Below are 57,671 nucleotides of genomic sequence, written 5' to 3'. Positions count from 1 at the left end.
AGATTGACTTGAAACTACAAAATCTTTATCTGCAACAATCCTGCATCGAGTAAAACGTGACACTTTTAGGTTTTAACTTTTCCTATTTCGCCCAACTACATAGACAAACGCTAGGGAAAGCCCGTTGAATTGATGTCCTCCCTTAAATTAGACCAGTCAAAATTGGAAAATTCGAGGTGTTTAAGGTATTCATCCTTAGAAAGAGGGGATTGAATGATGCCGCCAACTATCTCCATTCCTTAATCTGATAAAAAGGAGTGAGGCGGGGATTTCTCTACCTTTACCCAAACCATCTTTCTCATGAAAATTTGGGCATTCGCACTTCTCTCTCTTCTTTTAGGATCCTGCTCTTCCAGCGAAGAATCTGATGTAGAGGTGACGGAAGAGTCGATTGATACAGTAGACGGCTCGATGCACCCGACACTTACATCCACCGAACCACATGGATTGCAAAGCGGGTTCTGGGTAAATGTGAAATATGTCAGGAACCTCCGCTCGTCGAAATCCCCGAAAAGAGCACAGCAAAGCGTTGACTTCTCTGGTATTCAAGTGTCGGAGGAAGGAGAGCCCTCTATGATGATCTGGAATTTTCATGAGGGTACACCAACGTATGTCAAAACCTATGATGGAGAATTGGGATTCTTCAATTCATCCACGAATTCAAAGCCGGAATACCGCGCTTCGATGCAGAAGGACACACTGATCATCGGCTCCGAAAAATTCACGCTACTCGAAAGTGCACACGAGTTTCAAATTGTAGAAAAAATCTTGTTTGAAGGAGAGTACAAGAACCATGGTCGACGTGTTACCCTTTCCGCCAACGGCGAGATTAAAGGCTTGGATAGCCTCACACATTATAGTCCGCTTATAGACTACTACGACGTTGGACTGGATGTGGACATGATGGAACTTGGCACCTCTCGCTCTCTTCCTAAACGCTTCGGTTTCGTTTTCGCGAATGACACCCTAAATATCTATTCCCTAAAATGTCTTGCGCTTGAAAATGGCGATTGCATGGAACAGGCATTGGACACTCTATTTCTTCAACTGATCCGAGTAGAGAACTAATTCACTCTTCCTTACATTCTTCGTCGGAAATAGGTCATTTGATTCAAAGCACCTTACACGCAATAGACATTGGCGCTTTCGTCAGCGTGATCGCTAAGGAATCGCTTATCTCGACAGCACGTAATAGCGATAAGGTTCCAGAATAAGCTGCAATCCAAAATCGTACTTCACTTGATCTCTTTCGTCGTACCAATCATCTCCAACAACAACACTTGAAGGCATATCATACAAGACCGTGGTATTGCGAACATTGACAATGATGAGCAGTTCTTTGCCATTCAAGGATTTCACATAACACAGAACATCATCATCTGAGTAATCTGTATTTACGCCTGTTCTGGCAATTTTATTCTTTGAGTAGAAAGACAAAAGAGACTCGTATTCCGCGAGCATATCTCCATTCTTGCTCCAATCAATTTGAGTGTTGGAAAAGAATGGAATGGTCCCTGTCACTCCTACTTCTTGAGAGCCATAGATCAAAGGGACTCCACCGGTGAAAATGGTAGCAACAGATGCCGCCAGTGCACCTTTCTTTCCGTTGAAAATTTGCATAGGCGTAGCATCCCATGCTGACTCATCGTGGTTAGTGGTAAATCTTACCCAGTGTTTTCCCGCGGGAGCATTGTTATACTCTTGAATATGCGTGTTGCGCATCAACGAAGTTGCCTGACCATTCCATACATTCTTGATGGCTCCATAGTAGTTCCATCCAAAAGCCATATCAAATCCAGCTGCAAAATGATCGGCTCTATTCCCTTCAGCAAAAAACAAGAGTTCTCTGCCTGGAATATTTCTCAAGCTATCGATTGCACTTACCCAGAAATCATAGGGTACACCATCGGCATAATCACATCTGAATCCATCCACATTGGCCTCTTCCACCCAATACTTCATTGATTCGATCATGGCAGCACGCATGTCCATATTGTCGAAATTCAAATCAGCCACATCTTGCCAATTTGTACCTGGAGGATGAATAATATTGCCATTGCCGTCCTGCGTATACCAACCTGGATTTTCTTCTATCCAAGGATGATCCCATGCCGTGTGGTTGGCAACCCAGTCAAGCATCACCGCCATTCCTCTATCGTGCGCCATACTGGTAAACTCTCTCAGTTTTCTCAAGTTGCCATACTCAGAGGCCACCTGGATATAATTCCGAATGCAGTACGGAGAGTTCACTGAATTCACTTGTCCAACTGGGTAAATCGGCATGAGCCAAATGACGTTTACTCCCATATCTTCCAATTCATCCAAACGATACATCACGCCTTGTAAATCGCCGTTCTCACTGTACGCACGAAGGTTCACTTCATACATTACAACATCTTCGGTAGCGGGCATTTGCGTGAATGGGTCGGTGTAACTGGAACCGGATGTGCTGGAATTGACATCCTTCTTACAGCTCCATGAAATGAAAAGAAAGGTAAGAAGGGCAAGGCCTTTTAGAGAGAGGATGGTCGTTGTCTTCATCCTATAAAAATAGAGGATTCTGACAAAAGTGTACTATTTACTCTATCTATCGAACTTCCTTTATTCCAAGAGGAGAAATTATCTCAGCAAATAAGGCATTCTTTGTCTTATTACAACTGCTGAGTTCTATATATGCTTTGGCTTCCTCTGGAAAGGTATGAACCGCCAAATGACTTTCACTTAACAGCCAAATTGCCGTATAGCCTTGCGGTTCAAAGTGGTGTTCCATGAAATTTAACACCTCAAATCCCGCACGGTACAAAGTGAAATCTAGCAAGTCTCGCAATCGATTTCCGTCGACTTCCCCTACCCACACATTGTATGAATATATAGCTGCCTTCATATCAATAGGTATCCCATCTTCCATTTAAATAGTAGTGGTACAGCACGGGGTCGTGTACGTGATTGGGTTGAATGGAATCGATCTTCTGCTCAAAGTAATTCTGACCAAATGACGTAATCAAACTCACCGCTTCGCCATTCATAAATTCCAATGGAAGCTCCTCCCAATCTCCGGCCTTCACACGTTGGATGAGCTCGTTTTTCGAAGTTGAATCTGCGCTTCCGATAACCCACCCCCACTCTCCCATGGTAAGGATATTATTGTGGATGGGCAAGGTGGAAAATCCAGCCTTCTGAAGGGTGAGATCGATACACCTGAAGCTGCTCGGCGCAAAATAGGGACTCCCCGCTTGGGTGATGAGTACACCACCAGGACGAAGTTGACGCTTGCAAATGGAGTAGAACTCATAGCTGTACATCCGACTTAACTCTACCGTTCTAGGATCGGGCAAGTCGAGGATAATAACATCGTATAAGGCACGTGAAGTATCCATGTAATGATAGGCATCATCGTTGTAGATATGCACTTTGGGCGAATAAAAAGACGAATCATTTTGTCGGACCAGAACATCATGCGTCTTGGCCAGCTCCACCATAGCAGGATCTAAATCGACCAGCGTAATGGACTCAATGGATTCGTACTTCAACAATTCGCGAACCGCGCATCCATCGCCTCCTCCCAAAATAGCCACATGGGTAGGGTGCGGATGCAGTTGCATGACAGGGTGAACCAAAACCTCGTGGTAAAGCGGTTCATCCATCGTTGAGAACTGTAGGTTCTGATTCAAATACAACCAAAAATCATTCTTCCACTGAGTGATGACTATTTTCTGATACGGACTTTGATCTTGATAGATAATCTTGTCGGAATAATTCTTTTGTTCTCCGTACTGAATCACATGATCTGCAAAAGCGAATGACGCTGAGATGAACGCCACGAGCACAAAGGCTAGAGCATTCCACCCCATCTTCCCCCATTTACCAAATGCTGGAAAAACATTGAGTAAAGCGATGCCTACTAGTAGGTTCACTAATCCAAGCGCGATGGGTGTGTAGGCCAATCCGAGATAGGGCAAACCGATAAAAACAAAAAACACGCCGCCCACCAAACTCCCATAATAGTCCTTTTCCAGAATATTCGACACGTTGACCTGAAGTACTTCAAATTGATCATTAAGTCGAATAGCCAAGGGGAGTTCCATTCCGATGAGGCACCCTGTTAGTGCAGAAATGGAATAGATCAATAACCCTGTAAAATCTGAATAAGCGGCAAAGGCATAGGTGAGCAGTGCCGATAGCGAAACGATAATGGAGAGTAAAAACTCTGTCCCTACCAACCATGCAAAGACGTTCTTTTCAATCTGACGGGTGATTCGAGCGCCAATCCCCATGAAAAAGAGCATAAGAGAAATGACCAATGCCCATTGCACGATGGAATCCCCCAAGAAATAGCTCGCCAATGTAGCAAGCACGTACTCAGAAACGATTCCAGAGAAGCCCGTTGCAAAGAGGGCTGCCTTGAGTAATGTCGACTTGGCGTTCATCAAATTATACAACCAATAGAGTAATCGCTGCACCGCCCACGTAAGCAAAAGCTTCAATGATGCCTACACCCACATTGGGCTTTTCTTGATTCACCAACTCATCCGTGATTTTAGCACCCGGAAGCAAGATCACATCGGTTATCCAACGAATAAGTGGAAGTGCGATCAACCCAATACCGACCTCTATTCCCAGCCAAGTAAAATGGTCTGCCCAACTCACAAAATCACCACTAATTCCACTACCAATCAACAAACCTACTGCGATTAACACTCCGGCATAAGAAACTCCTACCGCTGCATTATCCTTCTCTATTTCATCGTGTATGTTAAAAGGAACGATGAGATTGTAGAAATGAGTAAACCCGAATAGGAGGATTTGACCTACCATCCAGAAAACAACAGCAGTAATCAATCCCGACAACCAATATCCACTGGAGTGTTCCGGGAAAAAATCTACACCACTTCCTGAAACGGCTCCAAATACAATGAGCGCAGAAGCGATGTAATTGCCCGCTTCAATGGCACCCATTCCCGCATTTTGATCGCGGAAAATCTCATCGCGGATAGAGAAGTTTCGCAAGATGATTTTGTCATTCAGCATGGCCGAAAGATTCAACAATAAAATGGCGATGGATCCATAGAAAAAGAGGGCAAGCATGTCTTGAGTCCAACCATGAGATGGCCCAACAATGGCACTCGCAATCACGATGATCACCGCCACGAAATACCCCACAATAGCCAAGGCAAAGGCGAGGTTATCATGTTCTGTAAGTTCTTGTCGAATGTTCAGGTTTTTGCGAAAGCTGGTCAACATGTACTTGGCAAACCATATCAGAGCTATAGCCCCTACTGCGTATCCAAGTCCCACTTTGATATCGGTCATATATTCTTCCATCCTGTTTCTATTTACCGAATCCACCTGATCGAGAGCGCGTAGAAGAACGCGTGTATCTCGTCGCTGATCGTTTAACTTGGCTTCTCACATTGTTCTTAAACTGAGGAGATCTTCCCCCCCATGTGGTCGACTTCCCTTGCTGGGTACTTGTATACGCACTGGTTCCATATTTACCAGACTGGCCGTAGTAATCGCGATTGTGCGCTCGGTAGCTGGAGCTATATGTATTGTAGGAATTGTAATCGGGACGATAGTACGAGTTGCGATACCGCGATCCCAACCAAGAATATCGAGAGAAGAAAATCCAATAACCGCCGTGCCAACGACCGTAGTGCGGATTCCCCACGTGATTGGAATACCCAGGAGGAGCGATATTCTGCTCAACTTTACCATTCACACAGGACGCCACTTCCATCCCCATAGCATTCTGACACCTTTGAAAATACGGTGGTGAAACCTCCATCCAATCTGTGTGCTCTTCCCGGAAAGTAGAGTCTGGGTCCATCAAGATCACATCGTATTTATGGTAATACTTGTCATCTCTAAAGTCCATATCCGCCAGCAAAATGGAGTAATTCTTATCGGCTGCATGATTGCGAATCACCACGTTCACCCCATCTTCAATCTTCCTCTTCGAGCTGCACTGTGCAACCCCTACACCTAGCAAAACAATGAGTAGCACTGCACCTATCGCGCGCAACTTTGCATTTCCTTCGCTCATATCATTGACTAATTCTAGTGATTTCTATCGTCCCCAATTTGTGTCCCTCAAACATTTCGAACTCGTCCTCATCGTATTGCTCTACGCTAAATACATGACTTCTATTCGCGATGTCCTCGTAATCGTAATTAATCAATTCTTCTGCCTCGTCCGAATCCCATTCTGACACGTATCCAGGAGCGGTCTCAACCAATTCAAAGGTGCACCCATTGTGGTCGAATCGCTTAGGCAATGCACTATCTGTAGCATAGGCTTCTACAAATTGACGGTGCAAATCCTCGTTCACTATAGGAGTGGTCTTTACCATTCGGATCCAATCATACTCCTCTACACTGAGCGCAAACGACTCTTCTCCACAAACAACTTTATGATCAAATGAAAAGTCATCATCTCCCCAGTCGTAGCGGTAAGACTCTGCTACTTTCCAAGATTTGGAATGATAGTTAAACGTAGACCCCGGTTGTAAATCCAGCGCGGAGAGAACAGTGTTGCGCTTTTCGGAATCGCGTTTTTTAAATAAGCTAAATGCCATAGTGATTTCCTGAGTGAGATTTCAAATGTATCGAATCTGTAAAAGAAAGAGAGTCGGGATCAGATATTCCTTGAATCGCCAACTACTGGAAAAGAAAAAACCCCACTGTCCGAAGTCAATGGGGTCTTCCGTTGAAAAAATGGTCGTTGATTTATAACAATGTCTGCACTTTCACTCCACTTACCAACACCCAATGAGCGGGATGTCTGTCTGGCTGATTTGTCGACAATTATCTTTGCACTTGGATTTTCTGACTACTCACTCGACCGTCTTCTACCACTTGGATCACATAAACTCCTGAGGGAAGATCCTCAACTGAAATCGTCTGATCTCCAGTCAATATTCCTTCAGAAACTGCAGCTCCTGTAATAGAATACAAGGTGTACTCTGCTCCTTCACCTACTCCTTCAAGAGTTAGTTGAGATTGAGCAGGTTGAGGGTAAATCACAAACTCTTCTCCCTCCCATTCGCTCACTCCTACTCCCGTTCCTCCTTTGATAAAGAAGGGAACGATATCGTTGTACAACGGAGATCCATTCAAGCTTCCATTCACCGCCGTCACAAAATAATAGCCATTGGCATACGGCAGGGTGCGGTTTTGCATCAATGGTATTTGGATGGAATCCCCTGTGAAGTGCAATATGAAGTGAGCGACAAGGGTAAACGATTCGTTGCTCGGCAATTCAAAGAGCATGGAATGTCCGCCGTACATCACACCCGGAATGGTATCTACATACCCCGCATCTCCTCGAACTTCTAAGTCAACACCTGCATTGGCACCGTAAAGCTGGACACCTGGAATGATGAATTGTCGCGCAAAGATGTACTTGGTGTCGCTTCCAATACGCAAACTCATATCGTAGGTATCTGCGGAATCAAAAATGACATATTCATCCCACCCCCTATTTTTGCTGAGCATATAGAAGCTCTGGAGTGTATCCTGTCCTAAGGTTACTTGAGACGATGTCTCGAAGCAATTTAACTTCTGACCCACAATGTGGTACATTCCCGTTGCCTGGGTATTCAGAACAGTATCGTTGAAAGAAACGGGTACATATCCATAGTGAAAAGCGTGATTTTCATAGCGCTCCGGATTGGTGATCTCAATGGAAGTAGCTGATGCCGTTGAAGCGATCGGAGCTCCAGATCCTACAACATCTACATAGTACTCTCCCGCTACAATACCATCAACTGTAATGGTGTAGAGGGTTGAACTTGATGGTGAGGCATCTGTAACAGGTGACGATGGAGAGGATAAGCCGGTAGTTGGCGTCCACGAATAAACGGCACCCCCTCTTGGCGAGGCCATCGCCACCGACTTCCCAGTACAAGTAGCTAGGGAATCTGTCTTCAGAGTAAAACCCGGAATTGTAACTTCTATAGGAATAACTGTTTGTCCCGGCTGATCACAGTAGTCGTCTACGAACTGAACATTGAAATTGTAAATTCCCGGACTCATCCCCGCTGGAACTTCCCATAAAAATTCAACATTATTACTGTAGCTGCTGCTCAGTGAACTTTGAGGGTATTGAGGGAAGAAGGAAACGCCATTGGTACCAGGATTCAGGTCACCTTTCATACTTGCCGTAATGGTTTGAGGCTGAAAATTTGAGTCTAGATCTGTATCGATACTCAAAAAACGCAGGTGTAAACTGTCTCCCGGCTGAGCTGTAGTTGAATATCCGGTAGTATTGATCGATTGCCAGTTTCCACTCAATACAAGGGTCGTATCGTCTGGGCTGTTGTTGGTAACCGAAGCCAGTGGGGTAACGCTCAAAATGGTTTCAAGCTTGATCTCTGCGGTTTTCAACCCACCTGGCAAGAACTGGTCTGATTGTAGCGAGATGGCATAAAGACCCGTTGTCGTTGTATTCCCCTTAAAGAGTCCCGCTTGATCTAGCATTTCAGCAGATGAAACCTGATTTGTAGCGCTGAATCCCGAGTTGTAGGTAGCATAGCTAAACGTGCTGCCAAACACACCCACGACAGGCGTGGATTTCACGAAATGTGTGCTGTCGGCTTGAGGTGTACTCACTCTCAAGTGAATCTCATCGCTCTGACTGGAATTTTGCATTTCAACCAAGTCGAAACGAGCACTGGAATGATTCACGCCCGTATTGTAAAACCTACTAGTAACCACGATTCCAACGTCACTCGTATTCATCATGGTTGTAGATCTACAACACTCTTCATAATAGATATCGTCAAAAGTTGCTGACCCTAGAGAGAAGCTAATGGTATCACTCATAAAGTGTTGCACCTGCAATGTGCTGTTGGAACATGCACAATTCGACCACATTTGATACGTGTTTTGCAGTCTCACAGAAATGCTCACTCCAGACACGCGCGCTTTAAGCGTTCTATGCATGGGAGGGAATCCCATATTACACTGTTCAATCCTATCCAAATAAAACACATACTTCCCGTTTCCTACTGCATCCCAATAGATCTGCCCACCGACATAGTGGTTGGCAAGGGCTGACAAACTGAACAGAAGTGAAAATGTGGCGAGTACTAATTTCTTCATCTATGGGTGCGTTTTAATATCGACTACGGTGAACTTTCTTGTCTTGTGCAATCTAGGCGAAGTTATCGTTCTTGGAGGTAAGAAAAAATCCCCCGACAAATGCCGGGGGAGAGTTGAGCGTCCATGATCAATGAATCAATGTTGTACTATAATTTGTAGTGACGTCGAGTAGTTTCCATCGACAAGGTTAAGCACATAAACGCCATTTGAAAACTCAGCAACATCAATCCTACCATCGGTAGACAATATGCCTTCTTTCAAAGTGCGACCATTCAAATCAACAAGAGAGAAGTGTGTATTATCAATCAATCCATCAATGCGAATCTCATCTTTCGCAGGTTGAGGGTAAACCACCAAGTCGGCTGCTACTTCTTCTAGACCAACACTCCAAGAACCGCGAAGGACAAATGGAATGATATCATCGGTCAGTGCCGCGCCCTGTAGCGAACCATTCACGGATAGAACTCTTCCTAAATCACCGAAGAAGTATGGGAATGCTTCGTCTTGAACAAGCGGAAGTGAAACGGAGCCACTATCAACAATGAGCTCGAGGTTGGACTGACCGCTTTCGAAGAACACTACAGGAGCAGGCATGTAGAAAGCGAGAGAATGTCCACCATAAGGCGTTGCATTCACAGAGTAAACCGTACCATCGTAATGAGTTACTTCCAAGCGAACATTTCCAGTTTTACCTGTCATCTCAGCTCCTGGAATGATAATCTGCAAAACTTCCAATGTGGCATCAAACCCACCAACAGCAATTTCCATTTGATAGGAAGATTGATGATCAAACACCACAAACTCACTCGTATCTACCGGTTGATTCACCAGAAGTGAAGTAGCCAGAGAGTCTTGAGTTACCATCACCGAATCTGACAGGCTAAAACATCCACCATTCAAACCAACGGCATGGTACAAACCTGGTACGCTTACGGTTATTGGAGAAGTGTTGAAGCTAAAAGGAATGTAATAATATAGGAACGCGAAGGCGTCAAAAGAAGAGGCGTTAGACAATTCGAGCTGTCCACCCGAGGATAGTGTCACTACGGGTGTTATTGGCTGATTAACTTCTACGGTATACTGCCCTCTAGCAACCCCATCCACTGAAACGGTGTAGGTTGTGGTGGTTGAAGGCGAGGCGATGGTTACCGCTGTATTTGCACTGCTCAAACCTGTGGATGGACTCCAAGAGTAAGTACCACCTGAAGTAGGAGCAACCAATTGAACAAAACTATTGGTACATATTCCAAAGGTGTCTACATCCAAATTATTGTTGGGAATCACCACCTTCAACATTCTCATTGAATGTCCAGGATTTGGACAGTGATTGTCAAAAACACGAACCGCAAAATGGTAAACACCTGGATTGATGTTTTGCGGAACCTCCCAACTAAAGATGGTGTTATTCGTCATCGAGCTCGTTAACCCAGACTGCGGAGCTACAGGTGTAAGCACCGGATTCCCCGGAATTGTAGCTGCCATTTCCAACTGTGCTGTTATCTGTTCAGGAAGGAAGTTCGCATCCAAATCCATGTCATAGGATTGGAATTCGACCTTCACACTATCTCCTGGAGATGCGGTAGTCGTATAAACAATGGAATCACTTGTTGTCCACGCTCCATAGCCCTGAACCGGAATAACAGATTGCGTAGGTGGGTTGGTACCTGAACTCGATCCAATCGGATTGATGGCAAACTCAATTTGCACATCTGAAGTAGGAATGCCTTGCTGTGTGAATGCCTTGGATTTAAAGGAAACGAAGTACATTCCACTGGTAGAAGAACCCGATTCAAAATAACCATCTGGACTTAAAAAGTCATTGGCCGAAGTTGGGTTCGTCGCGCTGAAGCCAGAACTGTAAGTCGCTGGAACAAACTGTCCATTTGCAACGTAACCCGAAGGTGCATGATCCACGAACACGCTGTCAAACGAAGGGTTTTCAACATATAAAAACGATCGCTTTCCATTGTAGGTCGACATCAAAAACTCAGGGTCAATGCGTGCGCTACTTTTATTCTGGCCTGCTGGATACATTCTGCTCTCAAACCCAATGCTGGGAGCACCTACCAAGTTAGCCGAGAACGTTCTACAACAACTTGTCCATGAAAAGGTGGAATAGCCAATAGCTGGTGGCACCACGATATTGTTAACCGTGGCTTCATAAAGCCAAACCACATGTTCATTTCCCGTACAAGTGGTGCAGCTAGAAGCAACGAAGGTCTGAGAAACAAAGTTTAGGTTAACGTTGGATCCATCAATCACTACGGGAGTGGTAGATGGCGGTGTAGGTGAAGAACACTCGGGGTACAGTTCGAGGTAAACTTTGTAGGAATTGCTTCCCAAAGCATCCCAGTACAATTGCCCTCCTTTAATATGAGATGCGCTTAATCCAAAGGATAAAACACTCAGCAATAATAGTAACGTCTTTTTCATAGGAGAGATTTAGAGATTCTTCATTAGGTACGAATGTAATTTTAGAATCGGGTCAACCCAATACGCAATGCTTGTACGCACCTTAACAATGAGTAAATGGAATGGGGGGTGATGAAAAAAAATCAACGAATCACCTGTCTTACGTGAACTAAAGTGTGCAGATGGTGTTAGGAGAAATAGATAAGCATGAATAGGATCATTCCTCAAATGCATCCATTCATCGAATATATCTGCCGTTCATCGAAATAGTGAATTGTAAGCGTGCTTTCTACACTTACTTTGTCCCATAGTTGAGAGACAAGTTACAGAGTGTAGTAGTAGTACTTGTAACGAAAAATGCCGCTGGAAGTCCCCCCAAGACTTAGCAACTTGAGAGAGCGAGAGAGAGAGACAGGTTGTGTCAGCGGCATTCAATCAAGGAGTCGGATTCGTCCGACTCTTTGATTTTTCTAATTCGATTGAATGAAAGGCATGAGTGAAACTGCGCTGAAAGTTCTCGTTGCGGAAGATCAAGAGATCAATCGCTTCATCATTGGAAAAATCTTTTCTAAAATCGGATTGATTCCCGAATTCGCCATCAATGGTGGTGAAGCCTATTCCGCCATTTGTACCAAGACCTACGACTTGGTCTTCATGGACATTCAAATGCCGATCATGACGGGTATTGAAGTAGTGGAGAAACTACAGAAACTTCAAATAACCCTACCCAAAATCGTTGCTCTCACCTCCAACAGTTCACCTTCCATGCACGATGCTGCTCTGCGAGCGGGTATGGACAATGTGTTCCTCAAACCACTAGACTCACACGCACTCCAGTCCATTCTGAAAACCTACGCACCTCAGCCTCAATAAGTAATCGAATCTTGACATCGACTGCTGGAAATAGCACGGAAATTCGTACATTTCGTTTCTAGCAATTCTCTTTCAAATGTCAATATCAGATTGGTGGGCGAGTTATGATTCTTTCGCCCAAGTGTTGTGGGGCTGTGCGTTAATCGGTTCCACTTTTTTCATTTTTCAACTTGCAAGCGCTCTACTCATTGGCGATTCAGACAGTGCCTTTGGCGATTCTGATGAACTTGTAGAGACGGACGACGGAGTGGGGTATCAATTCTTCACCTTCCGAAACCTCGTCATCTTCGTGACCATGTTGGGTTGGTTTGGCTTGGGCACCTATGCCGAAGGTTATTCCAAGATAACATCCATTATCGTGGGTGTTGTTGCAGGTTTGGTGATGGTGTTCATCATGGCTTGGTTGATGTCACAAATCAGCAAATTGAAGCAAGATGGCAGTATGAAAATCAACAACGCCATCGGGAAAGTAGGCACTGTTTACATCCCTATCCCTGCCAATCAAAGCGGCAAGGGCAAAGTTCAACTCGCGGTGCAAGGCAGTACGCACGAGCTCGATGCCGTAACCACAGAATCAGAAACACTCAGCACTGGCACGGCCGTTTCGGTTACCTCTGTGCGACCTGGAAATGTACTAATCGTCGAAAAACTCAAATAATCAAATGAACGATCAGGGCTCTACTTTTATAATTATCGGTGTCATTATTGGCATCATTGCGGTTTTCGCAATCATTCAACTTTTACTTCGCCGTTACAAGCGCTGTCCATCCGACAGAATTTTGGTTGTCTACGGTAAAGTAGGAAGCAACTCCGAAGGTGCACTGTCCGCAAGATGTATTCACGGGGGTGCCGCATTCGTTTGGCCTATTGTGCAAGATTATGCCTTTATGGACCTAACTCCACTCTCTCTTGAAGTTGGATTGACCAATGCACTCTCTCGTCAGAATATCCGTGTAGATGTTCCTTCTCGATTTACAGTAGCCATCTCTACTGAGCCGGGAACGATGAACAACGCGGCTGAACGCCTCCTCGGATTGGGACGTCAAGAAATTCACGACCTCGCGAAAGACATCATCTTTGGTCAACTTCGTTTGGTAGTTGCTACCATGGACATCGAAGAAATCAACAATAACCGCGATAAGTTCCTCGCCAACGTTGCCGCCAACGTGGAAGCGGAATTGAAGAAAATCGGTTTGAAGTTGATCAACGTGAACGTAACCGACATCAAGGATGAATCAGGCTACATCGAAGCGCTAGGTAAGGAAGCAGCTGCTAAAGCCATTAACGAAGCCGTAGTTCGTGTAGCAGAACAGGAACAAATGGGTGCCATTGGTAAAACCCAAGCCGATAAGGAACGTGATATCCGCGTTGCTGAAATGATTCGTGACCGTGACTCGAACGTAGCCGTTGCCAACAAGGATCGCGAAATCCTTATCGCCGAAGCGTCTCGTGACGAGAGCATTGGTAAGGTGAATGCAGATAGAGATACTCGTATTAAAACAGCAGAGGCAAATGCAACTGCAGTTGAAGGGGAAAACAGATCGAAGGTAACAGTTGCTAACTCCGACGCGGTTCGTAGAGAGGCCGAGGCAGAAGCCCTGAGAAAAGCAACCGCCGCAGAGAAAGTTCAAGCGGCTCGCGCTTTGGAAGAAGCCTATGACGCAGAGAAGAAAGCCGAAGCTGCCCGTGCAGAAAGAGAACGTGCTTCTCAAAATGCAAACGTGGTAGTAAGCGCCGAAATTCAAAAACAAAAATTGATTATTGAAGCGCAAGCAGATGCCGAACAACAACGTGAAAAAGCACGAGGTGAAGCGGATGCGATTTATGCGAAACTAGAAGCAGAAGCACGCGGTATGTATGAAATGCTTACCAAGCAGGCTGAAGGTTTGGATAAAATCGTTGCTGCGGCTGGAGACAATGCTCGCGATGCCGTTATGCTATTGGTGGCCGACAAACTACCTGAACTCGTTAAACTTCAAGCGGAAGCAATCAAGAATATTAAGATTGATAAGGTTACCGTTTGGGACAACGGCGGCGGAAAAGGCGAACGTAGCTCTACAGCAAATTTCGTTTCTAACCTCTACCAAAGTGTTCCTCCTTTAAAGGATATGTTCGAAATGGCAGGCATGAACATCCCTGAGTTCTTGGGCAAGGATGCTGTGAATCTCCCTAGCTCTACAGCTCCTACTAAAGAAGATAACTCATCAGAGGAAAACGCTGATAAATCAGAATAAATCCGCTGAATATTCACATGATGAAAGCCTCCCAAAATCTGGGAGGCTTTTTGTTTCGTACATATTCCCTGTCAGAATCATAGTACAGGGCTTCGCTTCCATACTACGTTTTGATTTCTGATTTTTGAATTCCTAACCTATGTTCGTCATTAGGCGAACTCTCAATATTGCAGTCATGCGGTCATTTGGACTCGTTGTGCTTTTTCTGTTCTGCTCGGTTTCAATCTTCGCTCAAGTAGAGGAAGACTTTGATCATAACAACGTGAGCACATCGGAAAGTGATTGTTGGGAATTCGATAACGCTACTGTTTCTAAGCCCAACTCTTCTGTAGCGCTTAATAACGGTGGCAATAGACCTTTGGGAGATGCCACCATCAGTGGTCTGTTAGGAGAATCGAGCATCACATCTCCCTATATCCAATTCAACGGAAATTCCACAATAGAGTTTCAGCATAAACTACTCAACCAAACAGGAGGCTACATCAACCTAACGGTTACGATTATTGATCCATCCGACGCTACAGCTGTTACCGTACTCAACCACACCTACCGTTTCTGGTATTTGAATGTAGGTGGCAATCCAACTAATACAATCAACGAATCCATTCCTATCAATTATACAGGCTACGGTAAGGTTCAGTTCAGGTGGACTTGGCTGGATGCCTATACCAATGGATACGTAGACAACATCTCCATTGACGGTACGAACGCCGCAGACGGAAGTCAGGAATCCGGTGGATATTGTCCAGCCTACATGGAAGTGTTCGACACCCTTTGTTCAGCCACCTCCAATGTGAACTACTCGGCTCTTTATAACGATCTCTCCCATTCTTACAATTGGACATTTACAGGAGCTAGCGCTGGCACCATCGATAAGAGCATTTCAAGCAACGACGGAGAAATTGAATTGGATGTAGACAGTATTAGTGGCGATTTCATTCTCAAAGCGGTAGAATCTTCATCAGGCCACCAGACCTATTATTACATCCACATAAATCCCCTTCCTACGGTGGACTACGACATTGATTCCATTTGTTTAGAAGAACCCTATGACATAGAACTAACATTGACAGGAACAGCTCCATGGGTCGTTCAATATGAATACACAGGCAGTGGCGGAACCCAAAGCGTAAACATTCCGAGTTCTCCTTACACCTTGAGCATGCCAGGTACCGCAGACGCCTTCGAACTCATTCAAGTAACTGACGGCGAAGGCTGTATCAATTCAGCGGATTTCCTTCCTGAAGTCACCGTTCCGTACTTCCCTAAACCAGGGCCAACTGGAGCTATCTTTCATTGATGGCTTCACTTTCCATCATTTACGTTTGAATATTCCGATATTCGAGCATGTCACATCACGATCATAAAGAAGAGCACTTTGAAGGCTCTCAATTTGTACGAGACATTGTCATTGGTATGGCAGACGGCCTCACGGTTCCTTTCGCATTGACAGCAGGATTGAGTGGAGCGCTCGATAGCAACACCATTATTATCACCGCTGGTCTCGCGGAGATTGTAGCGGGTTCCATTGCCATGGGATTGGGTGGATATCTAGCGGGCACCACCGAATATGAACACTACCAAGCAGAACGCAAACGCGAGTACTGGGAAGTGGACCACCTTCCTGAAAAAGAGAAAGAAGAAATCCGCGAAATTCTCGAAGAATACGGCATTTCTCCTTCTCTGAGCTCAGAAGTAGCGGATGATCTTGCCAAGGACAAAGACAAGTGGGTGGACTTCATGATGCGGTTTGAACTTGAGCTCGATGAACCTGAAATTCATCAAGCGAAGAAGAGCGCAGCAAACATCGCTTTGGCCTATGTTGCCGGTGGCCTCGTTCCACTCACGGGTTACTTCATCACAGATCACCCTAATGAAGGGCTACTCTATTCATCCATATTTACCGTAGCAGCTCTCTTTACTTTTGGTTACTGGAAGAGTAAAATCATTGGACAACGCCCCATGAAAGGTGCTTTGAAGACCACTCTGGTAGGAGTGATTGCATCGGCGGCTGCGTACTTCATTGCCTTGTGGATTCAGTAAGGCTGAACCACCACTTTCTGCGCACAACCCTCACTTCTCCAAATGTAAATTCCAGGTGCACATGTAGATATCCGCACTTCATTTGGCTGAAGCGACATCACGATCCTCCCTTGCATATCCAGTAACTCCCAATGGCGAGAGTCCATTTCTTGCCATTTACCGTGACGGAATATTGGAACCAAGAAATCATCGTGTGCCACTTCGACCACGGAAAGTGGAGGAGTACGCCACATTCTAAACTTGCGTGGAGTGTTCTGCTCTGAAACATAAGTGTGTGACTTTGTATTGACTTGATACCACTCGTCGCTTTGGACATCCTCCAACCACCAATCCTCTTGTGCGTTCTCCATACTTATTTCTATGACTTCCCCTTTTGCACATTCTACAATCAGCGGCACTCCACCCGCATTGGCAGGATCTAACGATTTCACAGCAATTCTCACTTCGCCTCCACTGGCCGCACTTCCGGTGAAATAAACTTCAAAATCCCTGTAGTTTCGTTGATATTGGTCGTATTCCGATTCCCATTGTAGATCTGCCAACGGAACATCTGCAAGAGAGACTCTTCGTTCGCCTAGTGAGCCTTTCACCACTATATCAGTAATGTGAACTTGAGACTTGGCTAACCCCGTTCGATGGGAGAACCCACGGTGCTCTGGCTTCACTTTCACCGTTCTGAATATCCCCGGATCCGAACTAAACTGTACCCAGAAAGCCTGCCATGGCTGAATCATTGAACTACCATTGGAAGAAGCACCCGTTGTTAGATTGAATGAGGAATACGTCTTGGTTCTCCCATTCCAAATGTACAGGGTGGGCGACAATTCAGTGGGGTAATCAGGGTCGGATAAGAGAGCCCTTGCAGATAGGGAATATGGAAAAGGATTGCCGATAAAATTCCATCCCTCATTCCCAATTGGAGTAGCAAATGGCGAGTTTCCATTTGGGCTACCGTAAAATACTGTAAAGGTGTCCGTTTGTGAAATTTCACCAGAAACCCGAATAACTGTGCTCGAATCCAACCAACTCGGACCACCGAACAATGCTGCTGGAAGCGCTTTGGTAGCCTGTGTACCATTCGCAAAAGCATACCAGTTCTCATTCGTCGCATCCCACCCGAAAACAGAAGAAGAGCGGCCTAAATTGTAGTTCACTTGTGAAGCATCGTCTGACACATCGTTCCAAGTGGAGTGAAGTGGTACCGAAACATGACGATATCCCTCTGTGAATGGGAATACACGTGAAACCGATAAGCTCCCTTCCACGGAATCGCGAACCACAATCAATTCTCCACTTCCCAACTCGCCACTGAGCTCAACGCCAGTATTCGATACCATTACACCTCCCGTGTGCAGCCACTCTCCTGCCACAACCGAGGTGTTCGGAAACGTCACACGCCCAGAAACAGCAGTAATTAAACGAGAAACGGAGGGAACAACGGCAGGCAATAGCGACAGGGTATCCGACCAATACAACGTAGAAGTAGAATCCGGCACTACTCCTCCCGACCAATTTGAGGCGGTTAATACCTGTCCATCACCAGAAGCATTCGTCCAATACGTCGTTGGATGAAGCTCGATTTCATCCAACCCCCACTCTTCCACCGCTCGATCGGAATACAAGACAAACCGTATAAAAAGTGAATCTGCCATAGGCAAATCGTCTACGGTAAATCGAGAAATCGCTCTATCTGATTCCAGCACACCGCCATCGTCTGGCGTATAAACAGGAGTCAGTAAAGAATTTGCAGACAACGCGCCATCCATTGCCCACATTGAATTTCCATATCCGCGAATTCGAAACACCTCTTTCCACGAAGCGACAGAAGACGTTCGAATCTGCACCTTTATGAAATCTGTTCCCAAGTCCATTCCCTTACCCGAACCATTCATTCCATACGCTCCGACAATAAATGAGAGATGGGAAAAGGGTGCGTTAGAAGTGTTCACAACACCCATGTTCAACACCACCTCACCTCCCGCTGCGACCAGTGCATCTGAATTTTCAAAACCATACGAGGTGCCAATGGGAAAATCTGGGTTGGCCGATGAGATCACGAAACTCCCTCCATTCGAGTGCAGTGTATACGGCCAGTTTCCAGAAGTAAAGTTGCAGTACTGCGAAAAGGAAGAAGCTGAGCACAGCAGAACCGCCGCAATTGTAAATCGCTGTTTCATACTAGAAATAGGTTGCCGGGCGGGGCTGCTAAACACAGAAGAACATCCGTATTCGCAACGAAAATAAAAGATAGAATTTGGATTATGGGACTTAGCCGTTTGCAATCACCTACCGCATCATTTCAATGCCATTCATGGATTTAGTAACTACATTGGAAGTATGAAAAAAGACCACATTGTTGTATTAACTGGAGCGGGAATGAGTGCCGAAAGCGGGTTAAAAACCTTTCGCGATCACGACGGCTTGTGGGAAAACCACAGCGTGTACGACGTGGCGACTCCCGAGGCGTTTCAACGAGACCCTGACATGGTTCAACGCTTCTACAATATGCGGAGAGCACAATTGGAAACCGTTCAGCCCAATGCCGGCCACTTCGCTTTAGTCAAGGCCGAAAGACATTTTGATGTCACCATCATCACCCAAAACATAGACGATTTACACGAAAGAGCTGGATCGTCCAATGTGCTCCATTTACACGGCGAACTCACCAAAGCTCGGAGCAGTATTCAACCCGATTTGATAGTCAACTGGGGATATGGCCCTATTGAAAACGGAGATAAAGCCGAAGATGGAAGTCCACTTCGACCCCATGTTGTTTGGTTCGGCGAACCCGTTCCCGCCATTGAACAAGCGGTAGAAATTTGTCGGACTGCCACCCACCTACTCGTAGTCGGCACCTCTCTAGTGGTCTATCCCGCAGCGGGTTTGGTTCATGAAACACCTCAAAACTGTCGTGTTACACTGGTGGATCCGGGCGACATGAGTGAATCTCCAATTGCACATGCGAGACACGTCCAAAAACCTGCAGGACAGGCATTGCCTTCATTAATAGATGAATGGATACTTAATGGTGTGGTCTGATGGCAATTAATTTGTATATTTGCCGCGAAATGGAAGACAGCGGAGGGGACAAGGAGTCCCCTTCTTTATTGCCCTATGACGGAAGAACAAGTACGACCAATAGTAGAAGAAGCCCTCGAAGAACGAGGCGCATTCTTAGTAGAGCTCCACGTGAGTGCTGGAGGTAACATCATGGTTTACGCCGACAAAGAGGGTGGAATCGGATTGGGAGATCTCAAGATGATTAGTCGGAAGATTGAAGGTGACCTAGACCGAGACTCGCAAGATTTTTCTCTTGAAGTTTCGTCACCAGGAATGTTCAATCCATTCAAAGTGCACCGCCAATACGTGAAGAACGTTGGCAAATCTGTAAGTGTTCGGACAACTGACGGTGCAACGCACGAAGGGTTGATGGTGGAAGTAACTGAAGCCGGCATCACTTTGGAAACGCAGAAACGCGTTGCGAAAGAAGTAGGAAAAGGAAAGAAAACTGTTACGGAGAGATTCGATCTAACTTTTGATCAAATCGCCGAAACAAAATTGGAATTCAAGTTTTAACCGGGTTGTAGCAATGGAAAATCACGCGATCATCGAATCCTTCTCGGAATTTAAAGATGAGAAGAACATCGATCGGGTAACCCTGATGGCTTTTATTGAAGAATCATTCCGAAACCAGCTTAAGAAGAAGTATGGTACGGATGACAACTTCGATGTTATCGTCAATCCCGACAAAGGTGACTTAGAGATTTGGAGAAACCGAATCATCGTTGCCGATGGCGAAGTTGAGGATGAAAACATGGAAATCGAACTCAAAGAAGCTCTAAAAATTGAGCCTGATTTTGAGGTGGGTGAAGAAGTTTCTGAGGAAGTGAAGTTGATCGACCTCGGTCGTCGCTTTGTTCTTGCTTTCCGCCAAAACTTGGTTTCGCGCATTCAAGAGCACGACAATGGCGAGCTCTTCAAGCGCTATAAAGACATGGAAGGTGAAATCATCGCCGGAGAGGTACACCACGTGCGTCACCGCGAAATCATCATCTATGACGACGAACAAAACGAACTCATTTTGCCGAAGAGCGAAATGATTCCAGAAAAAGACTTCTTCCGCAAGGGCGACACCGTTCGTTCGGTTGTAAGTCGAGTTGACTTCAAAGGCACTAAGCCCGTTGTCATTCTATCAAGAACAGACCCACGCTTCCTCGAGAAGTTGTTCGAGCAAGAGATCCCAGAGGTATTTGACGGGTTGATTGTTGTGAAAGAAGTGGTTCGTGTTCCTGGTGAAAAAGCGAAAGTGGCTGTAGAATCTTATGATGACCGCATTGATCCAGTAGGAGCTTGTGTGGGTATGAAAGGTTCACGTATCCACGGTATCGTTCGCGAATTGCGCAACGAGAATATCGACGTGATCAACTACACGGCGAACACTCAGTTGTTCATCCAACGCGCGCTTTCACCTGCTAAGATTACTAACCTCACCATCAATGAAGAGGACAAGCGCGTAGACGTATTCCTCAAGCCAGATCAAGTGTCGTTGGCCATTGGTAGAGGAGGCCACAATATCCGTCTCGCAGGTAAACTAACCGGTTATGAAATCGATGTTTACCGCGATGATGAAGAAGATGAAGATGTTGAATTGACCGAATTCGGAGACGAAATCGAAGATTGGATCATCGACGAACTAAAAGCAATTGGCTGTGATACAGCTAAGAGCGTGTTGAAGCTTTCTGTGGAAGACCTCGTTAGCAGAACAGATCTCGAAGAAGAGACTATTCAAGAGGTTCGCAAAGTGTTGAATCAGGAATTTGAAGACTGATAAACCACAGAAGAACCAACAAAAGAAAAGAGAAGAGAAGTAAGTAAGTATATGAGTGCACCTATTCGGATACGCAAAGCCCTAACTGAGCTAAACATCTCGCTAGATCGAGCTGTGGAGTACTTGGCAGAGCACGGACATGAGGTTGATAGAAACCCGAACTCCAAACTCAACCAAGAGCAATACGGCCTACTGGTTGACCAGTTCCAGGCGGATAAAAGCAAGAAGGAGGCTTCAGAGCAGGTTACCCAACAGAAGCGTGAGGAGAAAGAAATTCTCCGCGCTGAGAAAGAGGCTCTGCGTCACAAGGATGAAGAAGAAGCGACCGAATCAGGTACATCTGAACCAGAAGCTCCGGCCGCTAAAGAGGCACCAGCTCCAAAGGAGCCTGCCGTAGAAGAGGTTAAGGAAGCTCCTGCGAAACCAGAACCAACTCCTGAACCCGAGCCCGTTGTTGAAAAACCGGCTCCGGAAGTGGAGGCTGAAAAACCAGTTGTAGAAGAGGCTCCGAAGGAGGAGAAACCCGCTCCAGCAGCTGAAGTAGAAGCTCCAAAAGAAGAAGTTGCAGACGACGGTGTTATCCGTGCTAAGCGCCAGTTGGGTGGACTAAAAGCAGTGGGTAAAATCGACCTAGAGTCTCAGAAGAAGAAAAAGAAGCCGGAACCTAAGAAGGAGGAAAAGAAGGCAGAACCCGCTCCAAAAGCTGAAAAACCTGCACCTAAGGCTGAAAAGCCCGCAGCTAAAGCTGAAGAGAAGGCTGCTGAGAAACCGACTCCTAAGATAGAATCGAAAGACAAGCCAAAGGCAGAACCTACCCCAGAAGCTCCTGCGAAGGAAGCAACGGAAGAGGCGAAACCAGGCGATGGCAAGCACGAAACCAAGTACGTTAAACTTGACGGACCTAAGTTTACTGGTGCTAAAATCGACCTTTCGAAATTCGAAAAGCCTAAGAAGAAGAAAGTAGCCTCGTCTACTGAACCTGTTGGCGATAAAAAGAATAAGCGCAAGCGCATTCGTACAAATGGCCCTGGACAAGGTGGAAACAACCAAGGTGGAAACCAAGGTGGTGGAAACCGCGGCAAAGGACAACACGCAACGGCTCGTAAGAAAACGGGTAAAGTTGAATTGACCGACGAACAAATTTCACAGCAAATCAAGGAAACTCTTGAGAAGCTGACTGGAAATAAAAAGTCGAAATCGTCCAAAATGCGCCGTGCACGTCGTGATGAACGTCGTGAAGCGGAGGCTTTGGCCGAAATGCAGCGAGAGGAAGAAAGCAAAGTATTGAAGGTAACGGAATTCGTTACTGCAACGGAATTGGCGAACATGATGAATGTGAACGTCAACCAGATCATCTCTACTTGTATGTCTCTCGGTATGATGGTAACCATGAACCAACGTTTGGATGGAGAAACTCTCCAAATTGTTGCGGAAGAATTTGGATACCAAGTAGAATTCGTTGATCAAGACGTAACAGAAGCGGTTGCAGACGAAGAAGATGCTCCAGAAGATCTTACTCCTCGTTCACCAATCGTTACCGTAATGGGTCACGTTGACCACGGTAAAACGTCCCTACTCGATTACATCCGTAGTACGAATGTGATTGCAGGTGAAGCAGGGGGTATCACCCAGCACATCGGTGCATATAACGTAACTCTCGAGAGTGGTCAAACCATCACGTTCCTCGATACACCGGGTCACGAAGCCTTTACAGCGATGCGTGCTCGTGGTGCTCAAGCAACCGACGTTGCGATTATCGTAGTTGCGGCTGACGATGCAGTGATGCCTCAGACGAAAGAAGCCATCAGCCACGCTCAAGCGGCAGGTGTCCCTATCGTATTTGCGATCAACAAAGTTGACCGTGAAGCAGCGAATCCAGAGAAGATTAAGGAGCAATTGGCAGGTATGAACCTACTCGTAGAAGATTGGGGCGGTAAAATCCAGTCTCAAGACGTTTCTGCGAAGAAGGGTACCGGCGTACAAGAACTCCTTGAAAAAGTATTGCTTGAAGCCGAAATCCTCGACCTCAAAGCCAATGCGAATAGAAATGCAAGAGGTACGGTTGTAGAAGCCATGCTCGATAAGGGTCGTGGTTACGTTTCAACTATCCTCGTTCAAAACGGTACACTCCGTATTGGCGACTACGTTCTTGCAGGTCAATACAGTGGTAAAGTTCGTGCAATGCTCGACGAACGCGGTCACCGCATTACAGAAGCAGGTCCATCTACACCGGTTGAACTACTCGGTCTAGACGGTGCTCCTCAAGCAGGTGATGCCTTCATGGTAATGGAAGACGAGCGCGAAGCAAAGCAAATCGCTCAAAAGCGTCAGCAATTGGCTCGCGAACAAAGTGCACGTTCACAGAAGAACCTTACGCTCGAAGAAATCGGACGTCGTCTTGCTGTGGGTGACTTTAAAGAACTCAACATTATCCTTAAAGGTGACGTGGACGGTTCTATTGAAGCCCTTTCTGACTCATTGCAACGCTTGAGTACGGAAGAAATTCAAGTGAACATCATCCACAAGGCCGTTGGTCAGATCACGGAAAGCGACGTACTACTCGCCTCTGCATCAGATGCTGTCATCGTAGGTTTCCAAGTTCGTCCAAGTTCTACAGCTCGCAAGTTAGCTGAGAAGGAAGACATTGATATCCGACTCTACTCTATCATCTACGATGCTATCGATGAGATTAGATCAGCGATGGAAGGTATGTTGTCTGCCGAAGTGAAAGAGGAAATTGTAGGTAACGTAGAAGTACGTGAAACCTTCAAAATCTCTAAAGTGGGTACCATCGCAGGTTGTATGGTTCTCGACGGTGTTATCAAGCGAAACAACAAAATTCGCGTTATCCGCGACGGCGTGGTAGTTTACTCTGGTGAACTAGGATCACTGAAGCGTTTCAAAGACGACGTGAAAGAAGTAAGCAAAGGCTACGAGTGTGGTCTTAACGTGAACAACTTCAACGATATTAAGGTCGGTGATATCATCGAATCTTACGAAGAAGTTGAAGTGAAGCGTACGCTGGACTGATGACGACTGGTGCCGGGTAACTGGTGTCAGGAGACTGAAGAACAACTTAAATAATGAAGGGATCGGACGGAAGTTCGATCCCTTTTTTTGGCTCAAGACGTAATCAAAACATCGACAACTGCTCACTCATCCCCTCTAGCTCTAGGAGTTTCTGTTTGGCACGAATACCGCCTGCATACCCTACCAAACTTCCATCTGAGCCAATTACACGATGGCAAGGCACCAATAGAGAAATCGCATTCGCTCCATTCGCGGACGCTACTGCCCGTATGGCTCCAAGGTCCCCGAGACGTCGAGATAATTCATGATAAGAAATCGTCTGGCCATGTGGAATGGTGAGGAGTTCATTCCAAACCAATTTCTGGAAATCCGTTCCAACCAATACTAGAGGAATGGTAAAATGATGAAGCTCCTTGCTAAAATAGGCATCCAATTGATAGATGGTTGCGCGAATCACCTCACTGTCTCCTTCTTTAAATTCCGCGTTTAATCCATTGCTAATCCTACGATCAATGGCCTCTCTCATATCTCGATAGCGCCAATCGCACAAACACAGAGAATCTCCCCACGAACCGAGGATTAACTCTCCAACTGGCGAAGTGTAGGAGTTCGTGATAATGCATTGCTGATCTTCCATAAGAACAAGGTCGGTAAATTGAGGAGGAAAAACGAGGTGATTAGATATCTTTATATCCATTTCAAACTGCCTCATGTCACATAATCTTCTCCTCTCTCTGCTATCTACCCTCTTATTCACCCCAATATTCGGCCAAGTGAATTGGAGTGAGTTAGAGCCAATTTCCCAAAGCAAAAAGGCCGCTTTTATCCGTACGGCACATTCCAAATTGAAACAGTATTTGGTAGACTTAGATCAAACGGAGTACAACTTGCTAAGAGATTGTCATGTGATCGACATGGATAACGATGGCGACTTTGACATCATTTACAACGGCTCGGATGGTGTGGAGGGAGATATCGTGCTGGTTCTGAGAAGGGATTCATCGCAATTCGAGGTACTACTCCATGAGATTGGAACGATCACGGAATTTTTCATGTACGAGAAAAAGCTGGAGTCCTTGTCCATCCTCAATGTTACTTGCTGTGGTGCTATTCACACCCTAGACCTGCACTATCTCACGCTCGGCTCCCCCATGCGGATACAGATTGACAAAGCCTACATCTATTATCAATCTACAGAATTCCCAAGTAACAACTCCCAGGCCGCCTATCGTGAATACCGCGTAACAAGCCCAGAATTGAACATGCGTTACTCTCCCGGAATAGACACAACCACAACTGTGGTAGATGCCCAAGACGCTGAAAAAACCAATGTAATTGCCACTTTCCCACAAAACGCACGAGGTTGGATTATTGGAAAAGCGATTGACCAAAATGGAGACGTATGGTATTACATGCAAATGCGAGCCTACCCCGCTAGAACAGTCCTGCCTTACTTGGATTATGACAACCTATTCTACTGTGGATGGATGAGCGCCAAACACCTCCAGCCTGTTGAACCATGAATTTCATTGATCACACTTTCAAAGGAAAACGAATTGCTGAAGTTGAGCTTGATGGACCCGCTATTTCCTCTACAGAAGAAGGGGTTGACCTCTTGGGTAATCTCTATTTCAATGGATTTGAAGCAGTAATTCTCCGCCATGATCAACTGCATCCTGACTTCTTCGAACTTCGGTCGGGTTTAGCTGGAGACATCCTCCAAAAGTTTTCAAACTATAGAATGAAGCTAGCTATTGTAGGGCACTTTCAAGAAGTTAAAAGCAATGCCCTGCGCGATTTTATAAAAGAGAGTAATCGCACAGGGCAAATTGCCTTCGTGTCATCTATCGAAGAAGGCCTAGAACAACTCGGGTAGTCTATTGCACTATCACCACCTCTGTGTGTATTCCGCCTTCGCGGGATGTTGCTCGAATAAGGTAACCACCAGGAGCATATCCTGACAAGTTGATCTCCAATTCGTTCTGCGGCGAGGACAATTGTAGTTCGTCCACTTTTTGTCCAAGTAAATTGTACACCTCATACTTCGCGATGAACTCAGGAGAAGTAAGATGAACTTTACCTTCTGGCCCCACTGGATTCGGATACAGATCAAAACGAATGGCATGTTCTTCTTCAAGAGAAACGCCTTCACTCAAACATGGGAAGGATTTAGACTGATAGAATGTTTCCGTAACTCCCATGTTATTCTTCATATCAAGAACAGAGTTCTGGAATGCCATAGCTGAAGAATCTTGTCCCACGACAAATGCCAAATCGAGACACCACTCTTCCCCAGCATTGAGGGTCTGCTCACTGGTTGTGAGAATAGAGCGATTGTCATCCATCGTTCCAGAACTCCATCCCAATTGATCATTAAAAGCCCAATGCGTTCTTGGCAAAGTGCCAGATTGATCATAACCATCTCCACCTACTTCGGCGCGCAAAGGACTGCCATTCTTAAACTGCTGACGCATGTAATTCTGAATGTCCGTGAATACTCCAATATTGCCATTGATCGTACTGGTGGAATTGACATAATACATGTGCCCTGTAAAATCCTCGCTCAAGCCCATAACGCCAACGGCTGGTGGATACGCCCCAAAACCTAGCGGCCCTTCATCGTTGTTGTCCGCATTTTGGGCATACGAGATTTGCAATACACTATCCGACTGCAACAAATCATCGTTCGGGAAACCTAAATCGTAATCTACCCACATACCCAATTTCATATTGTCAATCGGAGTTACATCGCGGTTAATCACCCGATAGCTCAAGAATAGTGTTTTGTTGATGGCAGGATCTGTCGTGTCATATACGAAGGCCATTCCATGCACCTCCATACCCGCGCCTGAACTCGAGGCAAACTGAACTGGACCTCGAGAGTCGTTATAGATGAAGTACGCACATTCATCACCTCTGATTTGAGGATAGTCTCCCTTCTTCGGTTCGTAAATACCATTGAAATTGCGATCCACAAATGGTGCGAGAATTCTACCTTCCCCTTTGGATTCATCTCCATTGCCCGGCCATGTTGCAATCCCTTCGGGCATAACGTAAAGAGAGCTGCCGTAATTCGACTTATGTCGTTCAACTTGGCTTTGGTTACCACCCACACTCGGTCGTATTTAGCCAAGAAAGCCGAATCCACCTGAGTGCTATATGGCCCAGACGACATCACTAGAGAATTCATTCTGTACTCCTCAGCTCCAACCATAGGAGATCCATTCTTGGTACCACTCATCCATAAATTGCCAGCAAAAACAACATTTCGGTTGTCTAGTCTAAAGAATGAAGAATTCAGATCATGTGAGTCAAACTTTCTGAATAAACTACCCACAGAAGAGAAGCCCAATTCTAGTCGGCCGTTAGAAATGGTTCCCTGCGACCGCTTATTCAACAATTCTGGAAACACCTTTACGAGGGAGAATCCATCAAAATAATAGAGGTAATCATTGTGTGACTCCAATTGATTGATGCTGCGCGCACTTGTATGTGAAGGAATTCCCAGCGTATCCGTGTTGTTACCATTGGACTCGAACCAAACATCACTTTGTTCGATAAAAGCAAATCGCCCGTTAGAGAGGGGGGCTGATTGTTGCACAACGCTGTTAAAGTGAGTGATCCACTGATTGCCATCCCATGCAAACAGACCATTCACGGATTCGACAAAGAGATACCCGTCTACAAATTCCAATTTCCGAATCATGTTCTTGGTGATAATACTAGAAATCAGAGGTAGGGTATCTCTAACCCCATTTCGAATTCTCACAATGCCATCTTGAGGAATGGCTGAGGCCACATAGGCTATGTTTTGTGTAGGATGAACCGCGATGGCTTTTCCCTGACCAATGCGCTGAACCGTAGTTCCATCTAAAGTGTATACAGAATCTCGATAATCGCGAAGCCAAATCTTACCTGAGGCTTCAATGGCTACCTCATCGTATTGTATGGTTAATGGAAGAGCGGTATTAATCCAAGAATACACCGACCAACTCGTACCATTGAATTTTGCCACTTCGCCATAGCCACCAGCTACTACGGTATTCCCTCTTTTATCAATACAGAAAAAGGGTTGAGGAAAGGCACCAGTGTCCAAGTAGCGTTGAACCGTAGCCGTCCCATTATTAATGGTCACGTGGGAGATGCCTGGCGTTGTAGCCATCCAAACATCATTTCCATTATTGTCTATTAGGAAATCAGTTGGAGGTGGGGTTCCAGCAATCCGCGTGTAGATCACCGGCTGGGACCATACTGGTAAAGCAATGACTGAAATAAAAGCTAAGAATAGTCTTTTTAATCCTTTCATAGAGAGTCGTTTAGTTAGTACTCCATTTACGAAAGAGACTATATAAGGGTTGGAAAACGAAGGATTTCGCTTCATTTCCAACACCCAATTTCTACACAGAATTCCAGCATTTCCATGGCTTGAACGTTGGTTGGCTTTAGGCAATTAGACATGCGGGAAATACCAACTGCCGGATGCAAAAAACCCGAGATTCAAAAAACTGAACCTCGGGTTTAACCACAAGTGAAATTGTCTTATTTCTTCAAAATCTGAAGGCCTTTCACGTTGTCGGCCATCAAAATGTAGAGACCCGCTGCAAGGTCAGAAAGATCGGCTTCCGAACCTTTCACTTCACTAACCACGCGTCCATTCATGTCGTAGAGAAGACCATTTTCAATGTCTTTGTTGAAAGTCACTACATCTACAACTGGATTTGGGTAAGCGAAGATTGCGCTTTCCTTCACTACTTCTTCCAAACCGATAGTACCACCGATGTTGTAAAGAGAGAATGTTCCGCTTACTTCGTTTGCACTTGCAAGAAGTGGGTAGCCAGTTGGACTCTCTGCCGCAGAGATAAATACCAAATCTTCCGGAGCTAGGTCACCCGCACCAGGAGCGTCTGCATCTACGTTGAAATTGCGGTTGAGGAAGTAGCTCACAAACTGGGGAGCCATTGGGTTAGTGATGTCGTAAACGATTACACCACCCATTCTTTCCAAACCTACAAACAGTACTCGCGTTCCGTTAATCACAGCTACTTCAACAGCTTCTGGCTCAACTCCCTTATCGTCAGAACGACTCTTGAAAGAAGTGTTATCGTCGTTGTTTGAGTTGAACTCATTCGGATAGTCTAGGAAAACATTTGAGGCGATATCGCCTTCTGAATCGTACACCAAGTTCATATTGCTATCCCAGATAGAGAATGAACGTGCACCGTAGGCATATAGCTCTTCGTAATATCCATCATTATCGGTATCACCCAAAGTTGTGGTGATGTTCATTCTTCCTAGGGAATCGTTCATTTGAAGATTGGCGTAGTTCGGGAAAACCACGGAATCCAACAACAAATCTTTCACGCGGTCTTCTTCGCTAAACCCGTCGTAATCGCGAGAATCTCCTTCGTTTGCTGTTGCAAGGTATGTGCTGCCATTGTGCTCAAATGCCACCATAGCATCAGGCTGATACATTCCATAGATAGGCCAATGTCTCAGATCAACAGATGCTGCTGTATTACTTGCATCCAGAACATTGTCGCCCGCCATCCAATCTTTAAAACCAAGGGCTTTTAGTGAAACCACCGTGTTGGTTGAAAGATCGATTTTTGCCATTGCATTGTTCTCTTGCATCACAACGTAGGCAAAGGCATCATCGGCAGAAAGAGCAATGTACTCTGGCTCCAAATCCATGGCTAGTGTTGCACCCGGACCGAAAACACGAATGTCCTGATCGTAATTGTTGTTGAAAGATTGGAAGTTGATTTCCGTAACGTCCGATTGTGTTACATTGGCAACTCCACCACTTACATCAATAATGCTCACGGTCCCCTCTGGATCCACCGTGTAATCATCGTTAGGCTCACCTTCATTGGCAACCAAAACGGTGTTGCCATCGTGGGAGAAAGTTACCATATCAGGCAAAGCGCCTACCATAACATGGGCAACATACGTTCCCTGATCATCAAAGAAAACCGCTTTACCATTGGCTTGTTTAACGGTGTCTTCTACCGCAGCTACTACATATCCTCCAAAGAAAGAAACCGAGTTTGCCGCCTTACCATAAGGACTGAGATCAATGCTCGTCACCTTCGTAATGTTGCTCGGAGTAGAAATATCGAGGATATCGATAGACTTAGTGCTCGCATTCACTACGAATACATGATGATTCACAGGATCGTGAGCAAGAATCTCCATAGCGCCATCGTCAAACACACCTGTTTCATACGTGCCCGCTAGTGAAAGATCAACCAAGTTTTGCGAGAATCCCGCAGTTGTGAAGGCCAAAAGCCCCATCAAAGAGTAGAATATTTTCATATGAACTGTATTTGTTCACAAGTGTACTTCTACAGTGTAAGGATGGATTTAATTCGACCTTAGAGTTATGTTACCAATCGGCGTTTAGTGGATAACATTCACTTTACACACTTGTTGTGACTGCACTTCGTGGCTACTTTTGAGAATGGAAATTTCACTTGCCGATAACATTATGCACCTCTCCGCAGAGCGAACCCTGTGGTGGCCAAGTGCATCTACCCTGTTTTTGAGTGATGTCCATTTGGGGAAAGCGACCCATTTTCGAAAGGCGGGAATTTCGATATCAGGAAAAACAGGAAATTTAGATCTCGATCGAATTGCCTATCAACTGAGGCTCCATCAACCCAAGCGAATTGTATTTCTCGGAGACCTCTTCCATTCGGAATACAACACAGAATGGGAACGATTTATCGATCTGAGAAAACACTTTTTTGAAACCCAATTTATTTTGGTTGAAGGCAATCACGACATCATGGATCCGTCTTTTTATAAACGAGCCAGAGTGGATGTGATTGAAGAGGGATATATGGAGGCAAACCTTGAATGGCGCCATCACCCTCGCGAATCTAGCACAGGAATGCAACTCTGTGGCCACCTTCACCCAGGTGTGCACCTAGTAGGTAAAGCTCGACAATCCATCACGCTACCTTGCTTTGTCCATGAACCTCACAAGTTCGTGCTTCCAGCATTTGGCCGACTTACCGGAAAGATGAAACACGAAGGTCCCACGGGAACAAAATACTACGCCATAGCAGGATCTGAGCTGCTGGCCATCCCTCACAAATAACGCCGAGCCATTTCTATACTTTGATGAATGTAGAGCCCGCCAAACAATCTTGCGTGAACCAATAGAGGATAGATTTGATGAAAACCCATCCTTTCCTCCCATTGATTTTCGAGTGGATATTCGTCGTTATAAGCATCAAAGGCCGCTGTTGAAAATCCGCCAAACAGCTTCATCATTGCCAAGTCCATTTCTCGATGTCCGGCATACACGGCAGGATCAATAACCGCATAGGAGCTAGCAGTGGGTAAAACATTTCCAGACCACAGATCGCCGTGCAATAAAGAAGGGGACTCTTCGGGAACGAGTACAGCCGTTCGGTGAATGAGTTCGTCAAAAACCCGAACTTCACTGGAAGTAAACGATGCCGCATCTCGTAGTGCTCTCACAAGAGGACCAATGCGATGCTCTGCCCAGAAATCTTCCCAACTCACGGTGGGCGTATTCACTTGGGGCAGTCGCCCGATATAATTATCTACATGCCATCCAAAATTAGCCTGAGCCACCTTGTGATGTCGAGCCAATTGCTGTCCAAAATTCAATATATCCCCTCTCTCGGAAGGCAAGTATTCAAGAACCAAAGCCGACAGTTCCTCCTCCGACATCACACCGATCACCTCTGGAACACGCAACTCCCCTACTACTTTTAAGGCATTTAGACCATCCGATTCCAATCGAAATACATCGGCAGGCATTTCCGAGGTATTTACTTTGACAACATACCTACTTGACTCATTTGCAACCAAATACACGTCGTGAATATCACCTCCGCTTAAAGGAATCGCCTCAACCACCACACTATCAAGGGATAAGGATTGAAGAATTTGACTCAAAAAATTGTTTATTCCTGACGAATTTTTGTTCATTGTAATACGAATCAGTGCCCAGCTATCTTGCGTGAACGGTGCTGCGAAGTTACCTTTGTGAATTCAAATGACCCTCGAACACTACATATCAAAATTACTTTTCTCGAACGACTGCGTGGTTGTTCCGGGATTTGGTGCCTTTGTAGCGCGATCATTTTCTGCTGAATTAAATTCAGCAACTCAAATGTTATTGCCACCAAGCAGACGTTTGAGTTTCCAACCCGGTCTTCGAACCGATGATGGTTTGCTAAGAGGCGCCATTGCCAAGAGAGAACAGCGAAACGAAGATGTTATTCGTCTCGAAATCTCTGATATCGTAAGTTTCTGGCACAAGCAGCTCCACAAGGGAGAGCGACTACGTTTGGAAGGTATTGGCATGTTCTACATTGATAGAGAAGGCAATATCCAATTCAAACCTCAAGTAGACGTTAACTTCGACATGGCTCACTTCGGACTGGGTGTCTTTCGCGCCTCTCCGTTGGTAACCGTTAATGAAGAAGCACGTGTCATTCCTCTTCACCAGCGCAAAGACAGATCTAGAACTCCACTTTGGAGGGTTGCTGCCGTTGCTGCGGGTGTGTCGGGTCTTCTTTTCATGGGAGGTTCAAAATCAGATTTGGACATAGCCGACAATCTAGCTGGCTTCATGGACCTCATTAGTTGGTCGGATTCTGAAGAGGCTGAGATAAGCGAGCCTGTGGCAGAAGAAGCTCCAAAAGCTGAAGCTGTGGCTGCTGAAGAAGTAGCGATTCCAGAAGTTGAAATCACGTCAACTCCAGTTGCTGCAACGCCTGTTCAAAAAGGAACGTACTATGTAATTGTGGGTTCCTTTGTGGAGAAAGCAAATGCTGATGATCTCTATCGCGAGCTAAAGAGCAAGGGATTCTCTCCTGAAGTTCTTCCTTTTGATGGCCGGTTCAACAAAGTAGCCATCTCATCTTTCCAAACTCGAACGGACGCCACTACTGCACTACGCAGTTACAAGAATGACGTTCAACGTGGGGCTTGGATTTACCGCAAATAAGGTACCTTTGCCGGCAAATTGACCAGCAATGCGAATCAACACACCCAAGGATTCACTTACGATCATGACCGAAATCGTTCTTCCGAACGATACCAACAACCTCAACAACTTGTTTGGGGGCCAACTTCTATCATGGATGGATCGTTGTGCGGCTATTGCGGCTCACCGCCACTGTCGTCGTCAAGTTGTAACCGCAAGTGTTAACAACGTATCCTTCAACCACGCTGTTCCTCAAGGTTCTATTGTAACGCTTGAAGCCGTGGTATCCAGAGCTTTCACCAGCTCTATGGAGGTGTTTGTAGATGTGTACATCGAAGACCAAAGAGGTACGGGAAATCGCGTTCGCGCCAATGAAGCCATCTACACTTTTGTAGCAGTTGATCAACTTGGAAATCCCATTGAAGTTCCTGGACTAGAACCAGAAACGGAGATGGAGAAGATTCGTTACGAGGGTGCTTTGAGAAGAAAGCAACTGGCCTTAATCTTGGGCGGTAAAATGAAGCCCGAAGACGCCAACGAATTGAAGAAGTTGTTCTTCCCTGAAGAGCATTAAAAGAAAAAGATCGCTCCAAAGGCCGCGATAAACATCCAAAAAACTCCTTCTTTCCACCATCGCTTCGTACGGTACTGAAGATCGTTGGCAATAAAGACCAAGGATCCTATCGGAAGAAAGCAAATGAGTGCTGTATCACTCCAAATACCGCTAATATCTAGGGCCAGAACGGCTATTTGCAAGATCAGCAATGCCGATAAACTCTGGCGCTTAACCACGTTGGCGCGGGACAGTGCCGTGATATAATTTCCCAGGGATAGAATCCAGAAGAACAGCATAGCTACTAGGCTAGGCCACATCCATTGCGCGGGCCAGTCGAAGGCGAACCCTGTCCATTCAAAGTAAGATAGATAGTCGCTAAACTTTCCGAGTGAGAAGTATACGGTTGCCGTGAGAACATGTATCGTTACCACTCCCCAGACACCAATAAATAACGCACGTGATCTCAACTTTCCATACGCGACAAACAAGAACCAACTAACGGCCAGAAGTGCCAAGAGCCGCAGATCGAAAAGGGTAAGTACTCCTGTCATCAATCCGATATCGAGGTAATCGGCATAAATACGTTTGGATCCTTGTAAACGCACAATGGTTACAAACCACAAAAGCCCTAAAGTTGCCAAAAGGACCACATAGATATTTCCAATTCCGATGAGCATCAAGCCCCATAAAAACCCGAAATAGCTATATCGTTTTAAAATTTGGAGAACTTCGGCAAAAATCCAATTGGCAAACATAGCAGCAAACCCTGCAGCCGGCGGCAAAGCCCATTTCCACTGGGAGTCGAGCACATATTCCACGCCCATAAAAGAGAAGGGAAGCTCAAAATGAGGGCCGTAAAGAACGCGGACATAGCCAACCAGAACGAGGAGAAGCACATAAGAAATGACGGTTCCCGGTCGAATATCTGCAAGACGTTTGCTCCACATCAGTTGTTTGACTTAAATTTGTGCATCAATCTACAAATACCGCAGTCATGCTAAGAACAATCTTTGAAGCACTAGGCGAATTTTTCGACGCGACTTTTCAAATTCTTCCTGTAATTGGTGGACCGATTAACTGGATTATTGGCCTGACTATCTTTGGCTTTGCCGTTTACTGGTTCAAAGAAATGGCTAAGCATAAAGCAGCGGGAGAGCGTTAATACACTTCTCCCTTTTGGGTCGACTACAAGTCGAACCCAATATCTTTGCGGTAATTGATATTATCGAAGCAAATGCGCTTGACACCTTCATAGGATTGTTCAAGCGCTTTTTTTTTGTCCGAACCGTAGGCGGTGAAGGCCATCACTCGACCTCCAGAAGTCACTAGTTTACCGTCTTGCATGGTAGTGCCTGCGTGGAAAACCAAACAGTTCTCTACGTTCTCAAGTCCGGAAATGGCACATCCCTTCTGGTAGGATTCAGGATATCCTCCAGAAACAACCATCACAGTTGTAGCGGATCTATCATCGAACTCAACCACTTCTTTGCTGAGGGTTCCGTTTCCAGCGGCTTTCAACAAGCTCACCAAATCCGATTTCAATCGAGGCATCACTACTTCTGTTTCAGGATCGCCCATTCTACAGTTGTATTCAATCACAAATGGTTCCCCATTTACACTGATCAATCCAAAGAAAACAAAACCTACGTAAGGAATTTTCTCCTTGGCCAATCCTGTAATGGTAGGTTCCACAATGCGTGACACCACTTTTTCCATCATCACATCATCTACAAAAGGCACGGGAGAAACCGCACCCATTCCGCCAGTATTCAAACCCGTGTCTCCCTCTCCAATGCGCTTGTAGTCTTTCGCTTCTGGGAGAATGACATAGTCCTTTCCGTCGGTCAGGGCAAACACACTGAATTCAATCCCTGAGAGGAACTCTTCAATCACAACTTGAGCAGAGGCATTTCCGAATTTTGCATCAACCAACATAGAGCGCAATTCATCCTTGGCTTCTTGAAGATCGTTCAAAATCAAAACGCCCTTTCCAGCCGCTAGTCCGTCCGCTTTCAAAACGTATGGAGCTTCTAAACTCTCCAAAAAGGCATAGCCCTTTTCAATATCGTCAGATGTAAACGTCTGGTACTTTGCAGTTGGAATATCGTGACGCATCATGAATTGCTTGGAAAAATCCTTACTTCCCTCCAATTGAGCACCCTCTTTTCTAGGACCAATCACAGTAATGTCCAAGCCTTCCGTATCGATCAAATAATCGTGGATTCCATTCACCAATGGGTCTTCTGGACCCACTAGAACAATCTCAACACTATTGCTGCGAATGAAGTCTGCAACCACGGCAAAATCAGAAACGTCCATGGGTACATTCTCGCCAACCTGAGCCGTACCCGGGTTTCCCGGCGCAATAAATAGCTTATCGCACATTGAACTTTGAGAAATCTTCCAGCTAATGGCGTGCTCTCTACCGCCAGAACCGATAACGAGAATGTTCATTTCGGATGAAATTTGATTGATTATTCAGCAGCCGCAAAGGTAAGGGACAGAGTTTAGACTTTAGTGTATAGACTTCAGAAGCCAAGCTCCAGATCTCAGTCACCCGCCACCCAACACCCGTCACCCAGCCCCAAACACATTAAACACCTTAAACCCCTATAACACCTTAAACATCTCCCCCATCCCTACCAATAAATGCCCACGCGAAAGGATTCGCGCGGTAGGAGAGATTTGAAGGTTTTCAACCGTCAGCCAACACCCGTCAGCCAACACCCGTCACCCGTCATCCAACACCCGTCACCCAACACCAAACCCCTAAAACACCTTAAACACCTAAAACACCCTCAAGCACCCTAAATCTCCTCCCCCTCCCTTCAGTCATTTCTGTCAGCAACCCCGTACAGCACATTGAAAAAATATTCCCTTAACTTGTACACGATCAATAAGACCACATCACATGAAAACAGCATCCTACTTACTAGGGGTCATCAGCATTGGCGTTGGACTATCAGCATTCAACATGAATGGTCCAATTGAAGTGGGTGATGACGCACCGCTACAAGAAACCCAAATGTTGGGTGTAGACGGAGAGACCACATCTCTATTAGAAGCCAAAGACGAGAATGGACTGCTTGTAATTTTCTCCTGTAACACTTGTCCGTATGTTCTCGCTTGGGAGGATCAATATCCAATTCTCAAAGAACTGGCCGACGAGCAGCGCATCGGGATGATTTTAGTAAACAGCAATTCCATGAAGCGAAATGGCGACGACAGTATTGATGCCATGAAGGAGCATGCGAGTGAGATGAACTACGATTTCCCGTATGTAGTGGACGAAAACAACGCGCTTGCCGATGCCTTTGAAGCACAAACCACCCCTCATGTTTTCCTTCTTGATGGAGACATGAAATTGGTTTTTGAAGGATCGATAAACGACAAGTTTGAAAATCGTGATAAAGTAGCCACGAATGAATGGCTGCGCGATGCCATGCAAAAACTGGGAAGCGGAAATGCAGATGAAATTGACCCAGCAAACACCCGCCAAACCGGATGTAGCATCAAGCGAAAGTAATTATGTATCCAAGTCTCGCTCATTTATGAGCAATTAGCCCGTAGCGTTGATCGTTGCGGGCTTTTTCTTTACTTGCACCGAAGTAGCGCAATTGGCGGACTTCCCCTATATTCGAATCAAAAGTAACTTCTTTGGAAACCCTCGACTGGATTCTGTTTGGCGTTTTGGCGGCCATCATGGTTGGCGCTGGACTCTGGGCCTCAAAAAAAAGCGGAAAAGATCTATCTAGCTATTTCTTAGGTGGACGAAACCTCCCCTGGTGGATGGCTGGAATTTCTATGGTTGCCACCACTTTTGCCGCAGATACGCCTCTCGCAGTAACCGAATTGGTAGCCGACAACGGAATTAGCGGGAACTGGCTTTGGTGGAACCTTCTAGCTGGAGGCATGCTCACCACTTTCTTCTTCGCAAATCTTTGGAGACGAGCGGGAGTGCTTACAGAAGTAGAACTGATTCAACTTCGCTATGGTGGATGGGGAGCCAGACTCCTTCGACCTTTTAAATCCATCTACCTCGGACTCGTTATGAACGTACTCATCATTGGCTGGGTCAACCTCGCCATGATTACTATTCTTTCGGGATTCTTTGGCATGGAGAACTCAACGGCAATTCTCTACACCGGTATCACCATGGCATTGGTTACCCTCTACAGCACATTTTCTGGACTATTAGGTGTTGTCATTACCGATAACATTCAGTTCGTGGTAGCCATGACCGGAAGTATCGCGTTAGCCTATTTCGTTTTGGACAGTCCGGATATTGGAGGCATCAGTGGATTGAAAGAACAACTGCCGGAATCTGCATTCAACTTCTTTCCAGAAATCTCCACTACAGATTCAGACGTGCTTTCCATTTCTGCTGCGGCATTCTTTGCCTTTTTCGGAATGATGTGGTGGGCGAGTTGGTATCCTGGCGCTGAACCTGGCGGTGGGGGGTATATCGCTCAGCGAATGATGAGCACGAAGGATGAAAAGAGTGCCGTATACTCTACGCTCTTCTTTCAAGTAGCACACTACTGCATTCGCCCATGGCCATGGATTATTGTTGGTCTTTCTGCCATTGTTCTTTTCAATGTTCCTCAAAAATTAGAATCGAATACAGCTGCACTTTGGAGCCAGCTAGAAACGGTTGGACCCGTTGCAAAATGGGTTAAAACCGGCGCCGATGTCCCTAATGAATACGTAGCCGATGTGGAATCACTCAAAGCGCAATTGGAGCTTCAAAGAGAGGGAAACGCCGAACTTGATCAGTCCATTCGCTATCAGCAAGACAGTCGTTTTGGTTACATATTTGCACTGAAGAATCACGTTCCTGCCGGGTGGATGGGAGTTCTTCTCATCGGTTTCTTTGCCGCCTACATGAGTACCATTTCAACACAATTGAACTGGGGGGCTTCCTATCTCGTAAATGACTTCATCGTTCCGCTTACCAAGCGAGAGTCAGAGGATATCATTGATGACACCACGGAGCGAGACGATACCAAACTGGTTCGCATTTCTAAACTCACGGTACTGGCACTCGCTATTATCGGATTTATTGTCAGTTTGAAAATCGAAAGTATTTCCGGGGTATGGCGCTTCATCATGGAATGTGGAGCTGGACTCGGGCTTGTCCTCATCTTGCGATGGTTCTGGTGGAGAATCAATGTTTGGAGTGAGATTACTGCTACCGTGGCACCTTTTGTGGGATATGGACTGGCTTCGTACTTCGGCTATGAATTCCCGGAGTCATTCTTCATTACCGTGGGCTTTACAACGGTGGCATGGTTGGTTGCAACACTGATCACTCCGCCTGAATCGGATACAACTTTACAGAAATTCTATGATAGGATTCGACCAGGAGGAAACTGGGGAGTATTTCGTCGCGCAGAAGATTCAGCCACGAACCTCTGGCAATTGGCCGCATGTTGGATATTGGCCGTCATCATGACCTACTCCATACTCTTTGCCATGGGACAGTTGATTTTCCTAAACTTTGGAAGCGCGGCGCTTTATGGCTTGTCCGCCGCAGTGTCCGGGCTAGGTCTATATTTCATGGTTCAACGCACCCGAATTCTGAAATAATTGTGAAGGAAGTCTCCTTTAACCTTTCAACAACAAAGCCAGCAACTTTCTTTTCTTAAATTCGCCACAAGACTCGAAAATCGCAGACATGCAGATATCAAACTACTCGAAGATCAACAACATCCTAGGATGGTTGATTTGGGCCATCGCCACTTACACTTACGTTGCTACTGTAGCACCGACCACAAGTTTCTGGGACTGTGGGGAATACATCGCAACTTCGGTTAAACTTCAGGTGGGTCACCCTCCGGGAGCACCCCTATTCCAATTGGTAGGTAACTTCTTTGCGCAATTCGCATCTGACCCTACTGGCCAAGCTTACATGGTCAACTTGCTTTCTGCATTGTCGAGTTCATTCTCTATTCTCTTCCTATTCTGGACCATTTCGCATTTGGCGAAAAAGCTCCTCACACTGAATGGAGCAGAGTTCAACGCAGAAAAAATGCTACTCGTTTTTGGAGCGGCTACTGTAGGTGCTCTTGCATTTACTTGGAGCGATACTTTCTGGTACTCAGCTGTTGAGGGGGAAGTTTATGCCATGTCGAGCTTCCTAACTGCAGTGGCCTTCTGGGCCGTAACCAAATGGGAACGCGCGTTTGACAACGGCGATACCTACGCCAACCGCTGGTTGGTGCTCATTGCCTACTTGATTGGTCTTTCTGTAGGTGTACACATCCTTACCTTCTTGGCTATTCCTCCTATTGTATTGGTGGTTTACTACAAGTACAAGCCGAACGCATCTTACATGAGCACGGCCATAGGAACCATTATGAGTGTGATCATTCTCGGAGTGGTTTTCAAAGTGATTATTCCATTCGTCCTCAAATTGCTCGGTTTCTTGGAAATCACGTTTGTGAACGACATCGGCCTGATGAAAAACTCAGGAACGATAGTAGCCATTCTTCTGATTGGAGCCATTGCTTACTTCGGTGTTCATTGGTTTGCTGTATTCACCCAGAAAGTGGGACATTACTTCGCGAGTAACTGGGATTTTGAAACCGTTAAGACCAATGTTCGTCAAGGAATTATTGGTGTTCTCTTTATTCTAGTTGGTTATTCTAGCTTCGTGATGTTGGGCGTTCGCTCTAATGCAAATACTCCAATTGACGAGAACAACCCAGAAGACGCTTTGAGCATGTTGGCTTACTACAACCGTGAGCAATACGGTGATTGGCCAGTGATGTATGGTCAGGTATTCAACGCTCAACTCGATCAAGATCGTCCGTTCTTGGATGGATCTAAAGTGTATGTGTTCGACGAGGAAGAAGGCGAGTACGTAGTAGCGAATGACAACAAAGCATCCGTTGCCAACTACGCAGCAGAGTGGAAGGTCTTCTTCCCGCGCATGTGGTCAGATCAAGCGAACCACGTTCAGAACTACATCAACCTTTCTCCGGGCATTCGCTCAGAAAAAGACAAACCGACCTTTGCCGACAACGTGAAATTCTTCATGGACTACCAAGTAGGTCACATGTACTGGAGGTATTTCTTGTGGAACTTTGTGGGTCGCCAAAACGATATTCAACACCACTATGAGCCTCAAAACGGAAACTTTGTTACAGGTATTGGAGGCATTGATGAAGGGCTATTTGGCAGAGGTGATATGAGCCTGATGCCAGACTACCTCAAAAACAACAAAGCGCACAACGTTTACTTTGCCCTACCTTTCTTATTGGGACTGATTGGCTTGGTATATCAAGCGATGAAAGACGGAAAAGATGCTTGGGTAATTACCATGTTCTTCCTCTTCACCGGTTTGGCGATTGTCGTTTATACCAACCACAAACCATTTGAACCTCGTGAACGCGACTATGCCTTTGTGGGCTCCTTCTATGTCTTTGCGATATGGATAGGTCTCGGTGTAGTTGGTTTGTATGAGATTTTAAAGAAATACGCTAAAGTCCCTGGACTAGCAGGCATCACCACTGTGGTGTGTTTGATTATTCCAGGAATCATGGCCGCTGAAAACTGGGACGATCACGATAGATCAGAACGTTACATGGCCCGTGATACAGCAAAAGCATACCTCGACTCATGTGAAAAGAACGCCATTCTCTTCACCAATGGAGATAATGACACTTTCCCATTGTGGTACATCCAAGAAGTGGAAGGATACCGTACCGATGTACGCGTTGTGAACCTTTCACTCCTCAACACCGACTGGTATATTGACCAGCTCAAGAGAGCAGCTTACGACGGCGCTCCTGTTCCATTCACCTACACTTGGGATCAATACAAGATGGGAACTAGAGACGTTCTCTACTTCAATCCTCAGCGCTTCCAACAAGAAATGCGCATGAACCCAGGTTCAAGATGGACCACTGATCAGTTTGTAGAGTGGACGAAAAACGAAGGAGATCAATTCAAGTTTAAGTACTACGAAAACACACTGAGTCCGAAGGAATTCTACTACTATCCACAGAAGAAACTTCGCATCAACATCGACAAAGAGCAAGTGCTCGCACAAGGAGTAGTTCCGGTTGAAGATTCTGCTAAAATTGTGGACTACATCGATTGGAACTTGGGTGGCAATGCCTTGCTCAAGCGCGATATGATGTTGATTGACTTGATCAATGAAAACGATTGGACTCGTCCGATCTACTTCGCGATCACCGTAGGAAGTAGCCCTAAATCTTTCTTCTGGTTGCAAGATTACTTCCGATTGGAAGGCTTGGCTTATCGATTTGTTCCGATCAAATCAGAAGGGGGTCAGGGTATTGAATACGGATACGTTGACACGGATCTTCTTTACGATCGCGTTATGGCTTGGGAGTTTGAAGGAATGAATGATCCAGATGTCTACCTAGATGAGACCTGTCGTCGTCCTACCTACAACCTCCGCACAATTTACGCTCGTCTTGCTCGATCGTTACACACAGAAGGTCAGACAGAAAAAGCGATTGAAGTTCTTGACCGCTGTATGGAATTGACTCCGGTAGAGAAGTTTGAATACAACTACTTTATCACTGGAATTATAGAAGCGTATTACCTCACGGGTGCAACAGACAAGGCCAATGAGCTTCTCGATGGTTACATCGCTCAATTGGATCAAGAGTTTAAGTATTACAACTCTATGTCCAACCGCAGAAATGGCTTCCTCATCAAAGAGGCTTCCAGCTCTAGCCAGATGTACGATGCACTTGCCCAAATTGCATTCCAGTTCAAGCATAGTGGAAACCAAACAGCGGCGGCTCAAGATCCGTTGTTCCAGAAAGCTGAACAGTATCGCAGACAGTGGAGAGGGTCGGCTAGATAGAGCCCCCCTAACACATTACAAAGCAAGTCCCGCACGAGGTTTCTCATGCGGGACTTTTTTGATTTAGAGACCTTTGGATCGGAATCCTGCCATGAAATGATTAAATTGATTACGCGCGAGAGAAAAATAGATTATGACCTAACCTACAACCACCTATGGGAAGGCCTTCTGCTTTTAACGTCAAACAGCTGTACATGCAGCTCGCCTCCCACTTTGGAGAGAGGGGGTTTAAATGGAATCGCGAACTCAATGAATACCGATTGCCATTTGACGGCGGACATCAAGTCATTTCTATTCAACGTCAGGAAGGCCCTATCGAACACTCGCTCAACATCACTTTTGGGGTTCGAAATGAAATCGTAGAAAGCACATTACAGCCTTTTCTACCGCATTACAGTCCGTCCAACAGTATTACCGCGGCGCTTCAAATGCAAAGCTTCTTGAACGATACAGAGTTATTTCAATTCAAGAAAGCCAATACCCAAAAGAGCATTCATTTCATCATGCGGTTCTTTGAAGAAGATGGCTACCAAATGATGCGAGATTTGAAGGACATCCATCACGTAGAAAACCTGTACAACCAACACGCCACCATCCCCACCTCCATTTGCACCGACTCTACAGCACGCTGCTTTAGAGGCATCGTGCTCGCACGAATGACCAACAATCCGAAGTGGAACGACATTCACAAAACATTTTTAAACCATCTGGAAAACAGTCCTCAATCCTCCGATGTCTTTCATCATTACATGCGATTGATTGAGTACTTGAATGGTTTTGGGTTTAACTAGTCTCAGACTTCTTGTAAGCGGTTACCACGGTTGAGTGGTGATATAGTCTGCAGAGTCGCTTGGAGCCAGGTGTTTTGTCTGTAACCAAAAAACCCCGACATCTCTGTCAGGGTTCTTCATTCTATTCAAAGTATATAGTTTCAGCCATTGCCTGCATCAACAGGCAACTGCTAACAACCACTTTCATCAATCCTCCACAATAACCCATTGACTACTCTGTAGAAGAGGTTCAGCTTGTTTGTACTTTGTTTCTTTCTTTTCACCAGTCACCATGTTTTGAATGGTCACCTTGTCATTTCTACCATATGACTTTCCTTCATTAACCACGGTTTGCGGTTTTGGAGGTCGTGCGGCTTGCGGCTGACCACCTTGAGGAGCCACAGGACCACGCGCACCGCCACCAGACACTTGCTGAGTAGGTTCACCACCCGGTCCACTGGTTTGAAGCTTAGACATGTCCTGACGAGGAGCTGCAGGAGCTTGACGAACCTGACTTGGATCTGGAGCTGGTAATGTAGCCTTGTAGAGGAAGGAAACAATATCCTTATTCTGCTTGTCCAACATCTCCTTGAACAACTTGAACGACTCTAACTTGTAAATCAAGAGTGGATCTTTCTGTTCGTAGGAAGCCGACTGTACGTTTGTGCGCAAGTCGTCCATGTTTCTCAAGTGAATCTTCCAAGCCTCATCAATAAAGGCGAGTGTAACACTCTTTTCGAAATCGCGGATGAGCGATTCACCCTTGGTTTCATGTGCCTTCTCTAAATGAGTTGGGATTTGTAGAGCTTTAATGCCATCCGTGAAAGGAACCACGATATTCTTGAACTGATCACCCTGATTCTGGTACACATTCTCAATTACTGGGAATGCAGAATCTTGGATACGCTTGTTCTTCTCTGCGTAGTGTTTCAAAGCTGCTTCATACAACTGGCGACTGAGGTTTTCCACGTTGCCTTTCTTCAATTCTTCTTCGTTGATTTTCCAATCCACTCCAAAGTAGCGAAGGGCATCCATGCGCAATCCTTCCAAATCACCCATAGGTTGATAATCAGCAATCAAACCTTCCGCAGTGTCCCAAGCCATATTGGCGATGTCCACTTGAAGGCGTTCTCCATAAAGAGCGTGACGTCTGCGTTTGTAAATCACCTCACGTTGTGAATTCATCACATCATCAAACTCAAGAAGACGCTTACGATTTCCAAAGTTGTTTTCCTCAACTCGTTTCTGCGCGCGTTCGATGGAATTTGAAACCATCTTATGCTGAATAGACTCGCCATCTTCATGCCCCATTCTATCCATCAACTTTGCAATACGCTCAGAGCCGAATAGACGCATGAGGTTGTCTTCCAAAGAGACAAAGAACTGAGATGAACCCGGATCACCTTGACGACCTGCACGACCTCTCAACTGACGGTCAACACGACGTGAATCGTGACGTTCGGTACCGATAATGGCCAAACCACCAGCTTCTTTTGCTTCTGGGGTAAGTTTGATATCCGTACCACGACCCGCCATGTTCGTAGCGATGGTTACCGTACCTGGTCTACCCGCTTCCGCTACAACTTCTGCTTCTCGAGCGTGAAGTTTCGCGTTCAATACTTGGTGAGGAATCTTTCTGATTTTAAGCGCACGGCTCAACAATTCTGAAATCTCGACGTTGGTGGTGCCCACCAAAACAGGTCGACCAGCTTCACGCATTTTCGCGATTTCCTCAATCACGGCGTTGTACTTCTCGCGATTGGTTTTGTACACCAAGTCATCGCGGTCGAAGCGCGCAATTGGACGGTTGGTTGGAATAACAACCACATCCAATTTGTAGATTTCCCAAAATTCACCAGCTTCCGTTTCCGCTGTACCTGTCATACCCGACAGTTTGTTGTACATACGGAAGTAGTTCTGAAGCGTTACCGTAGCGTACGTCTGCGTAGCCGCTTCGATTTTTACGTTCTCCTTGGCTTCAATAGCTTGGTGAAGTCCATCTGAGTAACGGCGACCGTCCATAATACGGCCGGTTTGCTCGTCGACAATCTTCACTTTACCATCCATCAACACGTACTCCACATCTTTCTCAAAGAGGGCGTAAGCTTTAAGGAGTTGGTTCATAGTGTGAACTCGTTCGCTCTTCGCTTGGAACTCACGCATCAATTCATCCTTCTTCGCTGCTTTCTCAGCCGTTGGCAAGTCTTCTTTTTCAAGATCAGCCATCATCGAACCGAAGTCCGGCATTACGAAGAAGTCGGGATCTTTATCTCCAGCAATCAGTTCGATACCCAATTCTGTGAGCTCAACTTGATTGTGTTTTTCATCAATAGTGAAGTACAGTGTTTCATCTACTTCATGCATGCGCTTACCCTGCTCTTGCATGTACAGGTTCTCTGTTTTCTGCAAGGCAACCTTGATTCCGTCTTCACTCAAATACTTGATCAAGGCGCGGTTCTTAGGCAAACCTCTATAGGCTCTGAGCAAGGCAAAACCTCCCTCTTTACCATTGCCCTCCGCAAGGAGTTTCTTTGCCTTTGTCAATTCTCCGAGCACCACTTGCTTTTGAGCAGACACCAGTTTCTCCACAAAAGGCTTCAATTGATCAAACTGTTGATCGTCTCCTCTTGGAGTTGGTCCAGAGATAATCAAAGGTGTACGAGCATCATCAATCAATACAGAATCGACCTCATCCACAATCGCGTAATTGTGTCCGCGTTGAACCAACTGATCAGGTGAACTTGCCATGTTATCGCGCAAGTAATCGAAGCCGAACTCATTGTTCGTTCCGTAAACAACATCACACTTATAAGCGGCGATGCGCTCTGGAGAACTCGGACGGTGCTTGTCGATACAATCGATGGTCATCCCGTGGAACTGGAAGATTGGCGACATCCATTCGGAGTCACGCTTTGCCAAGTAATCATTCACGGTAACTACGTGAACACCTTTACCTGGAAGTGCATTGAGATACACCGGCAAAGTAGCCACAAGGGTTTTACCTTCACCCGTTGCCATCTCGGCAATTTTACCTTGGTGAAGCACGGTACCACCAATCAACTGTACATCGTAGTGAACCATGTTCCACTCCACTTCGCCGCCAGCTGCCATCCACGAATTACTATAAATGGCCAAATCACCTTCAAGAGTAACATGTGGGTGTTTTGCCGCTACCTCTCTATCGAAATCTGAGGCAGTAACCTTAACTGGACCTGCAGTAAAGCGACGTGCTGTTTCACGCACTACAGCGAAGGCTTCTGGCCGTAATTCTTCCAGAAGGGTTTCCGTCTTCTCGTAGCTTTCCTTTTCTAATGCATCAATTTGATCGTAGAGTTCCTCCTTCTTTTCGAAGTCAGCCTCCTTCTCAATCTCAGCCTTTAGATCGGCGATTTGATTTGTAATGTCTTGTACGTTCTCCGCGATTTGCGTTTTAAAAGAGAGCGTTTTTGCGCGGAGCTCATCATTGGAGAGGGCCTGAATTGTAGGCTCAACCGCCTTTATTGTATCAACCAGAGGTTGGAGGGTCTTCATATCGCGCTTCGACTTGCTGCCGAATACGGTTTCGAGAATCTTGTTGATCATATCGTCGTGCTATTATCCCAAGTGGGGTAACAAATTTAATCCAATTGAATACCCCAGCTATTGGCGGCGGGAATTTCGGAATAAACGAGCGTGTGCGAAAACCATTCCGACATATATATCTGGACAAAGTGTCAGAAGGGCAAAAAAAAACCGCCCAATTATGACTGAGCGGTTTATATCTAGGTATCTTTTTGTCAGTATTCCTCTTCGTTCCAGAGGAAATCTTCTTCCGACGGATAGTCCGGCCAAATTTCTTCAATTGACTCATAAACCTCTCCATCTTCGTCCTCAATGGATTGAAGGTTTTCTACAACTTCAAGAGGAGCACCGGTACGAATGGCGTAGTCAACCAACTCATCTTTCGTGGCTGGCCACGGAGCATCACTCAAATAGGAAGCAAGTTCTAGCGTCCAATACATAGCACAGAGGCGTTTTAATTTTTGGCAAAAGTAATTTTTTTCACGTACGAGTCAAGTCTTTTTGCAACCTTATCCTCAGATTCTCATTTACTTGGGGTCCAAGGAGTTTCTATTGCATTCAGATCACTCGATAATTTACGCGACAATACGAACAAGAAATCCGACAGTCGGTTTAAATATTTCAGTAAAATCGCATCCACTTCTCCTTCTTGGCGAAGAAAGGCTACATGCCTCTCCGCTCTTCGGCATACGGTTCGGGCAATGTGACAATGACTCACAGTGGGATGTCCACCTGGCAAAACGAAGGAACGCAACTCTGGGAGTTCTTCATTCATCTTATCCATTGCGAGCTCAAGAGCCTCAATGTCCGATTCCTCAATCGTTGGAAGTTTGACGCGAGTACTTCCACTTTCGTTGGCAAGGTGACTTCCCATCGTGAAAAGTCGATCCTGAATGCGAATCAACAAATCCCATGAGTCTCCTTCTCCAATTTCATCGCGAAGCAATCCAATCCAGGAATTCAATTCGTCCGTAGTTCCATAAGCGTGCAACTTCTCCGAGAATTTATCTACTCTCTTCCCCGTTAGCAAGCTTGTCTTTCCTTCGTCACCTGTTTTGGTGTATACCTTCATTGCGTCAAGTCTTCTTTCAAATATGTCAAAATTCCGCTTTACCCCGACGAACGGACAGAATTTTTTGTCAAGTCTCATTCCAACACCCTCTCGTAGACTACAACAGGAGTGTTTTCAAAACGTCTTATTTCTCTATACATCAAAGAGCCTAGAATAGTTCGCTCCGCAGATTTATTTCGGTTAACATCCACCCAAATGACCGAGGATGACAAGGACGGATCGTCGGTAAACGGCACCAAATCTATCTTCCTATCCAAGCGCTCTACATAGTACTGAGCCACAGGCAAGAGTCGCTTACTGATCTCCACACGAACAGGCACAGCTCCAGGCTTCACATCCATCACTAAAGTTCGAATAGGCGCATCACTGCTCCATTGAACAGTTCGATTGAAATTGATTCCGTAGGCCATATTAATCACCGCCACAGAGCCCATTAGAAGTACCGGCCATTTCATCCACTTATGGGGAGTTTGGAGTTGATCAAAAGCACTGAAGATGAAGAGCATCCCGAGTAAGATGGGAAGAATCAAGATCATTCTTCCTTGGGGGAAAGGTGTGTGAAAGAAAATGTGCTCTGCCACCCACCCCAATATCATCAATAAGCAAATGGCTAAAAGTGCAGCGGTTCTCTTTTGAATCGTTCCTCTGAAAACATTCCAACCCATCACTAGTACCCCCACCAGCGAAAGTCCCAAAATGCCATACTGATGAGCGGAATACTTCGTCACGGGCCAATAACTCATCTTATTGACCGTACGCCAGAAGGCATCTCCTAACGTTTCCGCCCCCAATTGAAGTCCACCAACGGCGGCTAAATCGTGTAAATAAACATAGGAAGCCCCTCCAATGAGGAGAAGTCCAAAGCCGTATATCACTGCAGAAATTCGATTTGATTTCCACGTTGTGAAAACCATCCAAAGCAACAGTGCTGCAACGAAATTGAAGTACACCACATTGGCGAGCACAGCGAATATGGATGCTCCTATGATCAAGACGTTAGCTACAAACGACTTATATCTCTCTTCTTCTAGGGATACCGCTAAGGCAAAAAGCGAGAATGAGAGGCCAAGGCCATACCCACGAGCGATAGAAAAAAACTCTAGTACAAAAGGTTGAAAGAAGAACAGAAGCGCCCCAATCGTGAACAAAACAGGCTCCTGAATGGGTCGCAATATGCGATAGCCCGCCGTCCCAAAGAGTGCAAAACTCAACATATTTGGCAAGCGCAGCGACCCTTCCGAATCTCCAAATACCGCGATGCAAATTCGCATCAATTGAGAGTTCAGATAGTGATCGTTCGCAGAGATTTCAGAACTAGGTCGAGTGATGTGAAAAAAGCTCAAGGCTTCATCGATGGTAAGAGAAAGCCACATTCCTCTTCCGATGATGTACAAAAATGCCATAGCGAAAAGTGCGCTGTAAAGAATGGCATTTCTGTTCATGGAATTGGATTTACTTTAGGATAAAGCTACTCCTTTCTCAATAGATCCTTCCGGACAAACAAACGTGTATACCAATCTTGGCAACCTTCGGGTGTTTCGTAATTATCCAAGCGAGGGTCGTCTTCCAGCATGACAAAATCCTTCCGGTTAATCAACAAAAATTCTGCATTTGCTTTAATTCCGTAGTCCTCATTCACCTTAGCATTGATCCCCTTTTCGAGGAGATAGTAATTCAAAGTTGAACGGAAAAGGAAGTGCTTCTCAATCACGACTGGCTCCTCCCTGTCTTTGGACAACTCCGCAATAACATCGGTGTATTTATCAAATAATGCAAATTCCGGCCATGGACGAATTTCTCTCACATTAATAGCCGCTTTTGCATTGTAGAGATAGGCCGCCATCACAATACTGGCCAGAACTTTTGTCACTCGAATCCATCGATTGGAATGAGAAATCCAATAATCAACCAACAAGAACATGGCATATCCAAGAAGTGGTAAATAGATGACACCTGTTCTACCCAGTGGCAGATTGGCTTCCATCACTTCGTATTCAAACACCCAACCGAGCATGGAAATAAGAATGATAGCCATGACCATGGAAATCCTACTGTACAATTTTGCCTTTCGGATGGCCGTGTAAATACCCAAAACCACCACAAGGATCAACACTACTAACAGAAGATAGCGCACCCACATGGCCACTGGTTGAACATAGATGTAGGACCACACCGACTTTCTCGCAAGCTCCTCATAGGTTTGAGATCCAAAGACGAGATCATTGTTGGCTTTTAAGCGAAGAAGCGCATTTACACCAAGTCCAAGTGAAATAAAGTTGACCACCAAAGAGGCCGCAAATCCAATCCAATTCACCTTCCCACTGTTATGTTTGAGTCGGATGATTTGATGCAATAACAACAATCCTACAATGGCAATGACTACGTTAATCACTGAAAGATTAGACGCCACCCCTAAACCGAGTAATACCGAGGACAACACCACTTGCTTCTGGTAGTGCGAATCTGTCATTTCACGTGTAGCAGCAAGGATGAAAAAGGCCATTCCGAGGAGGGTAAAGCCCATGCTCAATCCATAACCTCTCGCAATGGCAAACATTTCCAGCATGAAGGGTAACCCCAACATAACCACCATTCCAAAGGCCATGGAGAAAGAGGTGGATGCATCTTTAATCAGCTTCCAGACCATCCATAGGTAGAGAACAAATACGAGCAAGTTAGGAAGGCGCAGCGACCATGGTTCATTACCAAAAAGGGCCGAGCTGATTTTCATCAACTGGGTATTTAGGAAATGGTTATTGCTGTGGTGTTTATCCTCCCATATTCCTACCACAAATCGGTAAGACATGCCCTCGTCGATACTGAACGAAATCAGAAATGCGCGCAGAGCAACATAGATGAACACCAAGGTGGCCACCGCCCAGTAAATATGCTTACGAGAGAGGTTCTTCATAGGTGTGAAAATAAAAAAGGGAGGACAATTAATCCTCCCTTTCTTTAGAATTATCTGTTGAGATCAATATGCTCTCTCGTTTCGTCCTTCAACGAAGTTGATGAAAGCCTTATTAACCACGCGATTTCCACCTGGCGTAGGGTAATCACCTGTAAAGTACCAATCTCCTAGATTCTCTGGACATGAAGCGTGAAGATCTTCAATGGTTTGGAAGATAATCTGAACCTCTGCATTCAAATCTACTGGCTTCAATAGCTCGGCACATTTTGCAGAAATCTGCTCTGGAGTAAACGGAGCATAAATATCCTTCACGTAGTTTCGCACTTGTTCATCTGGCAATTGAACTTGCGCCAAACACTTCTCATACGTATCCTGAATCAACTTGTGTTGCTTTGTCTCCTTCAAAAGCTCAATGGCAGCTCGAAACGCAATGAAATCGCCCATCTTTGCCATATCAATCCCATAACAATCGGGATAGCGAATTTGTGGAGCAGAGCTCACCACGATAATTTTCTTCGGCTCCAAGCGATCTAGAATGCGGAGAATACTCTGGCGAAGTGTAGTACCACGAACAATGGAATCATCCATAACCACCAAATTGTCGGTTGGTTTTACAATTCCATACGTCACGTCATACACATGTGAAACGAGATCATCGCGACTATCATCTTGTGTGATAAAAGTGCGGAGTTTCACATCCTTCCAAGCCACCTTATCCACACGCATGCGGGTGTTCAAAACCACATCTAAACGAGCTTCATCCATATTGTCCGCCATCGCGGCAATTTGCTCCTTCTTCCATGCGTTCAAGTGTTCTTCAACACCCTTCACAATACCGTAGAAACTAACTTCTGCCGTATTCGGAATAAAGCCAAAAACCGTATTGTCAATATCGTAATCAACCGCCTCCATAATCACTGGAGTCAGTCTTCTACCGAGTTCGATACGCTCGTTGTAAATTGACATATCATTCCCTCTAGAGAAGTAAATGCGCTCAAAAGAACACGCTTTACGCTCAAGCGGCTGCTTGATTTCTTCGAAGAAAACTTCACCGTTCTTCTTCATAATCAAAGCATTACCTGGAGGAATCTCTTTGATGTCTTTTACATCCAAGTTAAATCCAGTTTGAATCACTGGACGCTCGCTGGCTACCACCACAATCTCATCATCGTAGTAATAATATGCTGGACGAATACCGCTTGGATCGCGAAGCACGAAAGAATCACCGTGGCCAAACATACCAGCCATAGCGTAACCTCCATCCCACTTCTTAGCGGCATTTCGAAGGATCTCTCCAATATCGAGGCTCTCTGCAATTTTGTGAGAAATCTCAACCTTGCTCAAACCTTCTTCACGGAATTGGTGATAGAGTTCTTCGTTCGCTTCATCCAAGAAGTGACCGATTTTCTCCATTACTGTTACCGTATCTGCTTTCTCTTTTGGATGCTGACCCAATTCAACCAATTGATTGAAAAGTTCATCCACGTTAGTCATATTGAAGTTACCCGCAACAATCAAGTTACGTGTCATCCAGTTGTTTTGGCGAAGGAAAGGGTGACAAGCTTCAATGCTGTTCTTTCCATATGTACCATAGCGTAGGTGTCCAAGGTAAACCTCACCAAAGAAAGGCAGGTTATTCTTTAGCCAATCCGCATCTTTCAGTTTTTCAGGATCATCCTTAATCCCTTCGTTTACGCGGTTTTGAACGTATTCGAAGATATCCTGAATCGGTTTTGGATCGATACTTCTCTGACGAGAAATGTAGCGTTGTCCGGGAGGAACATCCAACTTAATACTGGCCAAACCAGCCCCGTCTTGCCCTCGGTTGTGCTGCTTCTCCATAAGGAGGTACATCTTGTTCAGGGCATACATGGCTGAACCGTACTTTTCGATGTAATAATTCAGGGGTTTGCGGAGCCTGATCATGGCTATTCCGCACTCGTGATGGATGAAGTCACTCATTTACAAACGACTTTGTTGTGTTCCTCCAACGACCTTCACTGAAGGAAGCTGCAAAGGTACGAGAATGGTTTGAAAATCTGTAGTCTTTAAAGCCGCTGTCGTCAGTGGAATTGTGAAGTCGTGGACTTCTACTAACAATGAAAGGAACGCACACTCGTCGGATGCCAGAGTTAGAACCCACTCTTCCACCGAGCGAATCCTTTCGCGTGAAATCATCGATAGTCTGAGGGGGTAAATGGAGTCGATGGACTTGAAGTAGTAGCTCAAGAAACTTCATTTATCATTACAAAATAAAATGACGTAAGGTCATCAATTCGCCTCTATTACGAGAGTTGGGCAAGCGGTTGACACATAGAATATGGATATGAGTTAATAACTATAATCTCGGAATGACATTTATGTATCAGCTTTGAAATTGAAAAGTACACTGAGCAGTCAACTCTAGAAATGGACAAACAGATTGAAGAAAAAACAAAAATTACTAGCCACAACAATGGCTAAGAAAACATCGGGCAGACATGGCTTTTAGAAAGGCCCATACACTTAACAAACTTCGGTTTCAATGGACAATTAACTAGAATGCACTACATTTCTTAGCCGATCCATTGGTAATAGGTAATCATGAAATCACTATTTGACATATTCGACTCCACAAAAAATCGAAAGTCTATTCCAAAAACATGGTGTGGACTTTGGACTGACAAGAATGGAAAGCAAGTCATAATAGAACCCACAAAACATCATTCCTACGTAGTCACAGTATTGGACTCTAAAGGTCAACCTTACAAAATCGACTTGCTTGGAGGTAGCCAAAAGGACACCATAAAACTCTTGGGGCGTTTCACTACTGATACAAATGGTAACCCAATCTTACAAGTGGAAGCCGGAAGTTATGACGTAGGACCAACTTATAATTTGTACTTCCTTGTTTCTAAAAACGACCAAAAACTGCGACTAGCGAAAAACTCCGATGCTTTGAACAACATTATTATAAAAGCAAATGTCGGAATGGGACTTTACGACGATTGGGAAGATGATTTAGGAGTACCTTGGGCATTTCCGCTTGAGGACTTTAAAAAAGAAATGAAATAAGAGATGATACATTAGCACAGACTATGTAAGCATGCATCGCAAATTCAATTTATCCGCTTTTACTTCACACTTCATAGCCACCGTCATTCTAGCAATTAAAATGAATCATCTACTCTTCATATCAACCATCATTTTTTTGACTTCTTGTCGTCAATCAAACAATAACGACGATTCAGAACGGGCGGAGAAGCAAACAGAGACATCTACCAAATTTGAAGTTTCTCAAACAGAGCAGGAAACTAGAAACAAGGTAATAATTGAAAAAACAGACAGTCCCAATTTTTACTTCAGTTCAGTAGAACATCAAGCCGATTCTTTACTGGTTTTTTATGAAAATGCCACCGATTCGAGTTTGGCCAATCGAATAAAATGGGAACAAAAATTTTTCTGTGCTTTTCCAAGTTCATTTAAAGGAATGCAGTCTTTGTTTGGGTATGATAATGAAATTGGAGCGGCTCCACTATATGACTATCCAAAAGGAGAAAATGTAATTCAATATTTCAGCCAGTTGGAATCTATTCCCGACTCAGCTTATTATGACAAATACATTAGAATTAACATCGACGGCATTTGGGAAGCTGACAACATCCGAGAAGCATTTGACTTCGCAAATAGGTTGACCACAGATACTGAAAACGCTTGTAAAGTTCTTTCAACATTCTCCGACAAAGAGATAAAGAGTGTGTTTCATTTCATATTTGACGGACCCCACCCAAAGAACAAATACAACGAAAAACTCTATGAAAATCTTAAACTAGCAATTGCCGGTCAGAATCAACGATTAAGTCGACTATTGACCGATACCTATGGAAAATTAGTGGCTGAAGATAACGGCCATGGACACTAAAAAAATAACCAGGCTAAACAACAGCCTGCAACAGGTCAGCACAATCAAGGTTTAATCGAGTAGCCTCCATGTCCATGGATATGATCATTCTCTCTCTTTTAGCTATTTCCTTTATCCCCGTTGTATTCCCCTTGGGCAAACGACTCAACAAGGAAAGTAGCAGAACTGTGCTACTAGCCACCCATCTGTCCTATACCCTTTGCTATTTATTTCTGTTCTATGCAGCATACTTTCTAGAACTGTACTTCGGACTTGAGCTTGGAGACCTTTATTACTACCTCATCTTCTCGGTCATCATGATCATCTTGAATGTTGTGATGTGGTTCCGAAACAAGTTTCCATTGGAGGTGCGCAAGCAATACAACTACATTTTTTCTGTGGTAAACATCCTTTCGACAGCTTACTTGGTAACTAGTCTGTTGGAGAGTAACTTGCTAGAATGAAGTCTCTAGCAATTCCCATTCGTCTCACTATACAATTGTTCGCTCTATTGCTTTGTGGGATTTTTGCCTTTCTACACTTGTCGGATTGGTATGTGGTGAAGATTAAACAACAGACTGCGGAGTATCCATTTGGAAGCGAAGGTCCTACTCCATATTACTATCGCTCTGCCGAGCTTTATTCTAATGTTAGTCTGGTTTGGGGAATCCTCTTTCTAATAACGTTCGCATTTGTCCTTTGGCTTGTACTTTCCAAAAGAGAGAAAGGTATTCAACTGACGGTAGGCCCTATCCTTTTGATAGTTATGGGACAGCTCATTCATGCACAAATGGGCGTTTAACTCCTTTTAATATGAAGTCCATCTTACTCCTTCCCATCGCAGTCCTCTTTGCCTGTACCTCATCGCCACAAAAGAGTTCAACAGAATTACCAGAATTGGATTCTATACCAACTAGGTATACCACAACGCACGACTCCCTTCCAAAACTCACAGAGGAACAGGAGATGGCTTTAGATGCTCTCAACACACTACAAGTAAGCACAGATGAGAGAAACCGACTGTACTCCACATTCCAATGGGCCGCTCTGCCTTGCCATACACCAGACACCATCATCATGATCTCGCAAGTCGAACTTTTACACGCCATGAACACTTTCGTGAATCTGAACTGCTCAAGACTACCGCTGGAACTACGCCAAGAGCTCGCTTCTCAATCTGTCCGTGCTGAAGAGAACTACCACATTGCCATTTGCCTAGAAGACCCCAACAACACAACTTTCACTAACGGTGTACCCTTATCCGGAACTTGGGTGCTCCGCAACGTACTCCATCGAAGAGATGTTGTGATGGTTTGGTGAGGAGAAGAGGCCATAGGCCCGAGTATCGTATGACTTCAGCGACTACATAAACTCCACCACCCCACAGACCAATGATAATTTCTATCTTTGAGGTCTGACTTACTAGTTAAACATATTATCTGCGTCTTACCCTTAAGACGACTCATAGCCATGAGTGACCTATTTGTGAGAATCTCTCCGATTTTCACGTGCAGATAATAGCATCCCACTTTTCATCGAGAATTAATCATCACAATTGACACATCATCAATTGTAGCGCTTCACAATGCATCAATCATTGTGGATGCCCTAGATTCATGAATAGGCATGCAGCAAAAGAAATTAATTAGTAGAGATATAGAACGGTTTTACAACAAGGCATCCGAAGAAACCCGACTTAACAAAGGTCTAGGCGTTTTTGAATTTGAAAGAGTCAAATCACTCATAGATAAACACCTCAGCAACTCGTCCTCACGGATTCTGGATGTTGGAGGCGGAACGGGTAAATACGCTGAATGGCTTGCCAAAAAAGGACATGAAGTCCACCTAATAGAACCCGTAGATAAGCACCTCCTTACAGCACAAAACAGATCAAACTCCTTAAAAAACAAGTTTGCAGTTCACAAAGGAGAGTCTAGAAACTTAGACTTTCCAAGCAACTATGCCGATGTAATTATTCTACATGGCCCTCTATATCACCTTCAAAAAGAAGAAGATAGAGCACTCACCATTCAAGAGGCTAAAAGAGTACTAATGAAGGATGGGGTAATTCTTGCATTCGCCATTAACAATACCGCTTCCACCATTGCCGGATTATTGAGCGGTCTGATTCACAAGAAGTCTTTCTTAGAAATGTGCAAATTGGAATTGTCTTCTGGCGTTCATAATCCTCCAGAAGATTTCCCATGGCTCTTGGCTGAGGCCTACTATCACAAACCTGAAAAATTAAGAGAGGAATTCATTCGAGAAGGACTAACCCCATCAATCGCCTACGCTGTAGAAGGAGTTGTTTGGTTAGATAAAGAGTTCTTCTCTAACATGCAGCAAGAAAAAAGAAGGCGTAACCTTATGGAACTGCTAGAAGCTACAGAAAACGATACATCCCTTCTACCGTTTAGTCCACACTACATGATATCCGCTACAAAACAGAGTAACTATGGAAGCTAAAGAGGCATTTTATCAACTATTACACACCAATAATGGTCAACTCAACGAAAGTGATCTAGGTGAACAAATGGGACTGACAGAGGATGAAACGCAACAGATTATCTCTACTCTTTTATCCGA

General features: G+C 45.2%; 49 protein-coding genes. 26 read left to right on the top strand and 23 right to left on the bottom strand.

All coding sequences use genetic code 11. The features are described from left to right. Window positions 1-300 precede the first annotated feature (300 nt). Window positions 301-1,068, top strand: a complete 768-nt coding sequence (locus F8C82_RS13880; RefSeq protein ID WP_151694221.1) for a hypothetical protein — start codon at window positions 301-303, stop codon at window positions 1,066-1,068. Between the two features lie 105 nt (window positions 1,069-1,173). Here F8C82_RS13880 and F8C82_RS13875 read toward each other — a convergent pair whose 3' ends face one another. The 8 genes from F8C82_RS13875 to F8C82_RS13840 all read right to left on the bottom strand — a co-directional run bounded on the left by F8C82_RS13875 (window position 1,174) and on the right by F8C82_RS13840 (window position 11,535). Then, window positions 1,174-2,541 (bottom strand): alpha-amylase family glycosyl hydrolase, encoded by a 1,368-nt coding sequence (locus F8C82_RS13875; RefSeq protein ID WP_151694220.1) that lies wholly within the window; start codon window positions 2,539-2,541, stop codon window positions 1,174-1,176. A 46-nt stretch (window positions 2,542-2,587) separates the two neighbouring features. After that, window positions 2,588-2,884: an S-adenosylmethionine decarboxylase family protein gene (locus tag F8C82_RS13870; protein WP_223279603.1), complete on the bottom strand. Its 297-nt coding sequence runs from the start codon at window positions 2,882-2,884 to the stop codon at window positions 2,588-2,590. Between the two features lies 1 nt (window position 2,885). Further along, window positions 2,886-4,427, bottom strand: coding sequence for a polyamine aminopropyltransferase (locus tag F8C82_RS13865; RefSeq protein ID WP_151694218.1), 1,542 nt, complete (start codon window positions 4,425-4,427; stop codon window positions 2,886-2,888). A gap of 4 nt (window positions 4,428-4,431) precedes the next feature. Then, entirely contained in the window at window positions 4,432-5,322 is an 891-nt protein-coding gene (locus tag F8C82_RS13860) for a DUF350 domain-containing protein (protein WP_151694217.1), read from the bottom strand. Window positions 5,323-5,329: 7 nt separating this feature from the next. Then, a complete protein-coding gene (locus F8C82_RS13855; protein ID WP_151694216.1) occupies window positions 5,330-6,043 on the bottom strand; it encodes a hypothetical protein in 714 nt (237 codons plus the stop codon). Between the two features lies 1 nt (window position 6,044). Continuing rightward, the gene (locus F8C82_RS13850; protein WP_151694215.1) at window positions 6,045-6,575 is read right to left on the bottom strand and encodes a DUF4178 domain-containing protein; all 531 of its coding nucleotides are present in this window, start codon (window positions 6,573-6,575) and stop codon (window positions 6,045-6,047) included. Window positions 6,576-6,804: 229 nt separating this feature from the next. Continuing rightward, on the bottom strand, window positions 6,805-9,102 hold the full coding sequence (locus F8C82_RS13845; RefSeq protein WP_151694214.1) for a T9SS type A sorting domain-containing protein: 2,298 nt from the start codon (window positions 9,100-9,102) through the stop codon (window positions 6,805-6,807). A gap of 135 nt (window positions 9,103-9,237) precedes the next feature. Further along, window positions 9,238-11,535 carry a T9SS type A sorting domain-containing protein gene (locus tag F8C82_RS13840; RefSeq protein WP_151694213.1) on the bottom strand — a complete coding sequence of 766 codons (2,298 nt, stop codon included), beginning with the start codon at window positions 11,533-11,535 and terminating at the stop codon, window positions 9,238-9,240. Window positions 11,536-11,997: 462 nt separating this feature from the next. On the opposite strand from F8C82_RS13840, the gene F8C82_RS13835 reads away from it, so the two are divergent. The 5 genes from F8C82_RS13835 to F8C82_RS13815 all read left to right on the top strand — a co-directional run bounded on the left by F8C82_RS13835 (window position 11,998) and on the right by F8C82_RS13815 (window position 16,664). Further along, the gene (locus F8C82_RS13835; protein ID WP_151694212.1) at window positions 11,998-12,387 is read left to right on the top strand and encodes a response regulator; all 390 of its coding nucleotides are present in this window, start codon (window positions 11,998-12,000) and stop codon (window positions 12,385-12,387) included. Window positions 12,388-12,463: 76 nt separating this feature from the next. Then, window positions 12,464-13,045: an NfeD family protein gene (locus F8C82_RS13830; protein ID WP_151694211.1), complete on the top strand. Its 582-nt coding sequence runs from the start codon at window positions 12,464-12,466 to the stop codon at window positions 13,043-13,045. A 4-nt stretch (window positions 13,046-13,049) separates the two neighbouring features. Beyond that, on the top strand, window positions 13,050-14,621 hold the full coding sequence (locus tag F8C82_RS13825) for a flotillin family protein (RefSeq protein WP_151694210.1): 1,572 nt from the start codon (window positions 13,050-13,052) through the stop codon (window positions 14,619-14,621). Between the two features lie 175 nt (window positions 14,622-14,796). Further along, window positions 14,797-15,921 (top strand): hypothetical protein, encoded by a 1,125-nt coding sequence (locus tag F8C82_RS13820; protein WP_151694209.1) that lies wholly within the window; start codon window positions 14,797-14,799, stop codon window positions 15,919-15,921. A 47-nt stretch (window positions 15,922-15,968) separates the two neighbouring features. Further along, complete coding sequence (locus tag F8C82_RS13815; protein WP_151694208.1) at window positions 15,969-16,664, top strand: VIT1/CCC1 transporter family protein; 696 nt, start codon at window positions 15,969-15,971, stop codon at window positions 16,662-16,664. Here F8C82_RS13815 and F8C82_RS13810 read toward each other — a convergent pair. Continuing rightward, complete coding sequence (locus F8C82_RS13810) at window positions 16,658-18,841, bottom strand: hypothetical protein (protein WP_151694207.1); 2,184 nt, start codon at window positions 18,839-18,841, stop codon at window positions 16,658-16,660. The genes F8C82_RS13815 and F8C82_RS13810 overlap by 7 nt on opposite strands. A 160-nt stretch (window positions 18,842-19,001) precedes the next feature. Between F8C82_RS13810 and F8C82_RS13805 the strand changes: the two genes are divergently transcribed. From F8C82_RS13805 to infB, 4 genes are all read left to right on the top strand, one after another. After that, window positions 19,002-19,703, top strand: coding sequence for an SIR2 family NAD-dependent protein deacylase (locus F8C82_RS13805; protein WP_151694206.1), 702 nt, complete (start codon window positions 19,002-19,004; stop codon window positions 19,701-19,703). A gap of 75 nt (window positions 19,704-19,778) precedes the next feature. Continuing rightward, on the top strand, window positions 19,779-20,240 hold the full coding sequence (gene rimP / locus F8C82_RS13800; protein ID WP_151694205.1) for a ribosome assembly cofactor RimP: 462 nt from the start codon (window positions 19,779-19,781) through the stop codon (window positions 20,238-20,240). A gap of 13 nt (window positions 20,241-20,253) precedes the next feature. Then, window positions 20,254-21,492, top strand: a complete 1,239-nt coding sequence (nusA, locus tag F8C82_RS13795; RefSeq protein WP_151694204.1) for a transcription termination factor NusA — start codon at window positions 20,254-20,256, stop codon at window positions 21,490-21,492. Window positions 21,493-21,543: 51 nt separating this feature from the next. Further along, the gene (gene infB / locus F8C82_RS13790; protein ID WP_151694203.1) at window positions 21,544-24,522 is read left to right on the top strand and encodes a translation initiation factor IF-2; all 2,979 of its coding nucleotides are present in this window, start codon (window positions 21,544-21,546) and stop codon (window positions 24,520-24,522) included. Window positions 24,523-24,625: 103 nt separating this feature from the next. Here infB and F8C82_RS13785 read toward each other — a convergent pair whose 3' ends face one another. Continuing rightward, complete coding sequence (locus F8C82_RS13785) at window positions 24,626-25,234, bottom strand: methylated-DNA--[protein]-cysteine S-methyltransferase (protein ID WP_223279602.1); 609 nt, start codon at window positions 25,232-25,234, stop codon at window positions 24,626-24,628. Here F8C82_RS13785 and F8C82_RS13780 point away from each other — a divergent pair. Both F8C82_RS13780 and F8C82_RS13775 read left to right on the top strand, forming a co-directional pair. Next, window positions 25,233-26,045, top strand: a complete 813-nt coding sequence (locus tag F8C82_RS13780; RefSeq protein WP_151694202.1) for a hypothetical protein — start codon at window positions 25,233-25,235, stop codon at window positions 26,043-26,045. The genes F8C82_RS13785 and F8C82_RS13780 overlap by 2 nt on opposite strands. Beyond that, window positions 26,042-26,398, top strand: a complete 357-nt coding sequence (locus F8C82_RS13775; RefSeq protein WP_151694201.1) for a DUF4180 domain-containing protein — start codon at window positions 26,042-26,044, stop codon at window positions 26,396-26,398. Before F8C82_RS13780 ends, F8C82_RS13775 begins: the two co-directional genes overlap by 4 nt. Before the next feature lies 1 nt (window position 26,399). On the opposite strand, the gene F8C82_RS13770 is transcribed toward F8C82_RS13775, so the two are convergent. The 3 genes from F8C82_RS13770 to F8C82_RS13765 all read right to left on the bottom strand — a co-directional run bounded on the left by F8C82_RS13770 (window position 26,400) and on the right by F8C82_RS13765 (window position 30,837). Then, window positions 26,400-27,347, bottom strand: coding sequence for a T9SS type A sorting domain-containing protein (locus F8C82_RS13770; RefSeq protein ID WP_170266279.1), 948 nt, complete (start codon window positions 27,345-27,347; stop codon window positions 26,400-26,402). After that, the gene (locus tag F8C82_RS14795; RefSeq protein WP_170266278.1) at window positions 27,293-28,828 is read right to left on the bottom strand and encodes a PQQ-like beta-propeller repeat protein; all 1,536 of its coding nucleotides are present in this window, start codon (window positions 28,826-28,828) and stop codon (window positions 27,293-27,295) included. Before F8C82_RS14795 ends, F8C82_RS13770 begins: the two co-directional genes overlap by 55 nt. Window positions 28,829-29,061: 233 nt before the next feature. Then, complete coding sequence (locus F8C82_RS13765; protein ID WP_151694199.1) at window positions 29,062-30,837, bottom strand: choice-of-anchor I family protein; 1,776 nt, start codon at window positions 30,835-30,837, stop codon at window positions 29,062-29,064. 145 nt (window positions 30,838-30,982) lie between these two features. On the opposite strand from F8C82_RS13765, the gene pdeM reads away from it, so the two are divergent. Beyond that, a complete protein-coding gene (gene pdeM, locus F8C82_RS13760) occupies window positions 30,983-31,624 on the top strand; it encodes a ligase-associated DNA damage response endonuclease PdeM (protein WP_151694198.1) in 642 nt (213 codons plus the stop codon). On the opposite strand, the gene F8C82_RS13755 is transcribed toward pdeM, so the two are convergent. Continuing rightward, a complete protein-coding gene (locus F8C82_RS13755; protein WP_170266277.1) occupies window positions 31,615-32,454 on the bottom strand; it encodes a fructosamine kinase family protein in 840 nt (279 codons plus the stop codon). The two genes, pdeM and F8C82_RS13755, sit on opposite strands and share 10 nt — an antisense overlap. A 100-nt stretch (window positions 32,455-32,554) precedes the next feature. Between F8C82_RS13755 and F8C82_RS13750 the strand changes: the two genes are divergently transcribed. After that, complete coding sequence (locus F8C82_RS13750; RefSeq protein WP_151694196.1) at window positions 32,555-33,511, top strand: HU domain-containing protein; 957 nt, start codon at window positions 32,555-32,557, stop codon at window positions 33,509-33,511. Between the two features lie 28 nt (window positions 33,512-33,539). Beyond that, the gene (locus F8C82_RS13745; protein WP_151694195.1) at window positions 33,540-34,064 is read left to right on the top strand and encodes an acyl-CoA thioesterase; all 525 of its coding nucleotides are present in this window, start codon (window positions 33,540-33,542) and stop codon (window positions 34,062-34,064) included. Here the strand turns inward: F8C82_RS13745 and F8C82_RS13740 are convergent. Continuing rightward, window positions 34,061-34,993, bottom strand: coding sequence for a DUF6427 family protein (locus tag F8C82_RS13740; RefSeq protein WP_151694194.1), 933 nt, complete (start codon window positions 34,991-34,993; stop codon window positions 34,061-34,063). The genes F8C82_RS13745 and F8C82_RS13740 overlap by 4 nt on opposite strands. Before the next feature lie 47 nt (window positions 34,994-35,040). On the opposite strand from F8C82_RS13740, the gene F8C82_RS14790 reads away from it, so the two are divergent. After that, window positions 35,041-35,208: a hypothetical protein gene (locus F8C82_RS14790; protein WP_170266276.1), complete on the top strand. Its 168-nt coding sequence runs from the start codon at window positions 35,041-35,043 to the stop codon at window positions 35,206-35,208. Between the two features lie 23 nt (window positions 35,209-35,231). Here the strand turns inward: F8C82_RS14790 and purD are convergent, their stop codons facing one another. Beyond that, window positions 35,232-36,500, bottom strand: a complete 1,269-nt coding sequence (gene purD, locus F8C82_RS13735; protein ID WP_151694193.1) for a phosphoribosylamine--glycine ligase — start codon at window positions 36,498-36,500, stop codon at window positions 35,232-35,234. A gap of 457 nt (window positions 36,501-36,957) precedes the next feature. Here purD and F8C82_RS13730 point away from each other — a divergent pair, with 457 nt between their 5' ends. The 4 genes from F8C82_RS13730 (at window position 36,958) to F8C82_RS13715 (ending at window position 43,682) form a co-directional block, all read left to right on the top strand. Beyond that, a complete protein-coding gene (locus F8C82_RS13730; RefSeq protein WP_151694192.1) occupies window positions 36,958-37,572 on the top strand; it encodes a redoxin family protein in 615 nt (204 codons plus the stop codon). A 131-nt stretch (window positions 37,573-37,703) separates the two neighbouring features. Next, entirely contained in the window at window positions 37,704-39,635 is a 1,932-nt protein-coding gene (locus F8C82_RS13725) for a sodium:solute symporter family protein (protein WP_223279601.1), read from the top strand. 88 nt (window positions 39,636-39,723) lie between these two features. Further along, complete coding sequence (locus F8C82_RS13720; protein WP_151694191.1) at window positions 39,724-42,891, top strand: glycosyltransferase family 117 protein; 3,168 nt, start codon at window positions 39,724-39,726, stop codon at window positions 42,889-42,891. Window positions 42,892-43,085: 194 nt separating this feature from the next. Further along, window positions 43,086-43,682 carry a hypothetical protein gene (locus tag F8C82_RS13715; RefSeq protein ID WP_151694190.1) on the top strand — a complete coding sequence of 199 codons (597 nt, stop codon included), beginning with the start codon at window positions 43,086-43,088 and terminating at the stop codon, window positions 43,680-43,682. 186 nt (window positions 43,683-43,868) lie between these two features. Here F8C82_RS13715 and secA read toward each other — a convergent pair whose 3' ends face one another. The 7 genes from secA to F8C82_RS14785 all read right to left on the bottom strand — a co-directional run bounded on the left by secA (window position 43,869) and on the right by F8C82_RS14785 (window position 53,434). After that, on the bottom strand, window positions 43,869-47,243 hold the full coding sequence (secA, locus tag F8C82_RS13710) for a preprotein translocase subunit SecA (RefSeq protein WP_151694189.1): 3,375 nt from the start codon (window positions 47,241-47,243) through the stop codon (window positions 43,869-43,871). 194 nt (window positions 47,244-47,437) lie between these two features. Then, the gene (locus tag F8C82_RS13705) at window positions 47,438-47,662 is read right to left on the bottom strand and encodes a DUF2795 domain-containing protein (protein WP_151666576.1); all 225 of its coding nucleotides are present in this window, start codon (window positions 47,660-47,662) and stop codon (window positions 47,438-47,440) included. A gap of 83 nt (window positions 47,663-47,745) precedes the next feature. Further along, on the bottom strand, window positions 47,746-48,294 hold the full coding sequence (locus F8C82_RS13700) for a cob(I)yrinic acid a,c-diamide adenosyltransferase (protein WP_151694188.1): 549 nt from the start codon (window positions 48,292-48,294) through the stop codon (window positions 47,746-47,748). Window positions 48,295-48,368: 74 nt separating this feature from the next. Continuing rightward, window positions 48,369-49,736, bottom strand: coding sequence for a glycosyltransferase family protein (locus tag F8C82_RS13695; RefSeq protein ID WP_151694187.1), 1,368 nt, complete (start codon window positions 49,734-49,736; stop codon window positions 48,369-48,371). A 26-nt stretch (window positions 49,737-49,762) separates the two neighbouring features. Continuing rightward, on the bottom strand, window positions 49,763-51,205 hold the full coding sequence (locus F8C82_RS13690; protein ID WP_151694186.1) for an ArnT family glycosyltransferase: 1,443 nt from the start codon (window positions 51,203-51,205) through the stop codon (window positions 49,763-49,765). A 63-nt stretch (window positions 51,206-51,268) separates the two neighbouring features. Further along, a complete protein-coding gene (locus F8C82_RS13685) occupies window positions 51,269-53,167 on the bottom strand; it encodes an amidophosphoribosyltransferase (RefSeq protein ID WP_151694185.1) in 1,899 nt (632 codons plus the stop codon). Continuing rightward, on the bottom strand, window positions 53,168-53,434 hold the full coding sequence (locus F8C82_RS14785) for a hypothetical protein (protein WP_170266275.1): 267 nt from the start codon (window positions 53,432-53,434) through the stop codon (window positions 53,168-53,170). A gap of 354 nt (window positions 53,435-53,788) precedes the next feature. Here F8C82_RS14785 and F8C82_RS13680 point away from each other — a divergent pair, with 354 nt between their 5' ends. From F8C82_RS13680 to F8C82_RS13655, 6 genes are all read left to right on the top strand, one after another. Further along, window positions 53,789-54,259 (top strand): hypothetical protein, encoded by a 471-nt coding sequence (locus tag F8C82_RS13680; protein ID WP_151694184.1) that lies wholly within the window; start codon window positions 53,789-53,791, stop codon window positions 54,257-54,259. A 31-nt stretch (window positions 54,260-54,290) separates the two neighbouring features. Then, entirely contained in the window at window positions 54,291-55,106 is an 816-nt protein-coding gene (locus tag F8C82_RS13675; protein ID WP_151694183.1) for a hypothetical protein, read from the top strand. 74 nt (window positions 55,107-55,180) lie between these two features. Then, window positions 55,181-55,549, top strand: coding sequence for a hypothetical protein (locus F8C82_RS13670; protein WP_151694182.1), 369 nt, complete (start codon window positions 55,181-55,183; stop codon window positions 55,547-55,549). Further along, window positions 55,546-55,887, top strand: a complete 342-nt coding sequence (locus F8C82_RS13665; protein ID WP_151694181.1) for a hypothetical protein — start codon at window positions 55,546-55,548, stop codon at window positions 55,885-55,887. The genes F8C82_RS13670 and F8C82_RS13665 overlap by 4 nt, the downstream gene beginning before the upstream one ends. A gap of 11 nt (window positions 55,888-55,898) precedes the next feature. Beyond that, window positions 55,899-56,405: a hypothetical protein gene (locus F8C82_RS13660; RefSeq protein ID WP_151694180.1), complete on the top strand. Its 507-nt coding sequence runs from the start codon at window positions 55,899-55,901 to the stop codon at window positions 56,403-56,405. Window positions 56,406-56,711: 306 nt separating this feature from the next. Further along, window positions 56,712-57,551: a class I SAM-dependent methyltransferase gene (locus tag F8C82_RS13655; RefSeq protein ID WP_151694179.1), complete on the top strand. Its 840-nt coding sequence runs from the start codon at window positions 56,712-56,714 to the stop codon at window positions 57,549-57,551. Window positions 57,552-57,671 lie beyond the last annotated feature (120 nt).

It is taken from the genome of Phaeocystidibacter marisrubri (genome assembly GCF_008933165.1).
Classification (GTDB): domain Bacteria; phylum Bacteroidota; class Bacteroidia; order Flavobacteriales; family Schleiferiaceae; genus Phaeocystidibacter; species Phaeocystidibacter marisrubri.
The sequence above is the reverse complement of the archived record's forward strand: the minus strand, read 5'-3'. Positions and strand labels throughout refer to the sequence as shown.

What these genes read in the sequence shown, in the direction of transcription:
- F8C82_RS13830 (WP_151694211.1), top strand. Translation starts at nt 12,464, where the DNA reads ATGTCAATATCAGATTGGTGGGCGAGTTATGATTCTTTCGCCCAAGTG.
- nusA (WP_151694204.1), top strand. Translation starts at nt 20,254, where the DNA reads ATGGAAAATCACGCGATCATCGAATCCTTCTCGGAATTTAAAGATGAG.
- F8C82_RS13880 (WP_151694221.1), top strand. Translation starts at nt 301, where the DNA reads ATGAAAATTTGGGCATTCGCACTTCTCTCTCTTCTTTTAGGATCCTGC.
- F8C82_RS13750 (WP_151694196.1), top strand. Translation starts at nt 32,555, where the DNA reads ATGACCCTCGAACACTACATATCAAAATTACTTTTCTCGAACGACTGC.
- rimP (WP_151694205.1), top strand. Translation starts at nt 19,779, where the DNA reads ATGACGGAAGAACAAGTACGACCAATAGTAGAAGAAGCCCTCGAAGAA.
- F8C82_RS13810 (WP_151694207.1), bottom strand. Translation starts at nt 18,841, where the DNA reads ATGAAACAGCGATTTACAATTGCGGCGGTTCTGCTGTGCTCAGCTTCT.
- F8C82_RS13700 (WP_151694188.1), bottom strand. Translation starts at nt 48,294, where the DNA reads ATGAAGGTATACACCAAAACAGGTGACGAAGGAAAGACAAGCTTGCTA.
- F8C82_RS13805 (WP_151694206.1), top strand. Translation starts at nt 19,002, where the DNA reads ATGAAAAAAGACCACATTGTTGTATTAACTGGAGCGGGAATGAGTGCC.
- F8C82_RS13670 (WP_151694182.1), top strand. Translation starts at nt 55,181, where the DNA reads ATGGATATGATCATTCTCTCTCTTTTAGCTATTTCCTTTATCCCCGTT.
- F8C82_RS13865 (WP_151694218.1), bottom strand. Translation starts at nt 4,427, where the DNA reads ATGAACGCCAAGTCGACATTACTCAAGGCAGCCCTCTTTGCAACGGGC.
- F8C82_RS13685 (WP_151694185.1), bottom strand. Translation starts at nt 53,167, where the DNA reads ATGAGTGACTTCATCCATCACGAGTGCGGAATAGCCATGATCAGGCTC.
- F8C82_RS14795 (WP_170266278.1), bottom strand. Translation starts at nt 28,828, where the DNA reads ATGAAAGGATTAAAAAGACTATTCTTAGCTTTTATTTCAGTCATTGCT.
- F8C82_RS13850 (WP_151694215.1), bottom strand. Translation starts at nt 6,575, where the DNA reads ATGGCATTTAGCTTATTTAAAAAACGCGATTCCGAAAAGCGCAACACT.
- F8C82_RS13815 (WP_151694208.1), top strand. Translation starts at nt 15,969, where the DNA reads ATGTCACATCACGATCATAAAGAAGAGCACTTTGAAGGCTCTCAATTT.
- F8C82_RS13820 (WP_151694209.1), top strand. Translation starts at nt 14,797, where the DNA reads ATGCGGTCATTTGGACTCGTTGTGCTTTTTCTGTTCTGCTCGGTTTCA.
- F8C82_RS13775 (WP_151694201.1), top strand. Translation starts at nt 26,042, where the DNA reads ATGAATTTCATTGATCACACTTTCAAAGGAAAACGAATTGCTGAAGTT.
- F8C82_RS13855 (WP_151694216.1), bottom strand. Translation starts at nt 6,043, where the DNA reads ATGAGCGAAGGAAATGCAAAGTTGCGCGCGATAGGTGCAGTGCTACTC.
- F8C82_RS13875 (WP_151694220.1), bottom strand. Translation starts at nt 2,541, where the DNA reads ATGAAGACAACGACCATCCTCTCTCTAAAAGGCCTTGCCCTTCTTACC.
- F8C82_RS13785 (WP_223279602.1), bottom strand. Translation starts at nt 25,234, where the DNA reads ATGAGGCAGTTTGAAATGGATATAAAGATATCTAATCACCTCGTTTTT.
- F8C82_RS13705 (WP_151666576.1), bottom strand. Translation starts at nt 47,662, where the DNA reads ATGTATTGGACGCTAGAACTTGCTTCCTATTTGAGTGATGCTCCGTGG.
- F8C82_RS13845 (WP_151694214.1), bottom strand. Translation starts at nt 9,102, where the DNA reads ATGAAGAAATTAGTACTCGCCACATTTTCACTTCTGTTCAGTTTGTCA.
- F8C82_RS13870 (WP_223279603.1), bottom strand. Translation starts at nt 2,884, where the DNA reads ATGAAGGCAGCTATATATTCATACAATGTGTGGGTAGGGGAAGTCGAC.
- purD (WP_151694193.1), bottom strand. Translation starts at nt 36,500, where the DNA reads ATGAACATTCTCGTTATCGGTTCTGGCGGTAGAGAGCACGCCATTAGC.
- F8C82_RS13770 (WP_170266279.1), bottom strand. Translation starts at nt 27,347, where the DNA reads ATGGCCTTCGTATATGACACGACAGATCCTGCCATCAACAAAACACTA.
- F8C82_RS13740 (WP_151694194.1), bottom strand. Translation starts at nt 34,993, where the DNA reads ATGTGGAGCAAACGTCTTGCAGATATTCGACCGGGAACCGTCATTTCT.
- F8C82_RS13730 (WP_151694192.1), top strand. Translation starts at nt 36,958, where the DNA reads ATGAAAACAGCATCCTACTTACTAGGGGTCATCAGCATTGGCGTTGGA.
- pdeM (WP_151694198.1), top strand. Translation starts at nt 30,983, where the DNA reads ATGGAAATTTCACTTGCCGATAACATTATGCACCTCTCCGCAGAGCGA.
- infB (WP_151694203.1), top strand. Translation starts at nt 21,544, where the DNA reads ATGAGTGCACCTATTCGGATACGCAAAGCCCTAACTGAGCTAAACATC.
- F8C82_RS13655 (WP_151694179.1), top strand. Translation starts at nt 56,712, where the DNA reads ATGCAGCAAAAGAAATTAATTAGTAGAGATATAGAACGGTTTTACAAC.
- F8C82_RS13825 (WP_151694210.1), top strand. Translation starts at nt 13,050, where the DNA reads ATGAACGATCAGGGCTCTACTTTTATAATTATCGGTGTCATTATTGGC.
- F8C82_RS13715 (WP_151694190.1), top strand. Translation starts at nt 43,086, where the DNA reads ATGCAGCTCGCCTCCCACTTTGGAGAGAGGGGGTTTAAATGGAATCGC.
- F8C82_RS13745 (WP_151694195.1), top strand. Translation starts at nt 33,540, where the DNA reads ATGCGAATCAACACACCCAAGGATTCACTTACGATCATGACCGAAATC.
- F8C82_RS14790 (WP_170266276.1), top strand. Translation starts at nt 35,041, where the DNA reads ATGCTAAGAACAATCTTTGAAGCACTAGGCGAATTTTTCGACGCGACT.
- F8C82_RS13840 (WP_151694213.1), bottom strand. Translation starts at nt 11,535, where the DNA reads ATGAAAAAGACGTTACTATTATTGCTGAGTGTTTTATCCTTTGGATTA.
- F8C82_RS13780 (WP_151694202.1), top strand. Translation starts at nt 25,233, where the DNA reads ATGTCACATAATCTTCTCCTCTCTCTGCTATCTACCCTCTTATTCACC.
- F8C82_RS13765 (WP_151694199.1), bottom strand. Translation starts at nt 30,837, where the DNA reads ATGAAAATATTCTACTCTTTGATGGGGCTTTTGGCCTTCACAACTGCG.
- F8C82_RS13720 (WP_151694191.1), top strand. Translation starts at nt 39,724, where the DNA reads ATGCAGATATCAAACTACTCGAAGATCAACAACATCCTAGGATGGTTG.
- secA (WP_151694189.1), bottom strand. Translation starts at nt 47,243, where the DNA reads ATGATCAACAAGATTCTCGAAACCGTATTCGGCAGCAAGTCGAAGCGC.
- F8C82_RS13835 (WP_151694212.1), top strand. Translation starts at nt 11,998, where the DNA reads ATGAAAGGCATGAGTGAAACTGCGCTGAAAGTTCTCGTTGCGGAAGAT.
- F8C82_RS13680 (WP_151694184.1), top strand. Translation starts at nt 53,789, where the DNA reads ATGAAATCACTATTTGACATATTCGACTCCACAAAAAATCGAAAGTCT.
- F8C82_RS13660 (WP_151694180.1), top strand. Translation starts at nt 55,899, where the DNA reads ATGAAGTCCATCTTACTCCTTCCCATCGCAGTCCTCTTTGCCTGTACC.
- F8C82_RS13665 (WP_151694181.1), top strand. Translation starts at nt 55,546, where the DNA reads ATGAAGTCTCTAGCAATTCCCATTCGTCTCACTATACAATTGTTCGCT.
- F8C82_RS13690 (WP_151694186.1), bottom strand. Translation starts at nt 51,205, where the DNA reads ATGAAGAACCTCTCTCGTAAGCATATTTACTGGGCGGTGGCCACCTTG.
- F8C82_RS13695 (WP_151694187.1), bottom strand. Translation starts at nt 49,736, where the DNA reads ATGAACAGAAATGCCATTCTTTACAGCGCACTTTTCGCTATGGCATTT.
- F8C82_RS13675 (WP_151694183.1), top strand. Translation starts at nt 54,291, where the DNA reads ATGCATCGCAAATTCAATTTATCCGCTTTTACTTCACACTTCATAGCC.
- F8C82_RS13860 (WP_151694217.1), bottom strand. Translation starts at nt 5,322, where the DNA reads ATGGAAGAATATATGACCGATATCAAAGTGGGACTTGGATACGCAGTA.